Origin of the sequence: Bacillus cereus group sp. MYBKT14-1, from assembly GCF_051915185.1 — a bacterium.
GTDB lineage: Bacteria > Bacillota > Bacilli > Bacillales > Bacillaceae_G > Bacillus_A > Bacillus_A cereus.
In genome coordinates this window covers 744,685-802,045 of the sequence record NZ_JBQAEF010000001.1, presented here as the reverse complement: position 1 = coordinate 802,045, position 57,361 = coordinate 744,685, and the positions used below count along the sequence as shown (strand labels likewise).

Here is a 57,361-nt window from a genome sequence, read left to right as displayed (position 1 = left end):
TATAATATGTATAAAGTGAAACTTTAATCAGTGGGGGGTCATCCCCCACTGATTAAATCGGGTTTTTACAGGCAGTTAATCCCCACCTAACTTCTTTGCTTCCGCTGAATTTTTGGGTGGGAATCTTACTGCCCACAAATAGCGGGATAAAGTTTTTATATACAGGAGTTGAGACAGCATGAGCATGAAATTAGTCATTCTCGGCTTGCTACTTGAAGGAGATAAACATCCATATGAAGTGCAGCATATTATGAAAGAACGACAAATGGATTGTTACATTAAATATGCTAAAGGATCACTTTATTACGCCTTCGAGCAATTAGAAAAGCAAGGCGCAATTCATATTACAAATGTAATTAGAGACACAAATCGACCTGACAAAACAATTTTTCATATAACAGAAGAAGGTAAAAAACTATTCCACACTTTACTATTAAAACAATTCGAAGCCAAAAACCAAATATATAAACCTATTTATTCAGCTTTATCTTTCGCTCACTTTAGCAATGATCACGAATTAGTTCCTATTTTAGAAAAAAAGAAGAACGATACTCTTCAATATTTACATACTATGCAAACGATATATGATTGTAATAAAGGAAAGGTTCCACGTGCACAACTATATATTTTGCAAAGTGTAATTGAGCATATTACAGTTGAATTACAATGGCTAAACACTCTCCTTAAAGATGCTATAGCAGGTCGACTTTCAGAGGTTGCTATAGATGAAAATTGAGCTATGAAAGAAGACATCCCTACTTCTTTCATAGCTCAATTTCTCTTTTCATACTGTAATATTATTAGTTACTCCAGAATATAAAAAGTAAGAATAATAAGAAATAAAAACTTTTGAATTTTCTTATTTTAAAACAGTAGACAAAATTCCAAAAATTGTGTTAGAATTTGTTTCAATATCATATCGCTTGTTAAATTCCTTTCAAAAGGAAAATAGGTACACGAAAGTTTCGTTTCGTGTTTAAAAGGGAAGCTTGGTGAAACTCCAACACGGTCCCGCCACTGTAAATGCTGAGATTTCTTTTTGGTGCCACTGTGAAAACGGGAAGGTGAAAGAAATTATATGAAGCATAAGTCAGGAGACCTGCCTGTTTTAACAACACTGATAGATTCACGGATGATGATGAGGTGTTAAAACAAAAAGGAAGGCTTATTTTCTATGTCTTTGTACTTTTTGTTATAGGTATTTCCTAGTAAACGGAAATGCTTACTTTCAATTAGGGAGGAATTTAAAATGGCAATTCAAACAAGTAACTTAGGTTATCCACGTATCGGACTACAACGAGAGTGGAAAAAAACATTGGAAGCTTTTTGGTCCAATAAAATCGATGAAGAACAATTTTTAACAACAATGAAAGAAATTCGCCTTCAACACGTAAAAGTACAGCAAGAAAAAGGGATTGAACTCATTCCAATTGGCGACTTTACATATTATGATCACGTTTTGGATACTGCCTATATGCTAGGATTTATTCCATCACGTTTTTCTGAGTTTACATCTTACCTTGATGTATATTTCGCAATGGCGCGTGGCTCTAAAGATCACGTAGCTTCCGAAATGACAAAATGGTTTAACACAAACTATCACTATATCGTTCCTGAATATGAAGAGGGATTACAAATCTCTTTAAAAGATAATCGTCCACTTCGCTTATACGAAGAGGCAAAACAAGAATTAGGAGTAGATGGAAAGCCTGTTATTTTAGGACCATATACTTTCTTAAAATTAGCTAAAGGCTATACACAAGAACAATTTCCTACCATTTTAAAACAATTAGTTGCACCTTACGTACAACTGCTTTCAGAACTACATGCAGCTGGTGCACCAGCCATTCAAGTTGATGAACCGATTTTCGCTTCTTTAACTAAAAAAGAAGTTCAACAAGCAAAAGAAATTTATGAAGCTATTCGTAAAGAAGTTCCAAATGCGACTCTTCTTTTACAAACATATTTTGATAGCGTAGAAGAAAACTATGAAGAAATTATTACATTCCCGGTATCCGGTATTGGATTAGATTTCATTCATGGTAAAGAAGGTAATCTAAATGCTATTTCAAAATATGGATTCCCAGCTGATAAAACTTTAGCTGTCGGTTGTATAGATGGCCGTAACATTTGGAGAGCTGACCTTGATGAAGTTCTTGAGTTATTTACAACGTTACAAAAACAAGTCCAAACGAAAGATATCATCGTTCAGCCTTCTTGTAGCTTATTGCATACACCAATCGATAAAACAGAAGAAACTCACTTATCGACTGAGCTGTTTGATGCGTTAGCATTTGCAAATCAAAAATTAGAAGAATTAGTTCTTATTCATTCCGCTCTCACTCAAGGTACAGAAAGCATTAGTAATGAGCTGGAAACATATCGAAACGTACATCATACAATTCGTTCATCTGCTGCACGTAACCGAGAAGATGTCAAAGCAGCACGAACAGCACTAAAAGAAGAAGATTTTTCACGTCCTCTTCCATTTGAAAAACGATACGAATTACAACAAGTTGCTCTAGAGTTACCGCTATTACCAACAACGACTATTGGTAGCTTCCCGCAAACAACTGAAGTTCGTCAAACGCGAAAAGAATGGCGTAACGGTGTTATTTCAAATGAACAATATGAACAATTTATTGAAAAAGAGACAGAAAAATGGATTCGTTACCAAGAAGAAATTGGGCTTGATGTCCTTGTACATGGTGAATTTGAAAGAACTGACATGGTCGAATATTTTGGTGAGCGCCTTGCTGGTTTCTCATTCACTAAAAACGGTTGGGTACAATCATACGGTTCCCGCTGCGTAAAACCACCTGTTATTTATGGTGATGTAGCCTTTATTAACGGCATGACTATTAAGGAAACAGTTTATGCGCAAAGCTTAACAGAGAAAGTTGTAAAAGGAATGTTAACCGGACCTGTTACAATTTTAAATTGGTCCTTCGTTCGAAATGATATTCCAAGAAAAGAAGTTTCGTATCAAATTGCACTAGCTCTTCGTCACGAAATTGAACTACTTGAATCTTCCGGAATTAGAGTAATCCAAGTCGATGAGCCCGCACTTCGTGAAGGAATGCCACTAAAAGAAAAAGATTGGGATACTTATATTACATGGGCAGTACAATCCTTCCTTTTAGCAACTTCTTCTGTAGCAAATGAAACACAAATTCATACTCATATGTGTTACAGTAACTTCGAAGATATTGTTGACGCGATTCGCGCATTAGATGCAGATGTAATTTCTATCGAAACATCAAGAAGTCACGGAGAATTTATTGATACATTAAAACATACAACATATGAAAAAGGCATCGGCCTAGGTGTATATGATATTCATAGCCCACGTGTACCGAGTAAAGATGAAATGTATAAAATCGTAGAACAATCTTTAGAAGTATGTGATCCTAAATATTTCTGGATTAATCCTGATTGTGGTTTAAAAACGAGAAGAACAGAAGAAGTTATTCCAGCTTTAGAACATATGGTGCAAGCAGCGAAAGATGCTCGTTCCCTTTTAAAAACAAACGCATAACAAAAATGGGTTATCCTTTTCTCAGGATAACCCATTTTTTATTCTTTACTTTCAAAAAAGAATTCATATTGTATTTTATATAATTCATCATCCGTTGGCTCTTCAAGAGGAATTGCTTGTAATACAACTGTATACTCACCATTTGGAATAGGTATTTGAAATTTATTAGAAAGAATACTCGTTATAACGATACTTTCATTTTCAACTGTAAAAGGAACCGTAATCGTTCTAACTACTTCTTCTTTTTCAATATGTTTCCCTGGGGTCACTTTCACTTCACAAGTATAATCAGAAAGTGCTTCAAAAATAACAGTTCCATCTGCCTTAGCATAACCTCTTTCAAAATCTTCATCAGTCCAATCTACATAAGGCTGCTCACCGTCATAATTCATCAACATTAATTGCGAATAAGAAATCGTTAACTCCATAGTTCCCCTTCTCCTTCATTATGAAATATACAACTACTACTTCACTTCAAATTTTACTCGCGTACCATCTGGGTATTTATCTAACTTATTCCCTACCCAAGAGCCTGCTCCGCGGTTATCCGCCGGACTTATATATTCAATATGTGCTCCTTTTCCGCCTTCCTTGCACATCGCCATTGGCCATTCATCACGATCATACCCTTTTTTTGATGGATATGGTGCTAACGACAATTTCCTTCTATCTGCAGCACCACCACGATCGATTGTACAAACTTCTGAATGCCCTTCTTTTATAGCATCCGTAATATGTTTTCCTGTCTCTGGATAACGTTCTTTCGGAAATTCTAACACTTGATCATACGTATTCGTTTTCTTTACACTTGTTTCCTCTGGCACAAGTACTTCATAAACTGCTACTAAAATAGACAGAATTGCGATAATTGAAATGATAATACCTTTTAATTGCTTCATGTATACCTCCATGTTTCTACCAGTTTCTTTTCCTCCGTTATTATAACAAACTTCTCCTGTATATGTTTTCAGACATTATTTTAGTTATTCCTTGCCATTCCGCCAAAAATTTTCATTTTTTCACTAATGCTGTAGAAAACTAATAGCCTTCCGACATTCTTTTTCAAAGGAAGTCCTCATAAAAGATTGAAATGATATATACGATACTTTTTGGGGAGGAAATATGATGGAAGCTACCTATAAAACGAAAGATGTCACGAATAAAACAGGCATCCCAAAACATATAGTTCGCAAATATAGTCAACTGTTAGAAGAACATGGTTATATGATTTCCAAAACAGCTGATGCTCGTATTTATAAACTTGATGATTTAAAATTATTGAAATCTATACACGAAAGAGCTGCTACATTACAAGAAGATATTTCAGAAACGATACCGATTATTTTAAAAGAAAAAGAGGCCCCACCTGTACCAGTTATACAAGATAAGCAAGAGATACAAACGAAAGAAAAAGAAGATGGGCGTAACTTTGAGGAGTTCATGTTAAAACTTGAAATGCTAGCTCAATTAAATGAGGCAATTATTCATCAAAATTCTACTTTAATTACACAAAATCGTTTAAAGGATGAGAAACTAGACGAATTGATGCAACAAGTTTATGTAAAAGAAGGCTCTCAAGAAAAAATGCTTCAAGAGTTAGTCGATCACGCCGCTCAAACAGATGCACTGCAAAAAGAAAAGATGGACTTATTAATGAATCATATGTATAAACGAGAATCCAAACAGGAAGAAAAAATGAATAAACTTGTTAGTCAAATTTATAATAAAGACAGTAACCGTGATGCACAGCTTATGCAAGTTATTCGAGAAATTCAAGAAACAAAAAGAATGGTTGCTGCCTCAAAAGAGCAAAGCTTCTTTCAATCATTTAAAAGTTTATTTAGCCGAGCAAAACAAGAAAAAACAAATGAATAAACAATATAAAATAAAAAGTTACCTTTCATCGGTAACTTTTATTCCTTATTTTGTACAGCTGGTAATATAATAATTGCTTCAGTGCCTTTTCCACTTTCACTCTTATATTCCAATGTACCATTATGCGCTTGTAAAATACTAAATGTTACCATAAGTCCTAATCCTGTCCCTTTTTCTTTTAAAGAATAATATGGTTGCCCAAGCCTTGCTAACTGTTCATTCGTCATACCAACACCACTATCTTTAACTCTTATTATGATTGTTTCGTCTTTTTGAATAGCTGTTACTTTTAAATATCCTTTATTTCCTTGAATTGCTTCAATACCATTTTTAACAACATTCATAATAGCTTGCTTCAATTTTGTCTTATCACCAATCGTATAAAGACTTTCTGAAATTTCAACTTGTAAATATACACCTTGCATCGCTGCAAATGACGACATGAGAGTGGTCATTTCTATTAATTGGGCTGATAAACAAATGTGTTCTTTTTTCTCAATTTGCGGCCTTGCTAAATTTAAGTAATCTGAAATAATTTGTTCCGCCCGATCCAATTCAGCTAATACGAGACGCATATAATCCTTATTCTTCACATCTTCCGTACTTTCTAGCAATTGGATAAATCCACGAACAACAGTTAGTGGATTTCGAACTTCATGTGCCACACTTGCTGCTAACTCACTTACAATATTAAGCTTTTCTGATTTTTGCATCTCTGTACGTAGCAATGCATTTTCATTTAAATATTCAGTTAAATACACCTGAAATACCATTGTCATGACCATGATAAGCGAGGCAAATATAAATCCGCTATATATTTGCGAAATATACGGTGTAAATCCTGTTTCCAAAAGAACATTAATCATGCCTAATACTAAAGAAACAAGCACATAAAATGATGAAATCATAAATGCTAAAATTAATTTCTTATCCCTTGAAAAAAGAGACCATTTCTTTGATAAAAATAGCGGAACTATCAATAAAAATATTACTTCTAAAACTGGAAGAAAGCTCATTCCCTTTAGTAACCATTCGTATGCAACAAAAATAACCGCTGGGATTAAACCAACAATCCCACCATATAAAAAACCACTGACAATTGGAATGGGGTGAAAGTTATACCCACACACATTGCCAAAACAAATAGAGTATGTCATGGAGAGAACGAGCGTAACGCTAGATAAAAACATAATAAAGTAACGATTTGGCTTCGGAGGCATTTCTTGATAGCGATTTAAACGAATCGCTTCATATAAAAATAGTGGCAAAATTATGATGGCAATTTGAATCAATAAATCACGGATAAGCTCCATAACCTCTCATCCCCTATATGTATTTTGATATGATTATATCATTTTATAGGTGTATTTGTTTTAAAATTTTGATTTTTCTTAACATATTTGTTAATTCTTTGTTAACAACTCATAATAATTGTTACAGATTTTCGAAATGATTGTAAACCCTGTACCAAATTTCTTTCGTGCAGTATACAATGAATACGGATTACAAAGAAAATATAAAAATACTTTTTTAGACGGACAACTATAGCAAAATACAGCATATAATCCATACTATCTATGTTTACAAATAAGTGATCATTACTTTAGTAGGAGGAAGATAAATATGGCGGGTACTACGCTTGTTTTAAAAGAAGAAAATTTGGTTGTTCTAGAAAATGTTGAAAAATCAGTATATGAAGAGTTACAGCATAAAGCGGGAGAAGAAAACTGCACATGTGCTGTGAACGAATCAGTTGTTCACCTTGGCAAGGTATCCTCTGTACTCTGGAATGAAGATGAAATAGATTGGGAATACGGATATTAAAAAGTCGCTTATAGCGGCTTTTTTTCTCTTTTCTCTCTCTTTCTAAATAACATATACAAAGCGTAATCATAGAAAATATGATAAAATGAACTTAATTTTCAAACGGAAGAAAGGGAGATACAATGGAACAATTCATTAACCCTAGAGTGAAGGATATCCAAATTTCTGGAATCCGTCAATTCTCTAACATGATTCAAAACTATGATAATTTGATTTCTTTAACAATTGGACAACCCGATTTCCCTACACCTTCTCTCGTAAAAGAAGCGGCAAAACGGGCGATTACAGAAAACTATACAAGCTATACACATAACGCTGGTTTACTAGAATTACGTAAGGCAGCTTGTAACTTCGTAAAAGATAACTACGATTTACATTACTCACCTGAAAACGAAACCATCGTTACAATCGGTGCTAGCGAAGCAATTGATGTTGCATTCCGAACGATTTTAGAGCCAGGAACAGAAGTAATTTTACCTGCTCCTATTTATCCAGGTTACGAACCCATTATTCGATTATGCGGTGCAACGCCTGTTTTTGTAGATGTTCGTGAAACTGGATTTCGTTTAACAGCTGAAGCGCTTAAAAATGCTATTACAGAAAAAACAAGATGTATCGTACTACCGTATCCTTCTAATCCAACTGGTGTAACTTTATCAACAGAAGAGCTAAAAGATATTGTAGATGTTTTAAAAGATAAAAATATTTTCGTCCTTTCAGATGAAATTTATAGCGAGCTTGTATATGAACAAAAGCATACATCTATCGCTCATTTCCCAGAAATGCGTGAAAAGACAATTGTCATTAACGGTTTATCTAAATCACATTCTATGACTGGCTGGCGTGTTGGACTTTTATTTGCACCAAGCTATTTAGCAGGACACATATTAAAAGTTCATCAATATAATGTAACGTGTGCTACTTCAATCGCTCAATACGCTGCAATTGAAGCATTAACAGCAGCTAAAGACGCACCAAAAATGATGCGCCACCAATATAAAAAACGCCGTGATTACGTATATAATAGACTCACTCAAATGGGATTAACAGTTGAAAAGCCAACAGGTGCATTTTACTTATTCCCATATGTTGGTCATTTGACATCTTCATCATTTGATTTTGCACTTGATCTTGTCAAAGAAGCGGGACTAGCTGTAGTTCCTGGAACAGCATTCTCTGAATACGGTGAAGGCTACCTTCGCTTGTCCTATGCGTATAGTATCGAAACTTTAAAAGAAGGCTGCGACCGATTAGAAGCCTTTCTAATGAAAAAAGCTAAGAGTTAAACTCTTAGCTTTTTTATGCATAATGATCACAAGTTTGACGTTTTAGTAATTTATGAGGAATAATGATACACTTTGCAGTGGATTCTGCATTCTCTACTTTATCAACTAAAGCTTTTGCTGCCTCATATCCTAGCTGATAAATATTCACATCAACTGTCGAAAGTGGAGGGCTCGCAATTTCTGATAATAAAGCATTATTAAAGCTTACAATAGAAACATCTTTCGGTACAACAAATCCTTTTTTAGAAAGAGCACTTAACACACCAAGTCCAATTAAGTCATCCGTCGCCATAATTGCCGTTGGCGGTTGCTGCAGTCCCATTAATTCCTCAACAGCTTGTTGACCACTTTCCCTCGAAAAATCAAAATGTAAAATATATTCTTTTGGTAATACAATGTCTGCTAATTTCAAGGCATCACTCATACCAGCTAAACGATCTCTCGTTACAAGTAAATCTGACCCACCACCAATGAACGCGATTTGCTTATGCCCTAATGAAATTAAATATTCTGCCACTTCTCTTGCAGCTGTATAATTGTCATTATCTACATATGTAATTTCATCTTTTCGATCATATGGTTTTCCTATTAAAACAAACGGGAAATTTTGTTCATGTAAATATTGAATAATCCGATCATTCTCCCTTGAATATAAAAGAATAATGCCACCAATTTGGCGTCCCTGTACCATCTTTACGACACCATTAAAAATTTCTTCTTCCGTTTCACCTGTCGACATGTAAAGCGCATAACCTTCTACGTGTGCAAATGAACTAATCCCTCTTATAACTTCTGGGAAAAATGGATTTTGAAAAGCTTTACTTGCAGAACTTGGCATAACAAGACCAAGTGTTTTCGTCGTTTGGTTCGCAAGATTTCTCGCATTTAAATTGGGATGATACCCTAATTCACTCATCACTTTCCTAACACGGCGCTTTGTCTTTTCACTTATACTTGGATTATCAGCAATTACACGAGAAACTGTTGATGGTGCCACATTCGCTTGCTTCGCCACATCTTTAATTGTAACTGTCATAAAAATCCCCCTCCTCTCATTTCTCTGCCATTTTTCATATATTTTATCTCGCACTCATTGCAAGTCATAAACTTTCATTTCTTATATCTTGCAAAACTAATCCTATTCTCCCTCTTCATGTATTGTAAGGGATATAGCTATTTTTTCCTATACTATAATATACTATTTATTTCACTTCTTTTCACATGTGATGTCAAATCTCTTTTCATCTCCCTATAAACTTATTTATAGGGAGATGAAAAGAAAAATGGGACGTAATGTCCCATTTTTCATCCTTTTGTACCTCCAGCTGTTAAACCGGAAACAAAATATTTTTGTAGTGATAGGAATAAAATTGAAATCGGGATCGCAATTAACACAGAACCCGCTGCAAACGTTGTAAATTCATTACCGAATTTTTTCGCAACCATTTCATATAATCCAACTGCTAAAGTATAATTTTCTGGTGTTCGCAAAATGATACTCGCTAAAATGAAATCTGTAAATGGACCAATGAAAGTAAATAATGCTACAACCGCTACGATTGGCTTTGCAAGTGGCATAATGATTTGCCAGAAAATACGGAAATGCCCTGCTCCATCCATTCGAGCTGATTCATCTAGTTCTTTCGGAATCGTATCAAAATACCCTTTCATAAGCCATGTATTCATCGGAATTGCTCCGCCCACATAAATTAAAATTAATGCAAGATGTGTATCAAGTAATCCTGTTAACTGAGCTAATATATATAGTGCGATTAACGCTGCAAAATTCGGGATCATTTGCAGAATTAAAAATGTTAATAAACCATTCTTTCTTCCAACAAAACGATATCTCGAAAATGCATAAGCAGTAAAACTAATGGCTAGTACAGAGAAAATCATCGTCATTACGCTAACTTTCAAAGTATTTTTATACCAAAGTAAGTAATTACTTGAATCGAGATCAAGTAGCTTGCGATAATGATCTAATGTGGCATTTTTTGGAATGATACTTGACCCAGATAAACTATCTCCTGGATTAAACGATGAGCCAATTATCCATAGTAATGGATAGAAAACAATCGCACACATTATGAAGATAACTAAATAACTTAATGAAAGACGTAGCATCTTTTGTCGTTTAATATTCATTTACATCATATCCTCTTCTTGGAATGATTTTGTTCTCTTAAATTGCCATAACGCAACTGTAATAACGATTAACGATAAAATCATTGTAAGAGCTGCTGCTTTGCCGTATTGAGCCGAAGTCATCGTTAACTTATAGATCCATGAAATTAAAATATCCGTTCCACCTGCATTTTGTCCAGACACAGCAGGTCCCCCGTTATTAAATAGATAAATAATACTAAAATTATTAAAGTTAAACGTATATTGCGTAATTAATATTGGCGCTGTTGCGTATAACACTAGTGGCAATGTAATTTTGCAGAACTGTTGCCAAGCAGTTGCTCCATCTACTGTAGCCGCTTCATATAATTCTCCTGGAATCGATTGCAGTATACCTGTTGTCATCGCAAAGACGAACGGGAAACCAAGCCACGTTTGAATCATAATTAAAGCAATCTTTGACCAAAACGGGTCTGTCATCCAAGCAATCTTTTCAATTCCGAATAAAGCTAATACTTGGTTATTAATTGCTCCAAATGTTTCATTAAACATACCAGCAAATACAAGAATAGATACGAATGCTGGAACAGCCCACGGTAAAATAAAGATTGTTCGAATAATTGCCTTACCTTTAATACCAGGCTGATTTACGATAATCGCTAAAAAAATACCAAGTGCAACTTGTAATGTTGTTGCAACGAATGTCCAAATGACAGTCCAAGAAAATACACTTAAAAATGTATCTCTCCACATCGGTAATGTGAAAATATCAATAAAGTTTTTAAAGCCCACCCAATCTACTAATTTAGCTGGAGGAGAATGATATAAATCATAGTTTGTAAATCCAATTAAAATTACGAAGATGATTGGAAATACGACAACAAAGATAAGTAGTAGAAAACCTGGTGAAACCATTAAATAAGGAAAGCCTTGATCTAACAAATTACGGTATTGCTCTTTTACAGAATTTAACGGTGTTCCAATATCACGTTTCTTCCCATTTTGATATGCATCATATAAGTTAAATGCATATATGCCAAGCCCAAAAGCGATAACGATAAGCGCCAAAATCCCTTCTACTAATAGAAAGACGGAATGGTCACGTGGAACTTCTGTACCGAGCGTTACAATGCCCCATAATCCCATATTTAATAAATCAGCAAAGGCTACAATAAATGAACCTGTTAATACTAGAAAAATAAGACCTTTTACAAATTGTTTATTATACATTTGGCCCACGCCTGGAATGATTGATAACATGGTTGCCACTTTCCTATGCTTTGAATCATTTAACCCTTTTGCAGGTTCCATAGATGTTTGCATGTTCCTTCCCCCTTTTTTCTTCCCACATGGAAGGGAGAGAATTCGTGCCCCTCATATTAGAGGCACGAATTTCACCTTATTTTTTCTTACTATGATTTGCCTCAATATTACCTTTAATTTGTTTCACTGCACTATCAAGTGCGGATTTTGGTGCTTCTTTATCTGATACAACTAATTGAAGCGCATCTCCAGCTGGTTTCCAAACTTCTTGCATTTCTGGAATATTTGGCATTGGAATTCCATTTTCAGATTGCGTCGCAACCGCTTTTGCAGCCTCATTTTCTTTAATGATTGGATCTTCCATTACTGATTTTACTGGTGGAATTTCTTTCGTTTTCTCAAAGCGAATTTTAGCATTTTCTTCATTTGTAACCCACTCAGTAAATTTTGTAGCTAAATCATTTTGTTTAGAGAAGCTTGTTACATGCCATCCTTTTACGCCAACGAACGTTTTCATCGGTTGACCATTTGGTAATTTAGGCATTGGAGCAACACCATAGTCTATTCCAGCCTTTTCCATCGCTTGGAATGCCCATGGACCATTCATAATAGATGCTGCTTTTCCTTCATTAAATAATCCATCTGCAGCTGAACCACCAGATTCACCGATAATACCTTTCGGGAATAACTTTTCTTTATACCATTTTTGAATATATTCAGCACCTTGTACCGCACCGCTATTATTTAATCCAATATCATTTGCATTTGGCTTTCCATCTTTTTCACCAAATACATAACCACCCATACCTGCCATAAATGCATTAGCAAAGTAGAAGTTATCTCCTAATGCTAAAAATCCATATTTTCCATCTTTCGTAAAGTCTTTTGAGAAGTTAAACAGTTCATCCATCGTTTCTGGCGCTTTTTGCATCATTTTTTTATTATAAATAAAGACTGGTGTCTCAATTGCTTTTGGTAAACCATATATTTTTCCGTTATATGTTTGTGCTTCTATTGATAAATTAGTAAATTTACTTTTTACTGTATCATCTACTTTCACTTCTGAAAGTAGCCCTTCTGTTACCGCATTACCAATATGATCATGTGGCAATGTTACAACATCTGGCCCTGTGCCAGCTGGACCGTCGAGACGAAGTTTTTCTATTTGTTTCGTCATCTGAACCTCTTCAACTTTTACTTTCACATTATATTTCTTTTCAAAACTTTTCACCGCTGGCTCTAGACCCACACCTTTTTTCTCATCTTCCCAAACAAGAAGATCATAGTCTTTTTTCGCTTTACTTTCCTCTTTTTCCCCTGAATCTTTCGGTCCACATGCAGATAACATACCAATAGATAATGCTGAAACCGTTAATAATGATAATGCTTTCTTCATCCCAAAAACCTCCCTAATTTGTCTATGTACCTTAGTAACTGAAAACGTTTGCATTTAATAGTTTAATTGAAGCGCAAACAATATCTCAAGTTTATGAAAACGTTTGCGCTATTTGTCTATCATTATACATTCTTTTATTCATTTTGCAAATATTAATTTAAAAATTATGTCATTATACTCTTTATACATTGACTTTATATGAAATGAATACTACTCTTATAAGCAATATTAAAGCTATAAGAAAGGCAATCGTTTGCAATATAGGCTTTATTATTACACTTAAGGGAATACTATGTATAGAGATATTGAAGGGGGGATTTTCTATATGTTTAAAGAAGCCATTTATCATAGGCCGAAAGATAATTATGCATACGCTTACGATGAACAAACAATTCACATCCGAATACGTACTAAGAGAGATGATGTTCAAAGCGCCGATCTTATTTACGGTGATCCTTACGAATGGAAAGACGGGAAATGGATATCAGCAAGTACACCGATGAAAAAAACGGGTTCTACTGCATTATTTGATTATTGGTCCATTGCAATCGAACCAAAATTTAAGCGCTTACGTTATGGGTTTGAATTAAAATCTGAAACAGACACTCTTATTTATACAGAGCGAGGATTCTTTTCTAACATTCCAAATGATGATGTTGGTAACTTTTTTTGTTTTCCATTTATTCATGCAGATGATGTATTCAAAGCACCATCGTGGATTAAAGACACCATTTGGTATCAGATTTTCCCTGAGCGATTCGCTAATGGCGATAGTACGCTGAATCCAGAAAACACCCTTCCTTGGGGAAGTGCGAATCCAACTCCAACTAATTTTTTCGGCGGAGATTTTTCTGGTGTTATTCAAAACCTTGATTACCTTGTTAAGCTTGGCATTTCCGGAATATATTTCACACCTATTTTCAAAGCTCATTCAAACCATAAATATGACACAATTGACTATATGGAAATTGACCCACAATTTGGGACGAAAGAAACTTTTAAAGAGCTCGTTGAAGAATGTCATAAGCACGGTATAAAAGTAATGCTCGATGCTGTGTTTAATCATAGTGGATACTTTTTCGAGAAATTTCAAGACGTACTAGAGAATGGTGAGAAGTCCGCATATAAAGAGTGGTTCCACATTCATGAATTTCCGATTATAACCGAACCACTTCCAAATTATGATACTTTCGCCTTTACACCGTATATGCCTAAATTAAATACAGCTCATCTAGATGTAAAAGAATACTTACTTGAAGTAGGACGTTATTGGGTACGAGAATTCAATATAGATGGCTGGCGCCTTGATGTCGCCAATGAAGTCGATCACAACTTTTGGAGAGAATTCCGAACTGAAATAAAGACACTAAATCCTGAAGTATATATTTTGGGAGAAATTTGGCACGATGCCCTTCCGTGGCTACAAGGCGATCAATTTGATGCTGTCATGAGCTATCCTGTTACAAACGCTCTACTTTCTTACTTTGCTAACGATTCCATTAAAGCAAGTGAATTCATGAAGCAAATTACAGAATCTCTACATTCCTACTCTATGAATGTAAATGAAGCAGCATTTCATTTATTAGATAGCCATGATACTCCAAGAATTTTAACAACATGCAACGGAGATAAAAATAAGTTGAAATTGCTCTATGTATTCCATCTTTCTTTCATCGGCTCTCCTTGTATTTATTACGGAGATGAAATCGGTATGGATGGCGGCATGGACCCTGATTGCCGTAAATGTATGATTTGGGATACTAAAGAACAAGATCATGCATTATTTACCCATATACAAACATTGATTTTATTACGGAAACAACATAAAGCATTTGGAGGACATGGTACTTTTCAATTCATCGAAGCAAATGATGAACATAATTATATTTCTTATACGAAAACATATGAGGATGAAACTATCTTTTTCGTTTTAAACCCTACTAATAGTGAAGTTACAGTTTCACTCCCTCTTCATGTTACTGGTAAGAAAATAATTAACATTTATACAAACGAAGAATTTTCAGCAGAAGCAAGTGTATTACAAGTTACACTTCCTCCATATGGATTCTCCATATTAAAATGGTAATCCAAAAAAGCCTTATGCCAAGTTTGAAGTGGCATAAGGCTTTTTCTTATTTCAATTTGAACACTATCGCTTCATACGGACGTAATGGAATGTTATCTATTGATCCGATTTCTACATCGTAATTGTGTATAAATAACTCTGATTCACTATAACTAATATCCTTAGGCATTTCAAATACACTTTCATCCGCAGTAAAGTTTGCAATGACAAGTAGTTTTTCATCTCCATATGTTCTTACATAAGCAAAAATAGAAGGGTCATTATTTAATATTAAATCATATGATCCATACACAACTATTTCATTATTTTTGCGTAGTTCAATTAATTTCTTATAGTAATAAAAAATTGAACCTTCATCTTGGATTGCTTGTTTCACATTAATCTCTTTATAGTTAGGATTTACAGTAATCCAAGGTTCACCTTTTGTAAATCCAGCGTGATTCTGATCATTCCACTGCATCGGAGTTCTAGCATTATCACGACCCTTTATATAAATAGATTCCATTACTTTTTCTATATCTTCACCATGGTCTATCACTTTTTCTTTATACATATTTAACGTTTCAATATCTCGATATTCATCAATCGACTCAAATCGGACGTTCGTCATTCCGATTTCCTCTCCTTGATAAATATATGGCGTTCCTTTCATCATATGAAGAACTGTCGCTAACATTTTTGCTGATTCAATGCGATACATTCCATCATTACCAAAACGAGATACAACGCGAGGCTGATCATGATTATTCCAATAAAGGCTATTCCATCCGGTATGCTCTAATGCTTTTTGCCACTTTGTTAAATTCTCTTTTAAAGTAAGAAGTGAGCATGGTTTTACATCCCACTTTCCACCTTCTCCTGAATCTAAATCCATATGTTCAAATTGGAATACCATTTGCAATTCTTTTCGTTCTTCTCCAGTATACAATTTCGCTTCTTCTGTCGTTACACCAGGCATTTCACCAACCGTCATAATATCATAATGCGATAATACTTCCTCATTCATTTCATGTAAATATTTATGAATGTTTGGACCGTTCATAAAATGCTTATGACCTGAAACATACCCCTCTTCTTCTGTTTCAACAGCTGGTAATCCCTCTTCTTTAGAAATAAAATTAATAACATCCATACGGAAGCCATCAATTCCTTTTTCTAACCAAAACTTCATCATTTCATAAACATCTTGTCTTACCTTTTCATTATCCCAATTTAAATCTGGCTGTTTTTTAGAAAACAGATGTAAATAATATTCATCTGTCATTTCATCATACTGCCATGCTGATCCACTAAACGCTGCTCCCCAGTTATTCGGCTCTTTTCCTTCTTTTCCAGGGCGCCATATATAGTAATCTCTATATTTATTATCTTTTGATTTACGTGATTCAATAAACCAATTATGTTCATCCGAAGTATGATTAACAACTAAGTCCATCATAAGTTTCATATTACGTTCATGCATTTCATGTAATAGCTCATCCCAATCTTCCATTGTTCCGAACTCGTTCATAATTTTACAATAATCGCTTATATCATAACCATTATCATCATTTGGAGATTCATAGACTGGTGATAACCAAATCACATCAATCCCTAACTCTTTTAAGTAATCTAGCTTTGAAATAATCCCTTGAAGATCTCCTATACCATCACCATTACTATCCATAAAGCTACGAGGATAAATTTGATATACTACACTTTCTTTCCACCATTGTTTTTCCATTATGCTACCCCATTTCATTCATCATTCATTTTTCTCTTTTTTAAGGCGCAAACGTTTTCATTAATGAATGATAACAGATTCTATCTCAATTTAAAATAGCGCTTACAATTTTTATTGTTCTTTTTCTAAGAAAACATATGAAAACCACTAATAAATCTCCAATAAATGAAAACGTTTTATTTTTTTATTTATTTTTTGAATCTATTCGTTTATAATGAATTCAAAGAAAACGTTTGCATAATTATTTCTAGGGGGAAATACCATGGCAGAACTTAAATTAGAAAACATTTATAAAATATATGATAATAACGTAACAGCTGTAACTGATTTTAATTTACACATTCAAGATAAAGAATTTATTGTATTTGTCGGTCCTTCTGGATGCGGAAAATCTACAACATTACGAATGGTAGCTGGACTTGAAGATATTTCAAAAGGCGAGTTTTCAATTGATGGTAAACTAATGAATGATGTTCCTCCAAAAGATCGAGATATCGCTATGGTATTCCAAAACTACGCTCTTTATCCACATATGAGTGTATATGATAATATGGCATTTGGATTAAAACTTCGAAAAATACCAAAAGATGAAATCGATCGTCGTGTGAAAGATGCAGCAAAAATTTTAGGACTTGAACAATATTTAGATAGAAAACCGAAAGCATTATCAGGTGGACAGCGCCAACGTGTTGCGTTAGGTAGAGCAATCGTTCGAGATGCAAAAGTTTTCTTAATGGATGAACCATTATCAAACTTAGATGCTAAACTCCGTGTTGCAATGCGCTCAGAAATTTCTAAGCTACATCATCGCCTTGGAACAACAACAATTTATGTAACACATGACCAAACAGAAGCAATGACTATGGCTTCGCGTCTTGTCGTTATGAAGGATGGAAAGATTCAACAAATTGGAACACCAAAAGAAGTATATGAAACACCAGAAAACATTTTCGTGGGTGGATTTATCGGGTCACCAGCGATGAACTTCTTCCGTGGTAAATTGACTGAAACCGATTTCGTTATAGACAATACTATAAAAATCAAAGTATCTGAAGGAAAAATGAAGATGCTACGTGAACAAGGCTATGTAAATAAGGAAATTGTTTTAGGTATTCGTCCAGAGGACATTCATGATGAACTACTATTTTTAGAAGCTTCACAATCTACTGCCTTCACAACAAAAATTGAAGTCGCTGAGTTATTAGGTGCTGAATCCATTTTATATATGAAACTTGGGAATCAAGATTTTGCGGCACGTGTAGATGCAAGACATACGTTTTCACCTGGTGACCAAATTAAATTAGCATTTGATATGAATAAAGCGCATTTCTTTGATAACCAAACTGAACAACGTATTCGCTAAAAAATTTATCTTTACTATACACATACAAAAAACCGTCCACATATATTGAGGGCGGTTTTCATTATTATACTAGGGCTTCTACTGTATGAAATGATTGTCCTTTCGTGCTAATAATACCGAAAATCGGTAAATCACTAAGCACCACTTCTTCTTGCTGTTTCATAAAAGATGACGTTAATTGTTTTATCTCTATCCAAACGTCATTAATACAAAGTACATTGGAATCGTTCTCTTGTTGGCGAGAAAAAATAGAATCTATTTTATATAAACCAGCATTTTGAAAAAGCATATCAATGCGACTGAATGCATTCAAAGTAATGCTAATAACGCGTTGCCAATCTCCTTGCTTTCCCATATCATAGGATACAAAAAGTGCTTCTCCGCCTAGATTCATAATTTCCTCCACTGTTGCTTGTCCACTCTCTTGATCAATGTCCGTCACAATAACTTTTGCGCCTTGTTTAGCCAACAAAAGAGCTGTATTACGTCCAATACCGATGCCACCGCCAGTTACGATAGCAACTTTTCCTGCAAGCTTCATTTTCATTACCCCTTCTATAAGTCTTACCGTCATTCAGTATACTCCTTTATAAGATTAATCTGCAAGCAAGAAAAATTGCTATTTAATTTGTAAACGTTTACTTTTTATCCTTCTTTTTTCTTATTATTACGCTGATCGAAAACTAGACCGATAAAAATGAGAATACCCCAAAAAATTATGCTACCTCCTGTCATTTTAACTTCCCCCTTATTATATAAAATGAAATTTTACTCAGCCCCAATATGGCGGAATAAAGATATTATTTTTAATCATTATATCATTTTCTTAATTTTCAATCTATTATAAATGGAAATAACACATTTTGGCTTTTCCTTACTGTAAACATTCCCCATATACTTATAAAATCAAAAAGACCCTTTTATATATAAAAAGGTCTTTTTTTCATTATACAAGACTTATTACTTTCGTTTTTGTAATTAAATCCTGAAAACCACAATTATCTTTGCGGAACAACATCATATATACATTACATATTAATGGAATTCCTAATAGCAATACGTTCGGTAATAACACTACAAAAAATCTTATAATTAATGTTTGCAACGTTAGCTTTTCACTCTTCAATGAAATTAATTTTATTCTCGTTACCTTTTTGCCAAGTGTAACACCGTTCCAAATAAAGGGTAATACAATAAAATATATCGCCATTAATATGAAAACTACTGCGAAATCATATCTAAAATCACCTAAGCTTATATTAAAGCGCTTAAACATAGCACTATAGTTTCCGGTCATAATAGCTACTACTGCACCATACATAACCGAGATTAAAAACATGTCAATTAGGGAAGCACCTATGCGATTCATTACAAGCGCTGGACGATGCATCTTTAACTTCATTTTATGTCGACTCCTTCATATCCTTCTTTACCCGTCTCATCGTACCACTTCTAAAAAACATTGTAAACTAGCGTTTCTCTTACTTTTCTTGTACAATTTGTTACAATAGCATTATAAAGGAGGTTCCCATATTGAAAAAATGGATAATCCTATTCGTCGCCTTCCTATTAACTGGTTGTGCAGGAAACACAAGTCACTTAACTTATACGGTTAACGATGAATACGAACTCATACGTACTTCTGGAAATGCATTTGAACTTTTCCCCTCGCAAGATGCTGTATATGCCACACAATACATCCCTGCAAAAATTACAGACATTGCTTGGGATGATAAATACATTATTGCAAAACAAACTGAGGAAAAATCAGATCCAAATAACCCTGACGCAGCAATTGCAAATAAAAAAAGTGAACATTATTGGATTATTGATGTAAAGCACAATAAACGTTTCGGTCCCTACAATGAAAAGCAATTTAATGAACAAAAAGATGCGTTTAAAATTAAGGTGCCTTTTCAAAATGTAGATTCATACATAAAAGAAATAAAAAAACAGTCAGCATAATATTTGTATGCTGACTGTTTTGTCTTACATTATTTTAGTGAGATGTTAAACGTTTGTGGCTCTTTTACAACATCTTGTGTTTCTGAATCTCCTGCAAGTAAATCATCAGTTGTAAACTGAATATCCTTTACCTTGTCTTTTCCATCGTCAAGTATTAAACCAATAATACCATCTCTTATTTCACCAGGCTTATAGTCTTCTCTTGATACATTTTTTGTACCAACTAACGTATCTTCGTCATATAAAAAGTTTTGAGTGGCTACTTTAAAATGTTGCTTACCATTAATCATAACATCATTCATAGAAAAAAATTGCATATTTTTATTTCCGCTATTCTCCACTTTATATGTAATCTCAACGTAACGAATTGTATTACTAATCTCTGTTCCACTTAGCGATGCATATAATTCTGCATCTTCTTGGCTTACTTTATCCCCTAATCTACGTTTTACTTCTTCAGGAGTTAGTGCCGTGTATACTTTCAATGTATTTTTTGCCTTTTCACTCATTTGTGATAAAGAGATTACTTTCACATCTTGTACGTGAATTTTCATTGGCGCTACTTCAAATGTTTGATTCACAGAATGCATCTGCTCTAACTTGAAAGTACCCCATCCTGTTTCTTTCACTTTTTGTCCTACTTTTTTCAGCTCACGCCCACCATATTCTTTCGTTTCAGGAATAGATTCTTTCTTCTTCGGTTCAGCTTTCTTTTCTTCTTGATGGAAGCAACCACTTAACATAAGAAGAAAACTACATAAAACAAAAATACTTTTCCATGCTTTCATCATTTCATTTCTCCTAACGCTATCATTCATGAATATAAAATTAGTCCCTTGCTTTGTAAACTATAGAAACAATGACAATTCCACAAAATGAACTTGTCAGTCCAGATACTATTATACCTCCAATTTGGAAAATATGAAAATAGGGATCTAGGAACGCATGCACGATAAATATAAAAGCTGTCACAATGATTATCGAAACCCAATACTTTCTTTTTTCTAAAGCTACAATCATATCTTTCCCTGTTTCATCTTTATACTTCCATAGTACGTATAATAGCAATAATAAGCCAACACATGTACTCCCATGTTGCATATATTTATACAATGGAATACTGCGTAATTCAATTTGTAACAATGCTATTTTCATAACGAAATAGCCTGTATTATGAGTAAATGCATCCCAAACGACATGCGTGAGCATACCGAATAATGCAGAATAGCAAAATACAAAGAATTCTTTCCAGGTATGTAGCCCCCACCTCTCATCTATTGCATATGAATAATAACCAGCAAACGGTTTAGGCAAATGCGTTATAAACGGCTTTTTTAAAATGTAATGATATATGTATGCGATTAGAAATACAAGCGGTAAATTTAAATATAAGAACCCAAGCCATGTATGGCCAATAACACCATAGGGTCTAAAGTGCAAAAAATATTCAAAGTCAGGCGCCATACTACCTAATATAAGAGCCGTTACTGAAATATGTTTAGAGTGCTTTTTCGCAAAAGGAAGAACTGCTGCTGGATGTGCAAATGTAAACGGCATACTTTAACTCCTTCTCACATTTTCAATAGAATACCATATATCATAACGAGAGAATGGATCTTCATGCAATATTTATTTTCACATTGGAATATGATAGTTTAAATGATATAATCCACATGAAATATTCAGAAAACAAGAAGGGATTCAGGTGTCATTAACACTTGTATTTGCTGCCTTTTTAAATTCAAAATCCGTTATGAATTGAGGTTTATATATTGATTGACGTACCCTTTTTACAAAATGTCACATTAAAAAAAGAAAATATCCCTAGTTTTTCCGCATATCCTTACTGCTTACCCGCTATTCGAACATTACAATCACTAGCTTTCCATCCAAATGTAACATTCATTATTGGAGAAAACGGAACAGGTAAATCAACATTACTTGAAGGAATTGCAATTGCGTTAGGTTTTAATGCAGAAGGTGGAACGAAGAACTTCCGCTTTAGCACAAACGATTCCCATTCATCTTTACATGAATACCTTCGAATTTCAAAAAGTTTCAATACACCAAACGACGGTTTCTTTCTTCGCGCTGAATCATTTTATAACGTTGCTTCTTATATTGATGAAATAGATGCTGATAGAGAAGCACGTGGGAATCCGGTTATCAACTCTTATGGTGGTATCTCACTACACAAACAATCACACGGTGAATCATTCTTCTCATTATTTATGAACCGTTTTTCAGGACAAGGTTTATACATTTTAGATGAGCCTGAGGCAGCTTTATCACCAATGAGACAACTTTCCATGCTCATTCGAATGCACGAACTAGCTGAACAAGGTTCACAATTTGTTATCGCGACGCATTCTCCTATTTTAATGGCTTATCCTGAATCCACTATATATTCTTTAACACAAGAGGGAATTCACGAATCCACATTAGAAGAAACTGAGCATTACCAAACGACGAAACTTTTCTTTGAAAATCGCGATCGATTATTCCATCATCTATTTGAGGCGTAAAAAAAGAAGCAGCAATAGCTGCTTCTTTTTTATAATGCTTCTATAAATAAGGCAACCCCGATACCGCCACCGACGCATAAAGAGGCAATTCCTTTTTCTAACCCACGTCTTTTTAATTCGTGAATTAAACTTACTGTAATACGAGCCCCTGTACAACCAATTGGATGCCCAAGTCCTACGCCACTACCGTTTACGTTCACTTTTTCACGGTCTAAGCCTAACTCTTTCTCTACAGCTAAATATTGAGCCGCGAAAGCTTCATTAATTTCAAGTAAATCTGCATCTTCCAATGACCAATCTACTTTTTCTAAACCTTTACGAATTGCTGGTGCTGGTCCAATACCCATAATTTTCGGGTCTACTCCAGCTACTGAATATCCAACAATTCTAGCTAACGGTTGTAAGCCTTTTTCTTTTGCTTTTTCTTCGCTCATTAATACTAGAACTGCACTTCCGTCATTCAGGCCAGATGCATTACCTGCAGTTACAGACCCATCTTTACGGAATGCTGGTTTTAACCCTGCTAATTTTTCCGCTGTAATATCTGCACGTGGATGCTCATCCTTCGAAAATATAACTTCTTTTCTACGCTCTTTTATTGTAATAGGAACAATTTGATCGTCAAAGTATCCAGACTCGATTGCCTTCAGTGCCAATGTATGACTGCGAAGAGCAACTTCATCTTGTTCCTCTCTTGTAATTTCATATTGTTCAACTAAATTTTCCGCTGTTTCACCCATCATAATATGGTGAATCGGATCTTCTAACACTTCCCACACCGTATCACGAATTTCTCCGTGCTGTAGACGTTGTCCCCAGCGGTGCTGTTTCAATGCATAAGGGCTCGAACTCATCGCTTCTACCCCACCTGCAACAACAACATCACTTACACCTAATTGGATTTGCATTGCAGCTGACATAATTGCTTGCATACCTGAAGAACATTGACGTTGGATTGTATATCCCGTAACTGTATCAGGAAATCCTGCCGCTAATGCAGCTGTTCTCGCTGTATTTGCTTCATCAGTTCTTTGAATACAATGACCTAAAATTACTTCATCAACTTCATGTGGTTCTACCCCGCCTCGTTTTACAGCTTCCTGAAGTACAGGAACAGCTAATTCTACTGGCGTTACATTTTTTAGCGCTCCTCCAAAAGTTCCAATTGGCGAACGAACTGCAGCTGTAATAACAACATTATGCATTTTGCACTTGCCCCTCTCTTATGTACCCTAGTCAGTTTTTAGGTGAAATTCCATAAGATGTATATCTATAACTATCATACTATAAACATACTAAAAAATCAAAATATTTAATATAATAAAAATAGAAGGAATTAACCTTCTATTCTGTCAGCGCATATAAAAACTTTTGTAAAATTTTCTCTGTCGTTTCATTCAATTTTGGCAACTTATCTACTGGAAAATATTGAAGTTTTAACCCTTCATGATCGAGCTTTAATTCCCCGCTCACATGATGTGCCTGATACAGATGAATAACATTGAAAATTTCATCGCCATTCGGATAACGGAAATATACTTCTTTTCCTGATAGAACACCAAGAAATTGCATTATTTTTGCAGTTAACCCCGTTTCCTCAAATAACTCTCTACGTGCAGTTTCTTCTGTCGTTTCGCCCAGTTCCATCGCCCCACCAGGTACACCCCAATCATATGTATCTGAACGATATTGAAGCAATACTTCTTGATTATCGTTTAATATAATAATTGCTGATCCTACGAGAATAAGCGGCCTTGTACCAACGACTTTTCGTAACTCTTCAATATACCCCATATGTAAATTCCCCTTTCCCTAACCTCCCTTATCATAACAAAATTTTGCTCTTTTTGTTCATGTAATTTTAAAGAAAAAAAGAAGCTTTCGCCTCCTTTTTTTCACCTTTATTTCTTAAAACTTTCATATTTTACAGCTTCAAAAGCTTCCTCAATTTCATCATTACGATAATGGACATATGTAAAACGCCCCAATTCTACTAATCTTGCTATTTCCTGTAACGCTTTATGCTGCTCATATGTTTCTTTCAGCTTAATATGTACATAAAACTTCATTAACGGATGTTCATATAAAGGTTCTCCCACCTCTACATATACATCTTCCACCCCTTGTACAACTCTTACATAACTTGCAAATTGATAAAGAGCTTCTCTGTCTGAAACGATTTTTAATGTATACATATATTCTCCCCCTTTTCTTTACTATATCAAAAAGATGATCACACTACGTTATAGAACTATGAAATTTTTTCGACTTGTCATCTATATATTCAATAAAGAAGGCGTTTATCCATACATGACATCTTTTCCCCACATATATTATAGGAAGAACTTTTTTTCAGTTGAGGTGTTCCTTATGGATCCATACGTCAATATATGTATTTGTATTACTCCCGGCGCCGATATTTCTGATGACCGCATCGCAAAAGATTTAGCTGTTGCAGAATCAATTTGGCACCCCATTACATTTCAAATTCAAGAAGTAATTGTATTAAATGAACTTTTCCGTTTTTTTGACCGTGAAATCAGTTATAAAAATTCCATTCAAAGTCAAGAAAAGCTGGCATCCTTTTTCCAAACATGTGTAAATGAAGCTCCTGAATGCGACCTTTATATTTGTTATATTGGCAGTGATTATTTCAAAGAAACAGCAGTAATTGCCTGCGCTTACTCTTTAGCAAAACAGCAACAACTTACCGGATATATCGTTTTAACAAACTCGGCTGCTCCTATGAAAAATATATATACGCTTGCTCACGAAATCGGTCATATTTTATTTACAAGACGTGTTCACGGAAAACTTACTCACGCAGATCCTCATTCCCCAACTGGCTCGGAGCACCATCCTTCTCCAACCAATCTTATGTATCCGATAGTCCCGCGCCCTGAAAATGTTCCTATTCAGTCTCTATTGACGAACGAACAAAAAACACTCTCTTTACAAAGCTCTTTATTGCAAAGAAAAAAACAGTAACCCTCATGTTACTGTTTAAAACAACTTGTTCCAATCAACAAACAAAATTCCGGCTGCTAGAAATAAAAATAGACAACTAAATGTAAATGTAATCCCTCTAAAAATCCCTATATAATATTTCTTTGGAAATAATTTTTGGTATATCCAGAGCAGCCCTTTTCCAATAAAACCGAAGAACAAAACATATCCAGATGTATAATCTATTACAGTATTAAAATAGCCAACATGTATCCTTTTTATAAAAGAGGTATAGTTAGGTTAACCTTAGAAAACTACTACTCAATTTACCTATAAATAATACTGTCTCTCTTTTTATTCTTATACTTTCCTTTTTTCTAATTTTATATGAATTTTCAAAAGCATGTAAATAACAATGAAAAGAATTATTTGTTGTACATACATTCCAATAATACTTGGTACATCTATCATTACAAATACATATTCTAATACAATTGGAACCAGTAAATATGACAGAGTAAACCAACCACCAAATTTAATATTTGTACCAGCCGCTAAAAGAACTACTATACCAACAAGAATGAAGCTTTCTGTACTAGTAAATTTAATAAAAGTTGTACCATAAAAATTATTTAATAATGCAATACTGAAAACTAATAAAAACCACATTGCACCACTTATATACATAATTAAAAATTCAGTTCTTTTCCGCTTAAATGAGGCTGTTCTCATGCCCCATATTAATACACTAATTCCTACAAAAATCATAATCGGATAGCCAATTAATTCAATTAAAGAATAAGACAAACGATGGTCGACTTCACTAAAAAATACACTCTTCATCATCGTGAATGCTAATAAATTTATAATGAAATAAAGCAATAATTTATAATTCCCTTTTTTATCAACTTCCATCTCTTTGGCAAGTTGATTTGCATACTCTTTTGGAGCATGTCCGAATATATCATTTACACTCTTCCCTCTCTTTTCTCCTTCTATTAAATGAACTTCCCCATCTTCTATAAAGGAAATAATATCAGCTTCTCTAATGCCCTTTGTTCGTAAATACCCTTGGGTATCATCTAAAAATTTTTGCCCTTCATTTGATAGCATTTTATCACTCCCTTATTTAACCATTTCTCTTCTATTCGCCTTCATCATAATTTCAACAAAAATTAAAATAAATAAACTTCCGTATAAACATATAATTTGAAATAACATTGGAACAAGGTCTTCCGTTGTAAATGTTTTAAACACTAACATAATTGAAAGTGGAATGATTAAATATAAGTTTTTAAACCATCCTTCAAAATATATATTTATAGCTACTGTGATGATAAAAATCCCACCAGCCACTATATAACTTTGCACTTCGGTGAATGTGAGCATTTTTGTCGGATATATCACGTCTAATATCGTAACAGCTCCTAATAAAAACATTGGAGCGATCATAACTAAAGACCACATAGAAAACCATGTTTTTGTAAAACTTGTGACGAAGGCCATTTTGCGAAGTAGAAAATTAGGACCTATAACAACTAAAATCAATGAAAAACTATAACCGATACACTGAATAAGTGAAATCTGTAACATTCCATGATTCACTATTAAGATAGAAGCAATAATCCAAAACGATACGATATTCATTACTGTAAAACCAATTTGCTTCCACGTTTCCTGTCTATCTCTTTCCATTACTTTGACAAGTTCATTTGCATATTCTTTCGGTGAGCTTCCGAAAATATCTTCTACACTTTTCCCATCACTCTCACCCTCAATTAAATGGAGTTCCGCATCTTCTATAAAATTTTCAATATCGCTTTCTTTCACACTCTTTGCCGTCAAAAATAATCTCATATCTAACAAAAACTTTCGCGCTTCACTTGATAGCATTATTTTCTCCTTCCCTTCCCTTCAAGTAGACGTTCTACACTACTTTGCATCGTTTCCCAGCGATCCATAAATTCATCAAGTGCTTCCTCGCCTTTTTCTGTTAATGTATAATATTTTCTCTTTGGACCAGATGGAGATTCCTTCATTACGCTTGTTATTAGTCCTTCTTTTTGCATTCGTATTAATAACGGATAAATACTTCCCTCACTCGCCATTGTAAAACCATACTTTGCTAGCTTCTCACTCATTTCATAACCGTATATTTCGCCTTCAGAAATAATAGCAAGTAAGCATCCTTCTAAAATCCCTTTCAGCATTTGACTTGTCGACATAATTCAAATCCTCCTACTATCTTGCTTTACAAGATAGATAAGCGTAAGTATCTTGCTTTACAAAATAGTATAGCAAAGACTATTTTGCAAAACAAGATAGCTAACGATATTTTTCCAAATGTTTGCAGGAATTTCATTATAGCTTCTCTAAATAGAGCACTATGAAAACTTTATTATGAAGGGATGTTTTTCATCATGGTTACAAATCGAGTTGTCTTTTTAACAGGTGCTGCAAGTGGTATTGGTTATGAAATGGGAAAGGCTTTTGCAAAAGAAGGTGCAAAAGTTGTGATTACCGATCGGCTTGAAGAACGTGCAAAAGAAGCTGCTGAACAATTACAAAATGAAGGTTTTCAAGCTATCGGTTTAAAATGTGACGTTACATCTGAAGAGGAAATTACAGCAGCAATTTCTCAAACAGTTGATCATTTCGGTTCATTACATATATTAATTAACAACGCAGGAATGCAACACGTTTCACCCATTGAAGACTTTCCAACTGAAAAGTTCGAGCTACTAATTCAAATTATGCAAATTGCTCCGTTTATTGCAATTAAGCATGCCTTTCCGATTATGAAACAACAAAAATATGGTCGTATTATTAATGTCGCTTCTATTAACGGCCTTGTCGGGTTTGCTGGAAAAGCTGCCTACAATAGTGCAAAACATGGCGTAATTGGATTAACAAAAGTTGCCGCTTTAGAAGGTGCTACGCATGGTATTACTGTTAATGCCCTTTGCCCTGGTTATGTTGATACCCCCCTTGTACGTAATCAACTACAAGACTTAGCTACTACACGAAATGTACCACTTGAAAATGTTTTAGAAGATGTTATTTATCCACTCGTTCCACAAAAGCGCTTATTACAAGTACAAGAAATTGCAGATTATGCGATGTTTTTAGCGAGTGAAAAAGCTAAAGGTATAACTGGTCAAGCTGTCGTTATCGATGGTGGTTATACCGCTCAATAAAAATAAAGTTTGCTCAAGAAGAGCAAACTTTATTTTTTATCCCGAGGATCTTCGTACTTTAGTAATTGCCGCGGGAGCTTCTCAATTGCAACAATTACCCCCTCTAATTTACTTTCAATACGGTGGAGTAAATATAATGTTACAACAATCGGAAACCCTACATTACCTATCATCTTGATCCACTCTTCCACCCTCTTCCCCTCCTTTCATTATATAAGTAAGAGAAAACACTGCATTTAGGCATAAAAAAACAAGCTATTATGTATTAGCTTGTTTTTCAAATAATGATGCAATTTCTCGTTTATAGTCCCCGCGTATAATACCTTTCTCAGTAATAATTCCTGTAATTAATTCATTCGGCGTTATGTCAAATGCTGGATTATAAACATCCGTTCCAATTGGTGCTACTTGTTTTCCAAAGATTTTCGTAACTTCTGTTTCATCTCTTTCTTCAATAATAATTTCGGCTCCAGTTTCTTTCGTAACATCAAATGTTGACAGTGGCGCAGCAACGTAAAATGGGATATTAAAGTACTTTGCTAAAATAGCTAAATTCATTGTCCCTATTTTATTGGCTGTATCTCCATTTGCGACAATTCGATCCGCCCCCACAATAATTGCGTTTATTTCTTTCGTTTGAATAGCATGAGCTGCAGTATTATCTGTTATAAGGGTCACATCAATATTTGCTTGCTTCAATTCCCACGTCGTTAAGCGACCACCTTGTAAAACTGGTCTCGTTTCACACGCATATGCATGTAAACGCACACCTTTCTCTTTTCCAATATAAAAGGGAGCTAATGCAGTTCCATATCTGGCAGTTGCGATACTTCCAGCGTTACAGATTGTTAAAATATTATCGCCATCTTTAAAACATGTTAACGCATATTCCCCAATATTTCGACACACCTCTTCATCTTCCTGTTGAATGCGAAGCGCTTCTTCTTCTAATATTTTTTGTGCTTCTTTTATTGTAGTAATCTCTCGAATAGATTCTCTCATACGATCAATTGCCCAAAATAAATTTACTGCCGTTGGGCGCGATGTCCCTAAATAGTTACAGTCTCTATTAAACTTCTTTTGAAATTCTTCGATATGTAAAGTATTATATTTTTTCGCTGCAAGCGCCAAGCCAAATGCAGCTACAATTCCAATTGCAGGCGCTCCGCGTACTTCTAACATTATGATACTTTTCCAAACCTCTTCAATAGTCGTTAATGTTTTGTATTCTGTGCTATGTGGCAATTTCGTTTGATTTAATACCGCAATTGCATCCCCTTTCCAACTTACAGATCTCGGAACAGTAACGATTGTACTCATGCTTTTACACCCCTTGAAACTGTCTGTTGAAATAATGTTCGAAACAGTTGAATATCAGCACTTTTAGATTCATATTTTATTAGTTCTTTTCCTAAGGATAGCGCTTGTTTCTTAGCTTGAATTCTTGTTTCTTTATTTTCTATTTCATCTAAATCTGCTACATGAGCTAAACCAATTGTTCTACGAATTAGTTCACATCCGGCAAATCCAACAGCATCAGTAAAGATATTTTGCAAAATAATTGGTAACCATTGTTTTTCTTTCGTATATGCTTCTACACCTTCTCCAATCCATAACTTTGTAAAAGTCTCTACAAAATAACTCCACGTCTTTTCTATATGGAAAAATAGTACACTTCTCTTTTCTTCTTCTCTAGATAACGCATTTAATAATAGATTTGCAATAAATTGACCTATGTCAAACCCAAATGGGCCATATGCCGCAAATTCTGGATCAATCACTTTCGTTTCAGAAGGTGACGAAAAAATACTACCAGTATGTAAATCACCATGAATAAGAGTTTCTTTTCTTGTTAAGAACTTATATTTATATTGTGCTACTTTTAGTTTTAAAGTTTTATCACTCCAAAGTTCATCAACCACGAGCTGTAAATCTCGCTCATAATCATTTGTATCATAATGTCCAAACGGATCTGTAAACACTAAATCCTCTGTAATTTTACAAAGGTCCGGATTTACAAAGGTACCTTCTAGTACCCTTTTCTCTTTTGACTGTAAACCAAAATCTGAAGTGTAAAATAAAACATGTGCTAGAAAACGACCAATATGCTGGGATAAAAGCGGATATTCTTCTCCGTCTATTAATCCTTTTCTTGTAATTGTTAGTCTTGATAAGTCTTCTATTACCGTTATCGCTAACTCTTCGTCATGACTGTACACTACTGGAACATAATCCGGTACATACTGCGCAAAAATTTGTAATGCCTTGCTTTCAATCGTTGCTCTTTTTATAGACAATGGCCAGCTTTCACCAACTACTTTCGCATAAGGCAGTGCTTGTTTTATTATAATGGATTTCTCTCCATCATCTAATTTAAACACGTAATTTAAGTTTCCATCTCCAATTTCATGACAAATGACATTTGCCTTCTCTTCAAAATAGCCATGATCTTTCGCATATTGTACAGCTGTTATTTCTGTTAATAAATAATATCCCATCTTCTTCTCCCCCTTTTTAAATTCAGAGGTTTTTCTAACATAGAAAAACCTCTTTCCACTAAGAAAGAGGTTTGAAGTTTATCTTCTCCCCTCTTATCTGCCAGAAAGTTTTACTTTCTGCTGGAATTAGCACCGTGCCTTTTGGCGTAATAAACGCCCCATTTCACAATGGTATTACGGTCGGTTGCTGGGCTTCATCGGGCCAAATCCCTCCACCTGCTCTTGATAAGAGTTGTATAATTTTTTGAATTTTTAACTTTATGTTGAAGACTATACCAAGAATAAAAATCACTTGTCAACATTTTATTTGTATAATTCTGGACGGCGATCCGCAAAAACTGGAATTCCTTTACGTACTTCTTTAATTTTCTCGAATTCAAGCTCTCCAAATAAAATTGATTCCTCTTCATTCGCCTCTACTACAACTTCACCCCAAGGATCCACAATTAAAGAATGACCTGCAAACACATTATTCGGATCCTTCCCTGCTCTATTACACGCAACAACATAACACTGATTTTCAACTGCTCTTGCTTGCAATAGCAAACGCCAATGTGCTAAACGAACTAATGGCCATTCAGCTACAACAAATAATACTTTTGCACCTTTCGCAGTATGAACGCGCATCCACTCCGGAAAACGAATATCATAACAAATTGCGCCGGCGCACTCTACATCATCTAACTTAAATTCACCTGTACTATTTCCAGCGATTAAATATTTATGTTCATCCATAAGCTGAAATAAGTGCACTTTACTATATTCATTAACTAGTTCTCCTTTATTAGTTACAACATACATTGTATTTGTAACACCTTGCTCTGTTTGCTTCGCTATAGAACCACCGACAATATGTACACCATATTGCTTCGACCATTCTTTCAACTTTTCTTTCGTTTCCAATCCATCCCTATCTGCAATTTCAGAGAGCCTAGTTAAATCATATCCTGTTGTCCAAAGTTCTGGTAAGACAATAACATCTGGTCTTTCCTTCACCGCTTCACTTATTTTATTTTTAGCATTCTCAATATTTTTTTCTACATCTCCAAAGACAATGTCCATTTGAATACATGCGACTTTCATTTTGTCAGCCCCATTCATAATTTTTTCTTTACAAAATACTGGAAAGATTATATCATTTGTCACTAGAATTGTAACAACTTTCAAAAGAGGTGGAAAGTATGAAATTATTTCAACCTTCTGAGATAGTAACATCATTGCCGACACAATTTTTCGCTTCACTTGTTGCAAAAGTTAACAAAGTCGTAGCAGCTGGTCACGATGTTATTAATCTAGGTCAAGGTAATCCAGATCAACCAACACCGCAGCATATCGTAAAAGCTTTACAAGATGCTGCAGAAAAGACCATTCATCATAAATATCCGCCATTTCGCGGACATGAAAGTTTAAAAGAAGCCGTGGCAACATTCTATCAACGTGAATATGATGTAGTAGTAAATCCAAAAACAGAAGTTGCTATTTTGTTTGGCGGAAAGGCTGGATTAGTAGAATTACCAGTTTGTTTTACAAACCCTGGTGATACGATTCTCGTTCCAGATCCAGGCTATCCAGATTATTTATCAGGAGTTGCTTTAGCAAAAGCACAATTTGAAACAATGCCACTTATTGCAGAAAATAATTTTTTACCAGATTATACGAACATTGATGACTCTATTGCCGAGCGTGCAAAATTAATGTTTTTAAACTATCCAAATAATCCGACCGGTGCTACTGCATCAAAAGATTTCTTTAATGAAACCATTCATTTTGCTAATAAACATAATATATTAGTCGTTCATGATTTTGCTTACGGTGCGATTGGATTCGATGGTCAAAAACCAGTTAGTTTCTTGCAAGCAGATGGCGCGAAAGATATAGGAATTGAAATTTACACGTTATCAAAAACTTTCAATATGGCCGGCTGGCGCATCGCTTTTGCTGTAGGGAATGAAAGTGTGATTGAAACAATTAACCTATTACAAGATCATATGTATGTTAGTATATTCGGTGCAGTTCAAGATGCTGCTCGAGAAGCGCTATTAAGTTCACAGTCTTGTGTAATAGACCTTGTAAATAGTTACGAATCTCGAAGAAATGCTCTTATTTCAGCCTGTCACTCAATTGGTTGGAATGTAGACATTCCAACAGGATCATTCTTTGCATGGCTTCCTGTTCCAAAAGGATATACCTCTGAACAATTTTCTGATATTTTACTAGAAAAAGTACATGTCGCAGTTGCTCCTGGTGTTGGATTTGGTGAGCATGGCGAAGGGTATGTCCGTGTTGGTCTCTTGCATACAGAAGATAGATTACGAGAAGCCATTAATCGAATTGATAAATTAAATTTTTTCAAAAAATAATTGACAACATGAAAAATATCTGACAAAATTCAGTTATCTTAAATTTTTAAACATTTCTAAATACTTCTTATCAAGAGCAGGTGGAGGGACGAGCCCGACGAAACCCGGCAACCGATCTACAATTGTAGACACGGTGCTAATTCTCGCAGCATTACGCTGACAGATAAGGAGCTGGTTGTAAAAAAACCTCTCCTTAGCTGAGAGGTTTTTTTATTTAACTAGGAGGTTATAACAATGAGCGGAATTATAGCGACGTATTTAATTCATGACGATTCACATAACTTAGAAAAAAAGGCGGAACAAATTGCACTCGGATTAACAATTGGTTCTTGGACTCATTTGCCACACTTATTGCAAGAACAATTAAAGCAGCATAAAGGCAACGTCATTCATGTTGAGGAATTAGCTGAACATGAACATACCAATTCGTATTTACGTAAGAAAGTAAAACGCGGAATTATTAAAATTGAATATCCGCTATTAAACTTCAGTCCAGATTTACCAGCGATTTTAACGACTACATTTGGAAAGCTATCACTTGATGGCGAAGTAAAATTAATTGATTTAACTTTTTCAGACGAGTTAAAAAAACATTTTCCTGGTCCAAAATTCGGGATTGATGGTATTCGAAACCTTTTACAAGTGCATGATCGTCCTCTTTTAATGAGTATTTTTAAAGGAATGATTGGACGAAACATTGGGTATTTAAAAACGCAATTACGCGATCAAGCAATTGGTGGTGTAGATATAGTAAAAGATGATGAAATATTATTTGAAAATGCATTAACACCACTTACGAAACGCATTGTATCTGGAAAAGAAGTTTTACAATCTGTTTACGAAACATACGGTCATAAAACGTTATATGCCGTAAATTTAACAGGACGAACTTTTGATTTAAAAGAAAATGCGAAACGTGCAGTGCAAGCTGGAGCTGATATTCTATTATTTAACGTATTTGCTTACGGACTAGATGTACTACAATCACTTGCAGAAGATGATGAAATCCCAGTTCCTATTATGGCACATCCTGCTGTAAGTGGTGCTTATTCAGCATCCAAGTTATATGGAGTTTCATCTCCATTATTACTTGGAAAGCTACTACGTTATGCTGGGGCTGACTTTTCATTATTCCCATCTCCATACGGAAGTGTTGCGCTAGAAAAAGAGGAGGCTCTTGCTATCTCAAAATATTTAACTGAAGACGATGCATTTTTCAAGAAGAGCTTTTCTGTTCCGTCTGCTGGTATTCATCCTGGTTTCGTTCCCTTTATTGTACGAGATTTCGGTAAAGATGTTGTTATTAATGCTGGCGGCGGGATACACGGACATCCAAATGGAGCGCAAGGCGGCGGTAAAGCTTTCCGTACTGCAATTGATGCTACTTTGCAAAATAAACCACTCCATGAAGTAGACGACATAAATTTGCATAGTGCACTACAAATATGGGGAAATCCCTCTTATGAGGTGAAATTATGAGTATTCAAGTATTTTGTGATTTCGATGGCACGATTACAAACAATGATAACATTATGTCCATTATGGAAAAATTCGCACCACCAGAAGCCGAAGAAGTAAAGAATAAAATTTTATCACAAGAACTATCCATTCAAGAAGGTGTTTCTCAATTATTTCAATTCATACCTACTAATCTGCACGATGATATTATTCAATTTTTAATAGAAACTGCTGAAATCCGTAGTGGTTTTCATGAGTTTATACAATTCGTAAAGGAAAATAACATTTCTTTTTACGTGATATCAGGTGGAATGGATTTCTTCGTCTATCCACTCTTACAAGGAATCATTCCAAAAGAGCAAATTTATTGTAATGAAACAGACTTTTCAGCAGAGTTTATTACAGTTAAATGGCCTCATTCTTGTGATGATCATTGTCAAAATCATTGCGGATTATGTAAATCATCATTAATCCGTAAATTAAGTGATACAGATGACTTTCATATTGTAATTGGAGATTCTATTACTGATTTACAAGCCGCGAAACAAGCTGATAAAGTATTCGCTCGCGATTTTCTTATTACAAAGTGTGAAGAAAATCATATTGCTTATACACCATTTGAAACATTTCAAGATGTGCAAGCTGAATTAAAACTTTTGTTGGAGGTGAAGGCATGAAACAACTTTTTCGTCAATGGTATGACTTAAGCGAGATAAAAAAAGAGTTAACAACACGAAATTGGTTCCCAGCAACAAGTGGTAATATTTCTATAAAGGTTAGTCATGAACCACTTACTTTTCTTATTACAGCAAGCGGTAAAGATAAAACAAAAACCACTCCAGATGATTTTCTATTAGTAGATCATGTAGGAGTTCCCGTTTTAGAGACTGAATTACGCCCTTCAGCAGAAACAATATTGCATACACACATTTATAACAATACGAATGCCGGGTGCGTACTTCATGTTCATACAACCGATAATAATGTCATCACAAATTTATATAGTGATGCAGTCACCTTTCAAAATCAAGAAATTATTAAAGCTCTCGATATTTGGGAAGAAGGTGCAACAATTCAAATTCCTATTATTGAAAACCATGCCCATATCCCAACGCTTGGAGAAAACTTCCGAAAGCATATACAAGGAGATTCGGGTGCAGTATTAATCCGTAACCACGGTATTACCGTATGGGGCCGAGATAGCTTTGATGCAAAGAAGAGATTAGAAGCTTATGAGTTTCTATTCCAATTTCATATAAAACTATTATCAATTCAAGGAGGCGTTTCTAATGGCGCAAATTCGTATTCATGAAGGAAATACTCGTATTGAAAATGAAGTGGAAGTATCTAAATTTCTACAAGAGGAAGGCGTTTTATATGAGAAATGGAATATTTCTAAACTTCCTACTCATTTAAATGAAAATTATTCGTTAACAGATGAAAACAAAGCTGAAATATTAGCTGTGTTTTCAAAAGAAATTGCTGATGTTTCAGCACGCCGTGGTTATAAAGCACATGATGTAATTTCACTTTCAAATAGCACCCCTAACCTTGACGAATTATTAATTAATTTCCAAAAGGAACACCATCATACAGATGACGAAGTTCGCTTTATCGTCAGTGGTCATGGCATTTTCGCTATTGAAGGAAAAGATGGGAAATTCTTTGATGTTGAACTTGAGCCAGGCGATTTAATATCTGTTCCTGAAAATGCAAGACATTATTTTACTTTGCAAGATGATCGCCAAGTTGTAGCTATTCGTATTTTTGTGACAACTGAAGGCTGGGTTCCAATCTATTAAGGTAGTTAGTTGAATAAAAGGACTTGGATCCCCTTTTCCAAACTTTTATTCACTCTACATATATACATCCTCCTATGGAACAGGCTTATTTCATTTTGAAATAAGCCTGATTTTTTATTTACTTGAAGTACCATTTCATCACAAATTTAACACCTTGATTTTTCAAGTGCATTTTTTGAACTTTTTTTGAACATTTATTGAATTTTTTCTGAAAATTCTGTTTTGTATGTGATATACTACAATTAACTGAGAAGGAAAATAATATCGCAAACAGAGGGGGATAATCATGAGCTTACTTATCGCACTTATACTTGGGGTTACATGTGGAGCATTTCCTGTTATTTTAGGAGCTATTATGGAAGAGTTAGAAATTGGTGTTTTAGGATTTGTCGCATCTTGTGTAAGCGCTTTATTATTTGGTTTATTCGGTGCTATTCCTGTTTCAATTCTGTGTGCTTTTTATATAATACGCCATGCTCGTACAAAACAATTTGGTCCTAATCACATCGCACAAATTATCCCATTCCCGGTTGAACGATGCCGCCGCGCTTCTAACTTATAATTATAAAAATTAAAGATGACTAAATAAATAAAAGTCCTCAAATGAGGACTTTTATTTATTTTCTTCTAGAAATTGAAACAATTCTTGTAGATGTAGGGCATCTTCACCATAGCTAACAGATACATGAAATATACCGTCAATCTCAGCTTGCATATAAAGATCCACTCCATCACGATCATATTTCAATGCCAAATAAAACTCCATTTCTTCTAACATCTTTTTTGAGGTTCGAATTACATAATGCCCCTTCTCATCTCTTCCATATTCAAATTTTGGTTCAAAATCATATTTTTGTTTAAAAGCTTCTTTTTGTTTCTCATTAATTTGCATACAAGTAGCTCGCTGTACAGTATCAATCATCTCATCAAACTTTTGAAGGTCCACCTCGTTTACCCCCTTATATATTTTTTATATAGTACTTGTGTTCCACTATTTTCTTCGCCATCCTTAATTAACTCTTCATACAATTCTTTCGCCAAACTTAAGCCTGGGACTGGTAATTGTAATTTTTCTGCTTCCTCTAAAGCAATTTTCATATCTTTCATAAAATGCTTCACATAAAATCCTGGCTCAAAGTCTCCTTTTAACATTCGAGGAGCTAAATTACTTAATGACCAGCTACCTGCTGCCCCTGTTGAAATACTCTCTAACACTTTATCTGGATTCAGTCCAGCCTTCTTCGCGTAAGCAACAGCTTCACATACTCCAATCATATTGGAAGCAATCGCAATTTGATTGCACATTTTTGTATGTTGTCCACTCCCAGCTGGTCCTTGTAATTGAATGTTTGTTCCTAACTTTTCAAGTAAAGGTAAGCATCTATCATATATTTCTTTCTCCCCACCTACCATAATTGCGAGTTTTGCTTCTTTCGCACCAACATCTCCTCCTGAGACAGGTGCATCTAACGTATATATATTTTTGCTTTTTGCAACTTCATTAATCCGTTTTGCTAAAGTAGGTGTAGATGTCGTAAAGTCAATTGCTATCGTACCTTCTTTTGCATGTTCTATAATTCCTTCTATACCAAAATACACTTCTTCTACATCATGTGGATATCCAACCATTGTCATTACAATATCAACTTGCTTTACTAACTCTTTTGGCGTATTACACCAATTTGCACCATCTTGCACTAAAGAATCTGTTTTTGCTTTCGTTCTATTATATACATATACTTTATGACCATCTTGCATTAAGTGATAAACCATACTTTTTCCCATTACGCCAATACCAATGAAACCTATTGATAAAGTTTTATGTTCCATTTTCTCATCCCCTTTGTTCTAATAAATCATTTACCATCTTTCGGAACTCTTTATTAAAGTCATCATCCATACTATTTTTCACATTTGAAAATAAAATAACAAAAGTTCCTTTTTCTTTATTAAAATTATTGAAAGTGTTCCAACCAGATAATACACCATGATTATGAAAATAATCTGGATATATATATAAACTAAATGCATATTTCCGTTCTGCTGAAGGTGAAAACATTGCTTGTATACTTTGTTCAGAAAGAAGTTTTCCATTTATAATTGCTTCGTCTAATTTCTTCATATCTCCAACTGTCGTATACATCTCACCACAACCATATAACCAATCCATACCTAACTTCTGCGCTGGTACAAGCTCTTGATCTTTTTTCACATAACCCTTTGTAAAATTTTTATCTCCAGGTACCATATTTCCCATACCGGATTCATGCATATCTGCTTTTACAAATATGTTTTCTTTTATGTAATCTCCTAAAGGTTTTTTCGATATATGTTCTATTATATAAGCAAGCACCATATAATTATAATCTGTATATCTCCAACCCGTTCCTGCAGGAAATTCTAAATTTTGACGTCCAATCCAATTCATTAACTGTAAGCGAGAAGCCGCATTAATATTGCCTTTTGCGTGTTCAGGTAAACCAGAGGTATGCGTTAATAAATGATATAGCGTAATATTTTTATTCTCCGGAAATGAAGGAATATATTTATTTACATTATCTTGAATATTCAATTTCCCTTGTTCTTGCAGCTGTAAAATAGATGTGGCAACGACTGTTTTCGTAATAGAACCGATACGATATTTTGTTTGAGGCGTATTTTCTATTTTATTTTGAACATCAGCATACCCATATCCTTTATTCAATATAACATGCTCTTTATCTGTTACCAAAACTGTTCCATTGAATTGCTTTCCGACTAAATATTGATCTAATTTTTGAGATATGCTAGCATAATCAATTTGTTGCTCTTCTTTTTCTTCTATATTCCCTTGTACTTCCGATTCAATAGTAGGATTCACTTTAGTTGTTAATACAGTGTTTTCCTTTATATTGGGGCTAACAAGAAAATAGTATACTCCGCCGCCAACTATAGCAGACAGTGAAGCCACCACCATTACTTTTTTTATCATATTGATCCTCCATAATTCCTTCGCTAAAAATTGTCCCCCTATTCTATTATCAAACAATAAAAAAAAATCGCAACAATTTGTTGCGAAAAATCACATTTTTTCTTTTCTATACACACATACTTGATTCTTTCCATTTTTTTTCGCTTCATATAATGCAATATCCGCTCGTTGCATTAATTCTTCTCTTGTAGTTCCTTGTTCATATAACGCAACTCCAAAGCTAGCTGTTAACTTCGAAATTCCAGTGAATTGCTTTGTTTCAATGAAGAATCGTAATGATTCCGCAACTTGAAATGCTTCCTTTTCTACTGTATTTGTCACTAATATAATGAATTCTTCCCCTCCCCATCTTGCAAATACATGTTGCTGCTCCACTTTAGATTTCATAAGCTCTGCAAGTTGTATTAATGCCAAATCGCCAAAATCATGACCATATGTGTCATTAACTGTTTTAAAATTATCTATATCAAATAAAATAATTGCTATTTTCTCATCATTACGTATTACCTTTTCCCATTCTACCTCTAGTATTTGTTGAAACTTTAAACGATTATAAATCTCTGTCAATGAATCTATCATAGCAAGTCTTTCTTGTTCTTGATAGATTTCATCTAATTCTGTAATTTCCGTGCACTTTACAATAAATCTTGATAAATCTTCTGGCAATGGTGTCGCACGTAATAGAAAAGTAGATACTGCCCCTTCATAATTTGACATCTTAATTCTTCTACCGCTTGATAAAGTATCGTCTAGCCATGTTATATCATGCGTCGTCGAGTAGTATCCATTTTCTCTAATAAAATGTTCAGCAAATACTAAATGTTGCTCGCGATAGGCAAACAAATTTTCATATCCGAAAAACGTTAAAAAATTTGTATTACAATCAACAATTTCATCATCTTCTACTATAAATAATAAATCATTTTGAAAATCAAACATCGTTTGAAGCAGTTCCTGTTGTAAACTAACTTGCCTTACTAAAGAAAGTTGATACAAACTCTTATTCACTTCTTCTAACACTGCTTGCGGAGTTACAGGGGCTATTACAATATTACGTATTCCTAATGCAAGTACATCTGTAAATTCCTTTGTTATTTGTTGATCCCAAATGACAATGAATGTACTTTGCGAGGTATACATATTCTTTATATATTTTATTTGAGAATAATCTGTTACATACATAATTATAATGTGCGGTTTCGTTCTTTGAAATAATAGTTCGCCCTCTTCAAAACTATTTGCTATAAACATACATTTTGGATGGATATTTTCTATCGTTTGTTGATGTTTACATCCATTTTCTATATAAAGGACATTTAACTGCAGATCTTGTAACACATTTTGGAAAACCGTATTCTCTAATAAAAAATGTAGTATGTTCATCACTAGTCTTCACTCACTTCATATATCTTGTTCTACTGAATTCCTCACAAACATTTTTAAAAGACTGTTCTCCAATAAACTTTAATTTGTGAGAAATACATATTAACAAGCTAATTGAGAATGTTATCTTCCCTTTTCACTCTATAAATTCCTTTTTTAGTGTATGATTATAGGAATTATATCGTTTGTATGAATGCCCTAGCTTATTTCTTAAAACTTGACAATTAAAATAAAGATATTATATTCTTAAATTCGATAACTTACAAAATGTAAGTAATATACATTGCGTTTTCCCGATAATTTTATATACAATTTGGAGGATATATTATGACAAACGACAACTTTTTTAACGTTCTATATGAACGCACATCTACACGTGCATTCAACCCAAATAAAGAAATCTCATCTACAGAATTACATGAGATTTTAAAAGCAGCAGCACAAGCACCTTCCGCTTGGAACTTACAACACTGGAAATTCCTTGTTTTTCAAGGTAAAGATGTACAAAAACGATTACACCCAATAGCTTATAACCAACAACAAATTCTTGATGCTTCTGCAGTAGTCGCTATTTTAGGTGATTTAGAAGCTTATAAAAATGTTGAGCCAGTATATGGTCCAATTGTAGAACAGGGATTTATGAAAGAAGAAGCAAAAGAACGCTTAGCTAAAAATATTGAATCTGCATATGCTCGTGAACAATTCCCAAGAGATGCTGCCTTTTCAAATGCATCTTTAGCAGCAATGCAACTTATGCTTGCAGCTAAAGCAACTGGTTGGGATACTTGTGCTATTGGTGGCTTCAATCCACAAGCACTGACAGACGAATTTAACGTTTCATCTCGTTACGTTCCAATTATGCTTATTACAATTGGTGAATCAACTTTAAAAGGCCACCCTGCACCTCGTATGAGCGTAGAGCAAATGAGCGAGTGGGCAAAATAATAAAAATCGAAGGTAACTACATTGCCTTCGTTTTTTTATTTCCTGTCATACTTTTGTAATATTACTACAAATCATTCGACATTTATACTTATGGAAAAGTATATTCTATTCCCTCTTCATAAATAAACGTGACGTTTCGTGTCGAATTTTGTTAAGGCGTTGAAATATACTCGTGTATTTTTGTTACAATTGTGATACAATGATAACAAATAGATAACAAGAGAGGGATTTTCATTGAGTTCATACGGAAGCTTTATCGCACTTTTATGTTACATAGTAACTGTACTGCTTCTATATTTTATTGGTGATGCCGCAAACATCTCCATTTTACAATTCCCAAAAGAAGAAGCATTCCAATTAGAATCAGAAAAACATACTGCACGATCCATTGTACCACTACTCCTAGCTCTTCCTGTATATATCATCGTTTTATATAAAAGTAAAAAAGTGTAAAGGCTACCCATTTCATTTATTTCGGTGGTTTTTACATTTTTTTGTTATATTTCCCCTATTTTAAACATCATTCCATACTAAACACCCAGCTAGTCATTTAAAATGAGAAAATCCCCTAGAAAAAATTCCACTCTCTGTCCAGTCACTAACTACCGAACTTACATAGATTATAAGTGTGAAGGGGGTGATGAGGATTATGTTTGGATCATTTGGATGCTGTGATAACTTTAGAGACTGTCATCATCATGAAAGAGAGCGCGACCATCGTGAGAAAGAGAGAGAGGTTAAACCACAACAACCAGCTGTATGTAACGTACTTGCTAGCATTTCAGTTGGAACAGAGCTTTCTCTATTAAGCGTTAAAGGTGTTGGATCTTTCAACAATGTAATTTTTGAAGGTTTCTGTAACGGTGTTGCTCTTTTCTCTGCTTTAGCTCGTAATGACAAAGATAACAAAGATAACAATAAAGACGATAAACACAATCAAAATCGAAATACTTTTACTGGTATTTTACGTGTATGCCCAACTGATATCGTTGCTATCGCTATCTAATTCTGTTCCTTATCTTTAAGAGTAAGAAAATAAGCTTTATTTTTCTCATAGAAAAAACCTGAGACCGATTTCAAATCGACTCAGGTTTTTTTATTGATTATATGCTTTTAACTAGTTCAACAACTTCTTCAGCAGTTGACATCATTAATGCTTTTTCTGCTAATGTTTCCATTTCTGCTTTTGACAACTTGCTTAGCTGTGTTCTTGCAGGAAGAATAGATGTTGCACTCATACTGAACTCATCTAAACCTAATCCTAATAATAATGGGATAGCAAGTGAATCGCCCGCCATCTCACCACACATACCAGCCCATTTGCCTTCTTTATGAGCAGCATCGATAACCATTTTTACAAGACGTAAAATAGATGGGTTATATGGTTGGTATAAGTAAGATACTTGTTCGTTCATACGGTCTGCAGCCATTGTGTATTGGATTAAATCATTTGTTCCGATAGAGAAGAAGTCAACTTCTTTCGCGAATTGATCTGCTAATACTGCTGAAGCTGGGATTTCAACCATCATACCAACTTCAATAGAATCAGAAACAGTTGTACCCGCTTCTACAAGTTTCGCTTTCTCTTCTAATAAAATCGCTTTCGCTTGACGGAACTCATCAAGAGTTGCAATCATTGGGAACATAATTTTTAAGTTACCGTATACGCTAGCACGAAGTAATGCACGAAGTTGTGTACGGAACACATCTTGCTCATCAAGACATAAGCGGATTGCACGGTATCCTAAGAATGGGTTCATTTCTTTTGGTAAATGTAAGTATGGAAGCTCTTTATCTCCACCGATGTCAAGTGTACGAACAACGACTGGTTGACCTTCTTTTACACCTTCAAGAACTGCTTTATATGCTTCGAACTGCTCTTCTTCTGTTGGAAGATTGTCACGGCCCATGTATAAGAATTCTGTACGGTATAAGCCAACGCCTTCTCCGCCATTATCGATAATACCTTGTACATCATTTGGTGTTCCGATATTTGCAACAAGCTCAACGTGATGTCCGTCACTTGTTACAGTAGCTTGGTCTTTTAATTTAGCCCATTCAGCTTTTTGCTCTTCAAATTTCGCTTTCTTTTCTTCAAACGAACGAAGAGTTTCTTCTGATGGGTTTACAATTACTTCTCCATCTAAACCGTCAATGATAACGATATCGCCATTTTGGATTTTCTCCATAACAACTTTTGTACCAACAACAGCTGGAATTTCCATAGAACGAGCCATAATTGCTGAGTGAGATGTACGTCCACCGATATCAGTAGTGAAACCTTTTGCATACTTACGGTTTAACTGAGCTGTATCAGATGGTGTTAAATCTTCAGCAATGATGATTACCTCTTCAGAAATTGTACCAGGATTTGAGAAGTTAATTCCTAGTAAATGTGCAAGAACGCGTTTTGTTACGTCACGAATGTCCGCAGCACGTTCTTTCATATATTCGTTATCCATGTTTTCAAACATAGAAATAAACATTGATGCAACTTCATCCATTGCAAATTCAGCATTTACTTTTTCGCTATTTACTTTATCTTTTACTGGGTTTACTAGTTCTGGATCATTTAACACTAATAAATGTGCTTCAAAGATTGCAGCTTTGTCAGCACCTAGCTCAGCAAATGCGTGGTCCTTAATAGCTTCTAATTCAGTTTTTGCTTTCTCAAGCGCAGCGTCTAAGCGTGCAATTTCTGCAGCTTCGTTTGTAATTGATTTCTTTTCGATGTTAAATTCAGGATTTTCAAGTCTGAAAGCCTTTGCAATAGCAATCCCACTTGATGCAGCGATCCCTTGAATGTTAAGAGTCATTATTCTCCTAATCCTTCGTTTTTCATAGTTTCTTCGATAGCTGCTAGTGCTTGAGCTGCATCATCACCATTTGCAGTGATTTTAATTTCTGCGTTTTGTTGAATGCCTAAAGACATAACGCCCATGATTGATTTTAAGTTAACGTTCTTTCCGTTATACTCTAAGTTAATATCAGAACCGAATTTGCTTGCAGTGTTTACAAGTAGAGTTGCTGGACGAGCATGAATTCCTGAGTCGCTAGTTACTTTAAAGATTTTTTCCATGATAATTTATCTCCTTTAAATTACAGTATTTTTTAGTTGTATAGACGTGAGTACTACATCATCTATTGTATATAATAGGCGATGTTCGGTCAACCACATCGCCTATTATAATTATAAACATTTTGCGTCAAATTCCTACTGAATGTCAATAATAGCGGTTTCGCCCTTCTTAACATTTCCATCTTTTTTCAATTCGACTTGTTGCCCTTGTTGTAAGTTTGTAAAGACAATTGGTGTAATGATAGATGGTGCATTTTCTTTTACAAATGCAAGATCTACTTTTAATAATGGTTGGCCTTGTTTCACCTTGTCGCCTTGTGCTACAAGCGCTTCAAAACCTTCACCATTTAATTTTACAGTATCAATACCGAAGTGAATTAAAATTTCTTTTCCGCCTTCAGATTGAATACCAATCGCATGTTTTGTAGGGAATACATTGACAATCTCACCGTTCACTGGAGAAACTACTGTTCCTTCAGTTGGCTCAATTGCAAATCCGTCTCCCATCATTTTTCCTGAGAATACTTGGTCAGGTACTTCTGTAATTGGTAAGATTTTTCCTTCGATTGGTGATACAATTGTTTCATTTTCATCAACTTTTTGAGGAGTTTCTTCCACTTTTACAGGTTCTTCTTTTTCAACATGAGGTGTACGACCTGACATAATATCATGAATTTGTGATTTTAATGTGTCAGATTTCGGTCCGAAAATAGCTTGAATGTTATTTCCAACTTCAAGTACACCAGCTGCTCCAAGTTCTTTTAAGCGGTCTTTGTTTACATTCTTTTGTTCGTTAACTTGAACACGTAAACGAGTAATACAAGCATCTAAAGAAGCAATGTTTTCTTTACCACCAAGTGCTACTAATACTTCACGAGGGAGTTCGCCTGCTTCTGCTTTTCCTGCGCCGTCATTTGCATTTGCCACTTCACGACCAGGTGTTTTTAGATTCCATTTACGAATTGCAAAGCGGAATCCGAAGTAGTAAATAACTGCTAGTACAAGACCAACAATAATTACCCACCACCATGCTGTACGGCCTGGTAGTACACCGAATAATAGGAAGTCAATTAAACCACCAGAGAATGTCATACCAATTTTAACACCTAAAATTTGCATTGTCATAAATGATAGACCAGCAAATACAGCGTGAATTCCGAATAATACTGGCGCTACGAATAAGAATGAAAATTCAAGTGGCTCTGTAATACCTGTTAAGAAAGATGTTAATGCTGCAGAACCTAAAATACCTGCTGCTAATTTTTTATTTTCTGGACGTGCTTCATGGTACATTGCTAAAGCTGCTGCTGGAAGACCGAACATCATGAACGGATACTTACCAGTTGTAAATGTCCCTGCTGTTAATTCTACACCGTCTTTTAACTGTGCCATAAAGATTTTTTGGTCACCACGGATTAATTCGCCAGCTGCATTTGTATACTGACCGAATTCGAACCAGAACGGTGAATAGAAAATGTGATGTAATCCAAATGGAATTAATGAACGTTCAATTAAACCGAATATAAATGCTGCAATTGTTCTATTTGCATCAATCATTTGATGTGAGAACGTGTTTAAGCCACCTTGAATGTATGGCCAAACGAAGCACATGATAATACCTACTATTAAAGAGAATGTTGCAGTTGCAATCGGTACGAAACGCTTACCTGCAAAGAAACCTAAGTATGATGGTAATTCAATATTGAAGTATTTATTATAGCAATATGCCGCTACTATACCGACGATAATACCACCAAATACCCCTGTTTGTAGCGTTGGAATACCTAATACGTTTGCATACGCTGGATCTGCAAATCCAATTTTTACTGGGTCTGCTCCAGAACTTGTTACTTTCACTAGCTTATCTACTTCTAAGAACACACTCATCGTTTTGTTCATAATTAAGTAGCCGACGAATGCTGCTAAACCAGCTACTCCGTCTCCACCAGCTAAACCAATTGCTACCCCAACTGCGAATAATAATGCAAGGTTAGCGAAAATAATATCACCAGATTGTTCCATAATTTTTGCAACCATTACGAACCAATCTGCTTTTAAAGCAGGAATAACATTTGTTAACTGTGGATTTTGAAATGCATTACCAAATCCAAGTAAAATACCTGCCGCCGGTAAAATCGCTACTGGAAGCATTAACGCTTTTCCGACTTTTTGAAGAACACCAAAGATCTTCTTAAACATGGAAACCCTTCCTCTCTTATCTATATTGATACCTTCCGACAAACGCCAAAAAGACATGAGGAAAAAAAGATAGAACGATAGCTATACAAAGGGTAGTATATCCCTTTCTCTAGCTTACATTCCTTACTTTTCTCCACTCATGCCTGATCGAATCAGTAACACGTGTCAAAAATAGGTTTACGTATAAGTTCACTATAATTAAGGCAAACGTTTTCGTTACTCACCTTAATGTGTTTGTCGAAATTTGTATAACTTTGCAATAGTTATTATACATAACTATTGTAAGCGATTCAATCATTTTTTTTAACGTTTTCATTTTAGACAAAAATATATGGCTTTTTACACATGCTCTGCCTTTACTAAGCGTTGCAAGTGCATCGTTAAATAAATACTTTCAGCTTCATATACAGGTAGTTGCAACTCTTTTTGCATGACCTTAACTAGCTTCCAAGCCAAGTTATAGCAAGCTGGATACTCCGCCTTTAATAAATCAGCAAAACTTTGCGATTCCTCTACTTTTTCTCCTTTTTTCACCCTCTCAATAGCATATTGAAGATGACGAATAAGACGTAAATAATGAATGCTCTCTTGATCTAATGTAATTTGTAAGTTTGTCTCAATTAAAGATACAAGTTGTGCAATGAGACGGGAGTTTTGATTAACTGAAGATAAATCAGAATTTGTAAGCGAACTGTAAATGTGAAGTGCAATAAAACCAATTTCTCCTTCTGGCAATGTAATTTGCAAACGAGAATTTAAAAGTTCTACAACACCTTCCGCAATTTCATATTCCTTTGGATAGAGCATTTTTGTTTCAACTAAAAAAGGGTTATCAATTGTAAGTCCTTGTTTTAACCTTTTAATCGCAAATGAAATATGATCTGTTAACGCAATATGAATATGTTCATTTAGTGGCGATTTCGCTTTCCCTTGAATGTACAGCATAATATCGTTCATCAATTCAATTAATTTTTCACTAATATGCGGCACTAATAATTTGTATTGTTCACGATCACGTTCATTTTTTAAGACAAACATCTTTTCGATTTGTTCTTGCTCCAATACATCTTTCGCTTTTTTCCCAAATCCAATTCCTTTACCAATCACTACTACTTCCTCGTGTTCCGGATGGCTAGCAATGATGACATTATTATTTAAAACTTTTTTAATTTCTAGATAATTACTCATATAACACCACCCTCGTACTTAAATAGCCTACTTTTATGTTACAGAATATTCTTCTTTGTCGTCAATGTAAAACATCTGCCATTTAATAAAAATTCATTTTTTAGACATGTTTATATATGATGCGTATAATGTAAGAGCAACTGTACATAGAAAGGAGATAACAGCATGATTAAAATGTTTGTAAGTGATATCGATGGTACAATGATGCAACACGGAGGTCTTATTGACGAACAAGATGTTGCGGCACTGCGCAGCCTTGCCCAGCAAAATGTTATTCTTTGCTTCGCTTCCGGAAGACTTGATAATGAAATTGCAGACTTAATGAAAGCTGTAAATACAAATTTTCATCGCATTAGTGTAAATGGTGTTTTTGTATATACACATGAAAATAAACAACTATTATCTGCAACTTTTGATTCCAGCATACTTCCCGATTTGTTAGCTATGACGAATGAAGATCCTTATTTCCGTTATGTAAGTGATGAGCATAATTATTACATTGAAGAGAAAACACCTTTCATTCAAGAACTTGAACAACAAGTAACTATGACTTCTGTTGAAGAACCAAACTTACTACAGAAGATTGATGATACAATTTTCCCAAATAAAATTTCTGTCGGTGGAACAAAGGAGAGCTTACAACTCCTTCAGAAAAAAATTGATGAAAAATTCCACGGGAAAGTTAGTACTTTCATCTCAGCAGAACAATGTTTAGATGTAATGCCACCGAATGTTAGTAAAGGCTCTGCCATTTCTGTTTTATTAAATGAGTTTCAAATAAAACCTGAGGAAATTGCTTGTATAGGGGATTCTTATAATGACATTCCTATGTTTTCTTTAACTCCTCACAGTTTTGCTATGTCGCAAGCAGATGATGCAGTAAAAAAACACGCTCACTATGTAGTAAATCACGTCAAAGATGCTGTTAACCACGTAATTGCTCATAATAAAAATACGACTCATTCCTTATAAGGATGAGTCGTATTTTTATTTCTTTACATGTTAACCATTTTCAATTCCACTGTACTTCACAAACTGAAATATACTATTTGTTACGTGCGATATTCGTAATAAATTTATAACGATCTCCACGATAAATACATTTCACGTACTCTAGCGGTATCTCACCTTCTGAATATGACCATTGACGCATTACAAGTACAGGCGCCTTTTTAGGAATATGCAGATGTTCAGCTTCATTTTCCGTCGCAACGGAAGCTTCAATTGACTGAGTAGCGCTAACAAGTTTAAAGCCCAGTTTTTTCTCTAAATGTTCATATAAAGATTGTTGCAATATCTCTTCGTTAATATCTTTTACAAGAGCTGGCGACAAATATGTCGTCTCAAAAGCAATCGGTTCATCATCAGCTAAGCGAATACGCCTCACTTCATAAACCGATTCCCCCTCCTGTATTCTCAACCGGTCTGCTATTTTAGCAGTAGCTGGAACTAGGCGGAAACTAAGTAATTGACTACTTGGGTTCATCCCACGAGAAATCATGTCTTCTGTGAATCCCGTCATTCCTTGCAATTTTTGTTCCACTTTCGGAAGTTGGACAAATGTTCCAATTCCACGCTTCCGATATAAATAGCCTTGTTCCACTAAATTATTAATCGCCTGTCTGATTGTCATTCGACTCACTTCGAACTTATCACAAAGTTCATTCTCAGATGGGATTTTATCTCCCGGCTTCCATTCGCCGTCCTCAATTAGCTGTTTCACCCACTCTTGAATCTGATAATAGATCGGAAATGGTGAATACTTGTCGATGTTCATCAGCAATCGCCTCACTGCATAAAGATAGAGCTTCTTGATCAGCGATTACGGTTACATTCGGATGACGTTGTAAAACTGTAGCCGGACACTCTTCACTATATTCACCTTGCAATAATTCTTTAACAGCTTCTGCCTTTTTAGAACCCATCGCAACAAGTAGAACTTGTTTCGCTTTCATAATGCTTCCAATTCCCATTGTAATCGCATGAGTTGGCACATCTTCTTCTTTTTCGAAGAATCGAAGGTTTGCTTGGCGTGTAGATTCTGTTAATTCAACAATGTTTGTTGGAGAATTAAACGGTGTTCCTGGCTCATTAAATCCGATGTGACCGTTTTCACCGATTCCAAGAATCTGTAGGTCAACTGGGTTAGCAGCTAGAATGCTCTCGTAACGTTTGCACTCTTCCTCTAAATCACTTGCCATCCCGTTTGGTACATAAGTTTGTTTAAATGGAAGATGATCAAACAACTGTTCTTGCATGAAATAGTGATAGCTGTTTTTATCTTCATGTGGTAAATTTACGTACTCATCTAAGTTTACAGTGGTTACACGGCTTGTATCAAGTTTATTTTTTCGCATTTCTGCATAAATACCTAATGGAGAGCTTCCTGTAGCCATTCCTAATGTTGGATTTTCTTTTGTTTTTACAACTTCTTCAATTAATTTATAACCTGCTTCTGCTAATTCTTCTGGAGTTTTTACAACAAGAATATTCATTTAATTACTTCCCTTCCTTCATATGAATTCCTAAACGAACCGTATCATATACATGTAAATCTTCATTCATCACAACAAAGTCTGCATCTTTTCCTACCGCTAATGCACCTTTATTATTTAATCCAAACTCTTCTGCTTGGTTAACTGATGTCATAAGTACTGCATCTTCGATTGAACAACCTGTAAATTCAATTACATTTCGGAAAGCTTGATCCATTTTTAGAATACTACCAGCTAACGTTCCATCTTCTAATCGAGCACTACCATCTTTTACATGTACTGGCTGTCCGCCAAGCTCATATAATCCATCTTCAAGACCTTTTGCACGCATTGCGTCAGTAATAACACTTACTTTTTTCGGTCCTTTTAACTTATATGCTAATTTCACCATATCAGGGTGAATATGAATACCATCTGTAATTACTTCAACCATTACATCTGGATTTAATAACACATGACCCACAACTCCTGGTTCACGGTGATGTAATCCACGCATTTGATTGTATAAATGTGTCGCATGTGTAATCTTTCTATTTTTTAGTTGCGCATCAATTGCATCTGTATGTCCCATTGTGCCAACTACACCAGTTTCAGCAAGATATTGTTCAAACTCTAATGCTCCCTCTTCTTCTGGTGCATATGTTACTAATTTAATTAAGTTCCCACTTGCTTCTTGCCATTGTTTAAATTGCTCAATATTTGCAGGAACGATATGTTCAAGTGGCTGTGCACCTGCACGTTTCTTTGAAACATAAGGTCCTTCTAAATGAATATATTCGAAATGCGCTCCTTTTTCTTTTGCTTCTTTCGCAGCAGTTAACGCTGCTTCAATTGCCTCTGGAGCTTGTGTCATTGTTGTTGGGAAGTAAGTTGTAACCCCTTCTTTTAACATTTCTTTACCTAGAGTTACTAACCCATCGCTATTTGCATCCATCGCATCAATATCGTATCCACCATGAATATGAACATCGATCATACCTGGAATTATAATCTTCCCTGTAGCATCAAAAACAGTTTCATTTTCTTGTGGTACATATTGAGCCATCAAACCAATTTCTTTAATGGTTTCTGCGTAACGAATAAATCCGTTTTCCACTATTTCTTGACCTGTGTAAATTTTGGCATTGATGACAATTTGCGTTTTCATTTTCATCGATCCTTTCCCATGAATTACCTACTTGTTATTATTACCTTATTCGCCTAGTTCCATCTTAATATACGCACGAGTAGTTGTCTATACATTCTAATGAAATTTCCTTTTTATTCAACAGAAAAGGAAATTTCTTACGTCTCTTATAATTATAATATATATTATTCATTTTTCCAAAAAGGGACAGTATCGCCCCCTAATATAGAAATCACTTCAACAATGGCATTAATCCGCTAGATTCTAACATAATATGTTCACCATCTGTTTCCATTTCTACTGTACGTTTATTCGTTCTATATACCATTATACCGTGCCTTTTTAAGCGTTTCACTACACTTTGGTGAGGATGTCCATACGGATTATTACTCCCGTACGATAGAATAGCAAACTGCGGTTCCACTTTTTTTATAAACGTTTCACTTGTTGAAGTATATGAGCCATGATGCCCCACTTTTAACACATCTGCATGGACATCAAATTGTTTTAATATTTCATGTTCTGTCCGTACATCCGCGTCACCCATTAATAAAAAATCCGCTTTTCCATATCGCACCTTTAAAACAATTGAGGATTCATTATTTTCATCTTTTGATTTCCCGTTGTTTAATACTTGTATAGAAACATGTGGATCCAGCGGTATATATTGTCCTTCCTTTACTGAAACGAAAGGTATCCCTCTTTTTTTTATATTATTCCGATACGTATGATAAGTAAGAGAACTATATGTTTTTCCGCTATCTAATATAAGCGATACCGGCATTTGCTCTACAATTGGAATTAACCCCCCTATATGATCCATATCGGGATGCGTACTGACAATTACATCTAAATGATTAATCCCTTTCTCAATTAATTTCTGAATAATAACCTCTCCTGCTTCATAAGGTCCTCCATCAATTAACATTGTTTGTCCATTTGGCATTATAATAAGTGTTGCGTCACCTTGCCCCACTTTTAAAAAGCTCACTTTCATTTTACTAAGATGTTGCCGATGCATATGTAAAGGAGACGTAGTATGAATGGACATCATATACCTTTTAGCTGATGCGCTATTTAAAGAAAAACATAATAAAACAGAAACTAATAATAAAATAATCCGCATACCTCTCATAACTCGTCTCCTTTTTTCATTTAGTATGGCACTGTAAATAATTGATATACAAAAAAAGCTTAGCAAAATGCTAAGCTTTTATTTCGATATCTCTTGTAAGGAACCGAAGAATAAATCTGCTTCATTCATTTGTTCATTCTCTTCAGAAAGCGGTGGTAAATCATCTAATGTTTTCAATCCAAATGTGTCTAAAAATTCTTTTGTTGTTCCGTATAAAATAGGACGCCCTGGTCCTTCTGCTCTTCCCATTTCTTTTATAAGTAAATGTGAAACCAACGTTTGTAACGCCTTATCAGTTTTAACTCCTCTAATCTCTTCCATTTCAGTCCTTGTGATTGGTTGGCGATATGCAACAATCGCTAACGTTTCGAGGGCAGCTTGTGAGAGTGAAGCAGCTGTTGGTGTATCTATTAATTTTTGATAATATGAAGCATGTTCTTTCTTTGTAGCAAAACGATATACTTTTGCATACTGTACAATTTGCAAACCACGGTTTGCACCTTCACATTCTTGTTGCATTTCTTCTAAAATATTAATTGCTTCATTCATTTCAATTTCAAGAACTTTCGCTATTTGTTCTGGATAAATCCCTTCATCACCAGAAACAAATAAAAGGCCTTCAATAATTGACTTTTGTTCTTTCCTATCCATTTCACGAGCTCCTTCCTTCTATTTTCTCATAAAAATACACATCAAAAAACCGAATCACAATTAATGCGTTCGGTTCAATATTTTTTCTCTTGTTCCAAACGATACATTAAAACATAGCATGAGATAAAATGTTGCTATCCCATTTTCACATACTTGCTCTATGCAGATTTATTAGAGCTTGATACGAAAATTTCATCAAAATTATGTTCTTGCTCAATTATGATTTGTTGGTTTTTCATAAGTTCCAGAACTGCTAAAAATGTTACAACCATTATTTCACGTTCATCATCAACAAACAAATCATAAAAACTTTGGCGACCACCCTTTATTTTTAACTGTTTTAAAATATCAGTCATTCGCTGTTCAATTGGTATTTCTTGACGAGTAATACGTGTTGTTACAGGTTTTTTTGCCTTTTTACGGCGCATTAATTTTTGAAATGCTGCTAGCATATCATATAACGTAACATCAAGAGGTAAGCTTGTCTCCTCTTCTTGTTGCAACGATGTAAAGTCAATTGGTGGACGTGTATATAGCTGTGCTCTTTCTTGTTCTCTTTCTTTTAACTCAGTAGCAACTTGCTTATATTTCTTATATTCAATTAACCTCTCCATCAATTCTTGACGAGGATCATCTATAAAATCATCACCGTTATCAAGTACATCTTCTTCATGTTTCGGCAACAACATCTTACTTTTAATTTGTAATAACGTTGCAGCCATTACTAAATACTCACTTGCAACATCTAATTGAAGTTCTTTCATCGTATGCACATAAGATAAATATTGCTCTGTAATATCTGCTACAGGAATATTATATATATCAATTTCATAACGATGTATTAAATGTAACAATAGATCTAACGGCCCTTCAAAAGCCTCTACTTTAAAATTATATTGCACAAAGCATCCCACCACATTTTTTCTATAACAACATAAGTATAGAGCATACTCATGTTCTATCCAACCTTTTTAAGAAATTTAATTAAAAATAGACCGATGCCTATGTCATCATGCCCACCACTTCATATGATAACAGTGTAGTAAGAACAATGTAGGAGGTCAAAAAACTATGGGTCACGTTGATTGTGGTTTTAGCGGTGGGTTCGCATTACTTGTTGTACTGTTTATTTTACTAATTATTGTAGGAGCAGCTTGCTTCTGCTAATATGAACAATAACGGCTAGGGGGAAACCTCCTAGTCGTTTATTGTTCATATTTCTATGATACACTTATATGTATAACCGTTAGATAGGAGCGAGAAAACATGTATCCTACCGAATACATACAATTTTTAATTCATTTCCATGGAGATTATGACTATTTTGAATGCCACGAAATACTAGAAGAGTATTGGAAGACAAAACCAAGAGGTAATCGTGATCATTACTTAGTTGGTCTCATTCAAATTGCAGTTTCTTTATACCACCAAAGACGTGCTAATTGGAATGGTTCTACAAAAATGATGAAAAGCGCAATTACAATTTTAGAAAAAAGCGGTGTGCCTTTACAACGTTTAGGAATTAATCAAGTACAACTTCTTTCCTTGCTCAATGAAAGATTGCAATCTATCCATAAAAAAGAACGTTTTGTACCTTTATTTTTACCCTTATCAGATTCATCGTTAGAGAAGCAGTGCATAGAGTTATGTCAAAAACAAAACCTCTCTTGGAAAGACTTGAATGCTATCCCAGGTGAATATATTATAAACAAGCACACTTTGCGTGATCGCACAGAGGTCATTACTGAACGAAACGAACAATTACAAAAAAGAAAGCAGAGATAATAAACTACTTATCTCTGCTTTCACGAATGTATATTTTGTTCTAGCCCTTTACATTTTTCGCAAAAACTTGCTGTTTGCTCATTTCCGCAAATTGTAAACTCAAGAAATTTACTCTTTAACTCTTGAACCATCTTCGTCCCAATCCCCACATGACGGTGAGACGGGTTCACACTCAAATGCTGAATTTCTAATACTTGATTCTCTTTTTTTACAATCCCCATTATTCCAACAAAATCTTCATTTTCTTTCCACAAATACAATTGCCAATCATCTTTTGCTTCATATTCTTTCATTGTCAATTGTAATGTTTTCACATCTTTTTCAGTTGGCATAAACGAAAGAAGCCCCATTGCAATTTTTTCATAACTTTTTTTAAAACGAATTAACATAACCCTTATCCCTTCTTACAAAAGTTACAAACTAGTAATCCCCTCAATCACTCTTTTCATATCACATTCATTTTACAATATTTTCAACAGAGTGAGAAGAGTCTAAAACAACTTGATAATCATACAAAGCGAAAAGAAGAAAGTCAAATCTATGTTTCAGCACTATTCCTTTAATAAATAGAGTTAAAAAAAGAAAATTTTATATGGAATGGAAAGAAACATATCATTCAACAGCACTTCATTTATAGTTACTCTAAAGCAGCACAATTCTAGCAAAATTAATATAACAAAAAATATTTATTGAAACATATAATGTAATGTATTCTATGTAATTGGTTAAAGGTTTGTTCTCACAAGCAATATATTTTAGCAACAATACTACTTGTATGATGAGCTGTAGAAGTAGTACTCAATCTCATTAAAAATAAAAAAGAGAGCAAAAGCTCTCTTTTTCCTTACCTTATTCTTCCCAAACTTTAACTTCTTTCATTACATCGCCTTGACGCATTTTTAATACTGTTTCAATACCGCTTGTTGCTTTACCGAATACAGTATGAACACCATCTAAATGCGGCTGTGGCTCATGAACGATAAAGAATTGGCTACCGCCTGTGTTACGGCCAGCGTGAGCCATAGAAAGTGATCCTACAAGGTGTCTATGAGGGTTTCCATCAGTTTCACATGGAATAGAGTAACCTGGGCCACCTGCACCTGTACCTGTTGGGTCTCCACCTTGGCTTACGAAGCCAGGAATAACACGGTGGAATGTAACACCGTCATAAA

General features: G+C 34.7%; 63 protein-coding genes and 3 riboswitches (1 of these 66 cut by a window edge). Of the genes, 23 read left to right on the top strand and 40 right to left on the bottom strand.

Annotation, left to right across the window (positions count from 1 at the left end):
• Positions 1–178 precede the first annotated feature (178 nt).
• Positions 179–736, top strand: a complete 558-nt coding sequence (locus tag ACTFO4_RS04410) for a PadR family transcriptional regulator (RefSeq protein ID WP_000062063.1) — start codon at positions 179–181, stop codon at positions 734–736.
• A 197-nt stretch (positions 737–933) separates the two neighbouring features.
• A riboswitch (cobalamin riboswitch) is annotated at positions 934–1,121 on the top strand.
• A gap of 128 nt (positions 1,122–1,249) precedes the next feature.
• The gene (gene metE / locus ACTFO4_RS04405; protein WP_001007609.1) at positions 1,250–3,538 is read left to right on the top strand and encodes a 5-methyltetrahydropteroyltriglutamate--homocysteine S-methyltransferase; all 2,289 of its coding nucleotides are present in this window, start codon (positions 1,250–1,252) and stop codon (positions 3,536–3,538) included.
• A 38-nt stretch (positions 3,539–3,576) separates the two neighbouring features.
• Here the strand turns inward: metE and comJ are convergent, their stop codons facing one another.
• Both comJ and nucA read right to left on the bottom strand, forming a co-directional pair.
• Positions 3,577–3,966, bottom strand: coding sequence for a competence protein ComJ (gene comJ, locus ACTFO4_RS04400; protein ID WP_000424030.1), 390 nt, complete (start codon positions 3,964–3,966; stop codon positions 3,577–3,579).
• A 36-nt stretch (positions 3,967–4,002) separates the two neighbouring features.
• Complete coding sequence (nucA, locus tag ACTFO4_RS04395; protein ID WP_000811494.1) at positions 4,003–4,437, bottom strand: DNA-entry nuclease; 435 nt, start codon at positions 4,435–4,437, stop codon at positions 4,003–4,005.
• A 226-nt stretch (positions 4,438–4,663) separates the two neighbouring features.
• Here nucA and ACTFO4_RS04390 point away from each other — a divergent pair, with 226 nt between their 5' ends.
• On the top strand, positions 4,664–5,413 hold the full coding sequence (locus ACTFO4_RS04390; protein WP_000388471.1) for a DUF3967 domain-containing protein: 750 nt from the start codon (positions 4,664–4,666) through the stop codon (positions 5,411–5,413).
• A 38-nt stretch (positions 5,414–5,451) separates the two neighbouring features.
• Here ACTFO4_RS04390 and kinB read toward each other — a convergent pair whose 3' ends face one another.
• A complete protein-coding gene (gene kinB, locus ACTFO4_RS04385; RefSeq protein WP_000420370.1) occupies positions 5,452–6,726 on the bottom strand; it encodes a sporulation sensor histidine kinase KinB in 1,275 nt (424 codons plus the stop codon).
• A gap of 310 nt (positions 6,727–7,036) precedes the next feature.
• On the opposite strand from kinB, the gene ACTFO4_RS04380 reads away from it, so the two are divergent.
• Together ACTFO4_RS04380 and ACTFO4_RS04375 are read left to right on the top strand one after the other, a co-directional pair.
• Positions 7,037–7,237: a hypothetical protein gene (locus ACTFO4_RS04380; protein ID WP_000929280.1), complete on the top strand. Its 201-nt coding sequence runs from the start codon at positions 7,037–7,039 to the stop codon at positions 7,235–7,237.
• A gap of 122 nt (positions 7,238–7,359) precedes the next feature.
• Positions 7,360–8,523 (top strand): aminotransferase A, encoded by a 1,164-nt coding sequence (locus ACTFO4_RS04375; protein ID WP_000434582.1) that lies wholly within the window; start codon positions 7,360–7,362, stop codon positions 8,521–8,523.
• Positions 8,524–8,536: 13 nt separating this feature from the next.
• Here ACTFO4_RS04375 and malR read toward each other — a convergent pair whose 3' ends face one another.
• The 4 genes from malR to ACTFO4_RS04355 all read right to left on the bottom strand — a co-directional run bounded on the left by malR (position 8,537) and on the right by ACTFO4_RS04355 (position 13,309).
• Positions 8,537–9,559, bottom strand: a complete 1,023-nt coding sequence (malR, locus tag ACTFO4_RS04370; protein WP_000219053.1) for a maltose operon transcriptional repressor MalR — start codon at positions 9,557–9,559, stop codon at positions 8,537–8,539.
• A 269-nt stretch (positions 9,560–9,828) separates the two neighbouring features.
• Positions 9,829–10,671, bottom strand: a complete 843-nt coding sequence (malD, locus tag ACTFO4_RS04365; RefSeq protein ID WP_001022603.1) for a maltosaccharide ABC transporter permease MalD — start codon at positions 10,669–10,671, stop codon at positions 9,829–9,831.
• Positions 10,672–11,973 carry a maltosaccharide ABC transporter permease MalC gene (malC, locus tag ACTFO4_RS04360; RefSeq protein WP_061457678.1) on the bottom strand — a complete coding sequence of 434 codons (1,302 nt, stop codon included), beginning with the start codon at positions 11,971–11,973 and terminating at the stop codon, positions 10,672–10,674.
• Between the two features lie 76 nt (positions 11,974–12,049).
• Positions 12,050–13,309 carry an extracellular solute-binding protein gene (locus ACTFO4_RS04355; RefSeq protein ID WP_061457680.1) on the bottom strand — a complete coding sequence of 420 codons (1,260 nt, stop codon included), beginning with the start codon at positions 13,307–13,309 and terminating at the stop codon, positions 12,050–12,052.
• A gap of 325 nt (positions 13,310–13,634) precedes the next feature.
• Between ACTFO4_RS04355 and ACTFO4_RS04350 the strand changes: the two genes are divergently transcribed.
• Complete coding sequence (locus tag ACTFO4_RS04350) at positions 13,635–15,395, top strand: alpha-glycosidase (protein WP_061457682.1); 1,761 nt, start codon at positions 13,635–13,637, stop codon at positions 15,393–15,395.
• A gap of 46 nt (positions 15,396–15,441) precedes the next feature.
• Here ACTFO4_RS04350 and malL read toward each other — a convergent pair whose 3' ends face one another.
• Entirely contained in the window at positions 15,442–17,118 is a 1,677-nt protein-coding gene (malL, locus tag ACTFO4_RS04345; protein WP_000415177.1) for an oligo-1,6-glucosidase, read from the bottom strand.
• A gap of 262 nt (positions 17,119–17,380) precedes the next feature.
• On the opposite strand from malL, the gene ACTFO4_RS04340 reads away from it, so the two are divergent.
• The gene (locus ACTFO4_RS04340) at positions 17,381–18,481 is read left to right on the top strand and encodes an ABC transporter ATP-binding protein (RefSeq protein ID WP_000818931.1); all 1,101 of its coding nucleotides are present in this window, start codon (positions 17,381–17,383) and stop codon (positions 18,479–18,481) included.
• Positions 18,482–18,545: 64 nt separating this feature from the next.
• Here the strand turns inward: ACTFO4_RS04340 and ACTFO4_RS04335 are convergent, their stop codons facing one another.
• The 3 genes from ACTFO4_RS04335 to ACTFO4_RS04325 form a co-directional block, all read right to left on the bottom strand.
• The gene (locus tag ACTFO4_RS04335) at positions 18,546–19,055 is read right to left on the bottom strand and encodes an SDR family NAD(P)-dependent oxidoreductase (protein WP_000218410.1); all 510 of its coding nucleotides are present in this window, start codon (positions 19,053–19,055) and stop codon (positions 18,546–18,548) included.
• A 71-nt stretch (positions 19,056–19,126) separates the two neighbouring features.
• Positions 19,127–19,216 (bottom strand): hypothetical protein, encoded by a 90-nt coding sequence (locus ACTFO4_RS04330; protein ID WP_000145636.1) that lies wholly within the window; start codon positions 19,214–19,216, stop codon positions 19,127–19,129.
• Positions 19,217–19,427: 211 nt separating this feature from the next.
• Positions 19,428–19,883, bottom strand: a complete 456-nt coding sequence (locus ACTFO4_RS04325; protein WP_000769081.1) for an RDD family protein — start codon at positions 19,881–19,883, stop codon at positions 19,428–19,430.
• Between the two features lie 131 nt (positions 19,884–20,014).
• Between ACTFO4_RS04325 and ACTFO4_RS04320 the strand changes: the two genes are divergently transcribed.
• The gene (locus ACTFO4_RS04320; protein ID WP_000758789.1) at positions 20,015–20,446 is read left to right on the top strand and encodes a DUF3997 domain-containing protein; all 432 of its coding nucleotides are present in this window, start codon (positions 20,015–20,017) and stop codon (positions 20,444–20,446) included.
• A gap of 29 nt (positions 20,447–20,475) precedes the next feature.
• On the opposite strand, the gene ACTFO4_RS04315 is transcribed toward ACTFO4_RS04320, so the two are convergent.
• Positions 20,476–21,237, bottom strand: a complete 762-nt coding sequence (locus tag ACTFO4_RS04315; RefSeq protein WP_000973899.1) for a hypothetical protein — start codon at positions 21,235–21,237, stop codon at positions 20,476–20,478.
• A 37-nt stretch (positions 21,238–21,274) separates the two neighbouring features.
• On the bottom strand, positions 21,275–22,003 hold the full coding sequence (locus ACTFO4_RS04310; RefSeq protein ID WP_001116855.1) for a DUF4184 family protein: 729 nt from the start codon (positions 22,001–22,003) through the stop codon (positions 21,275–21,277).
• Between the two features lie 215 nt (positions 22,004–22,218).
• Between ACTFO4_RS04310 and ACTFO4_RS04305 the strand changes: the two genes are divergently transcribed.
• Positions 22,219–22,971, top strand: a complete 753-nt coding sequence (locus ACTFO4_RS04305) for an AAA family ATPase (protein ID WP_000567997.1) — start codon at positions 22,219–22,221, stop codon at positions 22,969–22,971.
• 29 nt (positions 22,972–23,000) lie between these two features.
• On the opposite strand, the gene ACTFO4_RS04300 is transcribed toward ACTFO4_RS04305, so the two are convergent.
• From ACTFO4_RS04300 to ACTFO4_RS04290, 3 genes are all read right to left on the bottom strand, one after another.
• Positions 23,001–24,176, bottom strand: a complete 1,176-nt coding sequence (locus tag ACTFO4_RS04300) for an acetyl-CoA C-acetyltransferase (protein ID WP_000552076.1) — start codon at positions 24,174–24,176, stop codon at positions 23,001–23,003.
• Positions 24,177–24,315: 139 nt separating this feature from the next.
• Positions 24,316–24,765: an NUDIX hydrolase gene (locus ACTFO4_RS04295; RefSeq protein ID WP_000540529.1), complete on the bottom strand. Its 450-nt coding sequence runs from the start codon at positions 24,763–24,765 to the stop codon at positions 24,316–24,318.
• A 107-nt stretch (positions 24,766–24,872) separates the two neighbouring features.
• Entirely contained in the window at positions 24,873–25,166 is a 294-nt protein-coding gene (locus ACTFO4_RS04290; RefSeq protein WP_000288330.1) for a DUF3928 family protein, read from the bottom strand.
• A 175-nt stretch (positions 25,167–25,341) separates the two neighbouring features.
• Between ACTFO4_RS04290 and ACTFO4_RS04285 the strand changes: the two genes are divergently transcribed.
• On the top strand, positions 25,342–25,959 hold the full coding sequence (locus ACTFO4_RS04285; protein ID WP_000371608.1) for an ImmA/IrrE family metallo-endopeptidase: 618 nt from the start codon (positions 25,342–25,344) through the stop codon (positions 25,957–25,959).
• 15 nt (positions 25,960–25,974) lie between these two features.
• On the opposite strand, the gene ACTFO4_RS04280 is transcribed toward ACTFO4_RS04285, so the two are convergent.
• The 4 genes from ACTFO4_RS04280 to ACTFO4_RS04265 form a co-directional block, all read right to left on the bottom strand.
• Positions 25,975–26,199 carry a DNA-binding protein gene (locus ACTFO4_RS04280; protein ID WP_370658437.1) on the bottom strand — a complete coding sequence of 75 codons (225 nt, stop codon included), beginning with the start codon at positions 26,197–26,199 and terminating at the stop codon, positions 25,975–25,977.
• Positions 26,200–26,277: 78 nt separating this feature from the next.
• On the bottom strand, positions 26,278–27,030 hold the full coding sequence (locus tag ACTFO4_RS04275) for a DUF1129 domain-containing protein (RefSeq protein ID WP_061457684.1): 753 nt from the start codon (positions 27,028–27,030) through the stop codon (positions 26,278–26,280).
• A 12-nt stretch (positions 27,031–27,042) separates the two neighbouring features.
• Positions 27,043–27,810 carry a DUF1129 domain-containing protein gene (locus tag ACTFO4_RS04270; RefSeq protein ID WP_000952886.1) on the bottom strand — a complete coding sequence of 256 codons (768 nt, stop codon included), beginning with the start codon at positions 27,808–27,810 and terminating at the stop codon, positions 27,043–27,045.
• A complete protein-coding gene (locus tag ACTFO4_RS04265) occupies positions 27,810–28,142 on the bottom strand; it encodes a PadR family transcriptional regulator (protein WP_000107982.1) in 333 nt (110 codons plus the stop codon). Before ACTFO4_RS04265 ends, ACTFO4_RS04270 begins: the two co-directional genes overlap by 1 nt.
• 195 nt (positions 28,143–28,337) lie before the next feature.
• Here ACTFO4_RS04265 and ACTFO4_RS04260 point away from each other — a divergent pair, with 195 nt between their 5' ends.
• Positions 28,338–29,114 (top strand): 3-hydroxybutyrate dehydrogenase, encoded by a 777-nt coding sequence (locus ACTFO4_RS04260; RefSeq protein ID WP_000258428.1) that lies wholly within the window; start codon positions 28,338–28,340, stop codon positions 29,112–29,114.
• A gap of 29 nt (positions 29,115–29,143) precedes the next feature.
• On the opposite strand, the gene ACTFO4_RS04255 is transcribed toward ACTFO4_RS04260, so the two are convergent.
• From ACTFO4_RS04255 to ACTFO4_RS04240, 4 genes are all read right to left on the bottom strand, one after another.
• Complete coding sequence (locus ACTFO4_RS04255; protein WP_000393336.1) at positions 29,144–29,305, bottom strand: YvrJ family protein; 162 nt, start codon at positions 29,303–29,305, stop codon at positions 29,144–29,146.
• Positions 29,306–29,372: 67 nt separating this feature from the next.
• On the bottom strand, positions 29,373–30,434 hold the full coding sequence (gene mtnA / locus ACTFO4_RS04250; protein WP_000104604.1) for an S-methyl-5-thioribose-1-phosphate isomerase: 1,062 nt from the start codon (positions 30,432–30,434) through the stop codon (positions 29,373–29,375).
• Complete coding sequence (gene mtnK, locus ACTFO4_RS04245; protein ID WP_017673602.1) at positions 30,431–31,612, bottom strand: S-methyl-5-thioribose kinase; 1,182 nt, start codon at positions 31,610–31,612, stop codon at positions 30,431–30,433. Before mtnK ends, mtnA begins: the two co-directional genes overlap by 4 nt.
• A 90-nt stretch (positions 31,613–31,702) precedes the next feature.
• Positions 31,703–31,844, bottom strand: a riboswitch (SAM riboswitch).
• A 71-nt stretch (positions 31,845–31,915) separates the two neighbouring features.
• Positions 31,916–32,779: a carbon-nitrogen family hydrolase gene (locus tag ACTFO4_RS04240; protein WP_000869879.1), complete on the bottom strand. Its 864-nt coding sequence runs from the start codon at positions 32,777–32,779 to the stop codon at positions 31,916–31,918.
• Between the two features lie 14 nt (positions 32,780–32,793).
• Here ACTFO4_RS04240 and ACTFO4_RS04235 point away from each other — a divergent pair, with 14 nt between their 5' ends.
• From ACTFO4_RS04235 to ACTFO4_RS04210, 6 genes are all read left to right on the top strand, one after another.
• Positions 32,794–33,972 (top strand): pyridoxal phosphate-dependent aminotransferase, encoded by a 1,179-nt coding sequence (locus ACTFO4_RS04235; RefSeq protein ID WP_017673601.1) that lies wholly within the window; start codon positions 32,794–32,796, stop codon positions 33,970–33,972.
• 64 nt (positions 33,973–34,036) lie between these two features.
• Positions 34,037–34,142: riboswitch (SAM riboswitch) on the top strand.
• A 64-nt stretch (positions 34,143–34,206) separates the two neighbouring features.
• Positions 34,207–35,451: a 2,3-diketo-5-methylthiopentyl-1-phosphate enolase gene (gene mtnW, locus ACTFO4_RS04230; protein ID WP_000014180.1), complete on the top strand. Its 1,245-nt coding sequence runs from the start codon at positions 34,207–34,209 to the stop codon at positions 35,449–35,451.
• On the top strand, positions 35,448–36,107 hold the full coding sequence (locus ACTFO4_RS04225; protein ID WP_017673600.1) for a 2-hydroxy-3-keto-5-methylthiopentenyl-1-phosphate phosphatase: 660 nt from the start codon (positions 35,448–35,450) through the stop codon (positions 36,105–36,107). The genes mtnW and ACTFO4_RS04225 overlap by 4 nt, the downstream gene beginning before the upstream one ends.
• Entirely contained in the window at positions 36,104–36,742 is a 639-nt protein-coding gene (locus tag ACTFO4_RS04220; protein WP_000811339.1) for a methylthioribulose 1-phosphate dehydratase, read from the top strand. The genes ACTFO4_RS04225 and ACTFO4_RS04220 overlap by 4 nt, the downstream gene beginning before the upstream one ends.
• Positions 36,720–37,232, top strand: coding sequence for a 1,2-dihydroxy-3-keto-5-methylthiopentene dioxygenase (locus ACTFO4_RS04215; RefSeq protein WP_000057300.1), 513 nt, complete (start codon positions 36,720–36,722; stop codon positions 37,230–37,232). The genes ACTFO4_RS04220 and ACTFO4_RS04215 overlap by 23 nt, the downstream gene beginning before the upstream one ends.
• A gap of 286 nt (positions 37,233–37,518) precedes the next feature.
• Complete coding sequence (locus ACTFO4_RS04210) at positions 37,519–37,794, top strand: hypothetical protein (RefSeq protein WP_000054659.1); 276 nt, start codon at positions 37,519–37,521, stop codon at positions 37,792–37,794.
• Between the two features lie 51 nt (positions 37,795–37,845).
• Here ACTFO4_RS04210 and ACTFO4_RS04205 read toward each other — a convergent pair whose 3' ends face one another.
• The 4 genes from ACTFO4_RS04205 to ACTFO4_RS04190 all read right to left on the bottom strand — a co-directional run bounded on the left by ACTFO4_RS04205 (position 37,846) and on the right by ACTFO4_RS04190 (position 41,586).
• A complete protein-coding gene (locus ACTFO4_RS04205) occupies positions 37,846–38,178 on the bottom strand; it encodes a DUF3909 family protein (RefSeq protein ID WP_000365621.1) in 333 nt (110 codons plus the stop codon).
• A gap of 5 nt (positions 38,179–38,183) precedes the next feature.
• Positions 38,184–39,062, bottom strand: coding sequence for an NAD(P)-dependent oxidoreductase (locus ACTFO4_RS04200; RefSeq protein WP_000400431.1), 879 nt, complete (start codon positions 39,060–39,062; stop codon positions 38,184–38,186).
• Positions 39,063–39,066: 4 nt separating this feature from the next.
• The gene (locus tag ACTFO4_RS04195; protein WP_440013095.1) at positions 39,067–40,203 is read right to left on the bottom strand and encodes a serine hydrolase; all 1,137 of its coding nucleotides are present in this window, start codon (positions 40,201–40,203) and stop codon (positions 39,067–39,069) included.
• A gap of 90 nt (positions 40,204–40,293) precedes the next feature.
• Entirely contained in the window at positions 40,294–41,586 is a 1,293-nt protein-coding gene (locus tag ACTFO4_RS04190; RefSeq protein WP_001023185.1) for a GGDEF domain-containing protein, read from the bottom strand.
• A gap of 327 nt (positions 41,587–41,913) precedes the next feature.
• Between ACTFO4_RS04190 and ACTFO4_RS04185 the strand changes: the two genes are divergently transcribed.
• From ACTFO4_RS04185 to ACTFO4_RS04175, 3 genes are all read left to right on the top strand, one after another.
• The gene (locus ACTFO4_RS04185) at positions 41,914–42,531 is read left to right on the top strand and encodes a nitroreductase family protein (protein WP_000180390.1); all 618 of its coding nucleotides are present in this window, start codon (positions 41,914–41,916) and stop codon (positions 42,529–42,531) included.
• Between the two features lie 234 nt (positions 42,532–42,765).
• The gene (locus tag ACTFO4_RS04180) at positions 42,766–42,984 is read left to right on the top strand and encodes a hypothetical protein (RefSeq protein WP_000100485.1); all 219 of its coding nucleotides are present in this window, start codon (positions 42,766–42,768) and stop codon (positions 42,982–42,984) included.
• Between the two features lie 196 nt (positions 42,985–43,180).
• Positions 43,181–43,537 carry a DUF3915 domain-containing protein gene (locus ACTFO4_RS04175; RefSeq protein WP_000468023.1) on the top strand — a complete coding sequence of 119 codons (357 nt, stop codon included), beginning with the start codon at positions 43,181–43,183 and terminating at the stop codon, positions 43,535–43,537.
• 97 nt (positions 43,538–43,634) lie between these two features.
• On the opposite strand, the gene ptsP is transcribed toward ACTFO4_RS04175, so the two are convergent.
• From ptsP to glcT, 4 genes are all read right to left on the bottom strand, one after another.
• Positions 43,635–45,347 (bottom strand): phosphoenolpyruvate--protein phosphotransferase, encoded by a 1,713-nt coding sequence (gene ptsP, locus ACTFO4_RS04170; RefSeq protein ID WP_000174207.1) that lies wholly within the window; start codon positions 45,345–45,347, stop codon positions 43,635–43,637.
• On the bottom strand, positions 45,347–45,610 hold the full coding sequence (gene ptsH, locus ACTFO4_RS04165; protein WP_000411080.1) for a phosphocarrier protein HPr: 264 nt from the start codon (positions 45,608–45,610) through the stop codon (positions 45,347–45,349). Before ptsH ends, ptsP begins: the two co-directional genes overlap by 1 nt.
• 135 nt (positions 45,611–45,745) lie before the next feature.
• On the bottom strand, positions 45,746–47,809 hold the full coding sequence (ptsG, locus tag ACTFO4_RS04160) for a PTS glucose transporter subunit IIABC (protein WP_000473178.1): 2,064 nt from the start codon (positions 47,807–47,809) through the stop codon (positions 45,746–45,748).
• A 339-nt stretch (positions 47,810–48,148) separates the two neighbouring features.
• Positions 48,149–48,997 (bottom strand): glucose PTS transporter transcription antiterminator GlcT, encoded by an 849-nt coding sequence (gene glcT / locus ACTFO4_RS04155; protein ID WP_000073860.1) that lies wholly within the window; start codon positions 48,995–48,997, stop codon positions 48,149–48,151.
• A gap of 165 nt (positions 48,998–49,162) precedes the next feature.
• On the opposite strand from glcT, the gene ACTFO4_RS04150 reads away from it, so the two are divergent.
• Positions 49,163–49,969 (top strand): Cof-type HAD-IIB family hydrolase, encoded by an 807-nt coding sequence (locus tag ACTFO4_RS04150; RefSeq protein WP_017673597.1) that lies wholly within the window; start codon positions 49,163–49,165, stop codon positions 49,967–49,969.
• A 73-nt stretch (positions 49,970–50,042) separates the two neighbouring features.
• Here ACTFO4_RS04150 and ACTFO4_RS04145 read toward each other — a convergent pair whose 3' ends face one another.
• The 6 genes from ACTFO4_RS04145 to scpA all read right to left on the bottom strand — a co-directional run bounded on the left by ACTFO4_RS04145 (position 50,043) and on the right by scpA (position 55,306).
• Complete coding sequence (locus tag ACTFO4_RS04145) at positions 50,043–50,774, bottom strand: GntR family transcriptional regulator (protein ID WP_014894892.1); 732 nt, start codon at positions 50,772–50,774, stop codon at positions 50,043–50,045.
• Positions 50,704–51,492, bottom strand: a complete 789-nt coding sequence (nagB, locus tag ACTFO4_RS04140) for a glucosamine-6-phosphate deaminase (protein ID WP_001024210.1) — start codon at positions 51,490–51,492, stop codon at positions 50,704–50,706. The genes ACTFO4_RS04145 and nagB overlap by 71 nt, the downstream gene beginning before the upstream one ends.
• Before the next feature lie 4 nt (positions 51,493–51,496).
• Positions 51,497–52,639, bottom strand: a complete 1,143-nt coding sequence (gene nagA, locus ACTFO4_RS04135) for an N-acetylglucosamine-6-phosphate deacetylase (protein ID WP_002179749.1) — start codon at positions 52,637–52,639, stop codon at positions 51,497–51,499.
• A gap of 211 nt (positions 52,640–52,850) precedes the next feature.
• On the bottom strand, positions 52,851–53,753 hold the full coding sequence (locus ACTFO4_RS04130; RefSeq protein WP_001214826.1) for a ComEC/Rec2 family competence protein: 903 nt from the start codon (positions 53,751–53,753) through the stop codon (positions 52,851–52,853).
• Between the two features lie 78 nt (positions 53,754–53,831).
• Complete coding sequence (gene scpB / locus ACTFO4_RS04125; protein ID WP_000375168.1) at positions 53,832–54,404, bottom strand: segregation/condensation protein ScpB; 573 nt, start codon at positions 54,402–54,404, stop codon at positions 53,832–53,834.
• 158 nt (positions 54,405–54,562) lie between these two features.
• Positions 54,563–55,306, bottom strand: a complete 744-nt coding sequence (gene scpA / locus ACTFO4_RS04120; RefSeq protein ID WP_001199753.1) for a segregation/condensation protein A — start codon at positions 55,304–55,306, stop codon at positions 54,563–54,565.
• 169 nt (positions 55,307–55,475) lie between these two features.
• On the opposite strand from scpA, the gene ACTFO4_RS04115 reads away from it, so the two are divergent.
• Together ACTFO4_RS04115 and ACTFO4_RS04110 are read left to right on the top strand one after the other, a co-directional pair.
• Positions 55,476–55,571: a YjcZ family sporulation protein gene (locus tag ACTFO4_RS04115; RefSeq protein WP_000510194.1), complete on the top strand. Its 96-nt coding sequence runs from the start codon at positions 55,476–55,478 to the stop codon at positions 55,569–55,571.
• A 99-nt stretch (positions 55,572–55,670) separates the two neighbouring features.
• The gene (locus ACTFO4_RS04110) at positions 55,671–56,189 is read left to right on the top strand and encodes a DUF309 domain-containing protein (RefSeq protein ID WP_000283597.1); all 519 of its coding nucleotides are present in this window, start codon (positions 55,671–55,673) and stop codon (positions 56,187–56,189) included.
• A 20-nt stretch (positions 56,190–56,209) separates the two neighbouring features.
• Here ACTFO4_RS04110 and ribT read toward each other — a convergent pair whose 3' ends face one another.
• Together ribT and ACTFO4_RS04100 are read right to left on the bottom strand one after the other, a co-directional pair.
• Positions 56,210–56,578, bottom strand: coding sequence for a GNAT family N-acetyltransferase RibT (gene ribT / locus ACTFO4_RS04105; protein WP_000908401.1), 369 nt, complete (start codon positions 56,576–56,578; stop codon positions 56,210–56,212).
• A 460-nt stretch (positions 56,579–57,038) separates the two neighbouring features.
• Positions 57,039–57,361, bottom strand: the 3' portion of a protein-coding gene (locus tag ACTFO4_RS04100; protein ID WP_000853782.1) for a peptidylprolyl isomerase. Its footprint extends 115 nt past the window's final position; only the last 323 of its 438 coding nucleotides appear in the window; its start codon lies beyond the right edge, outside the window — the gene reads right to left on this strand; it ends in the stop codon at positions 57,039–57,041.

Bases quoted from the DNA above. Each gene is read 5' to 3' on its own strand.
- ACTFO4_RS04410 (WP_000062063.1), top strand. From the start codon at position 179: ATGAGCATGAAATTAGTCATTCTCGGCTTGCTACTTGAAGGAGATAAA.
- metE (WP_001007609.1), top strand. From the start codon at position 1,250: ATGGCAATTCAAACAAGTAACTTAGGTTATCCACGTATCGGACTACAA.
- comJ (WP_000424030.1), bottom strand. From the start codon at position 3,966: ATGGAGTTAACGATTTCTTATTCGCAATTAATGTTGATGAATTATGAC.
- nucA (WP_000811494.1), bottom strand. From the start codon at position 4,437: ATGAAGCAATTAAAAGGTATTATCATTTCAATTATCGCAATTCTGTCT.
- ACTFO4_RS04390 (WP_000388471.1), top strand. From the start codon at position 4,664: ATGGAAGCTACCTATAAAACGAAAGATGTCACGAATAAAACAGGCATC.
- kinB (WP_000420370.1), bottom strand. From the start codon at position 6,726: ATGGAGCTTATCCGTGATTTATTGATTCAAATTGCCATCATAATTTTG.
- ACTFO4_RS04380 (WP_000929280.1), top strand. From the start codon at position 7,037: ATGGCGGGTACTACGCTTGTTTTAAAAGAAGAAAATTTGGTTGTTCTA.
- ACTFO4_RS04375 (WP_000434582.1), top strand. From the start codon at position 7,360: ATGGAACAATTCATTAACCCTAGAGTGAAGGATATCCAAATTTCTGGA.
- malR (WP_000219053.1), bottom strand. From the start codon at position 9,559: ATGACAGTTACAATTAAAGATGTGGCGAAGCAAGCGAATGTGGCACCA.
- malD (WP_001022603.1), bottom strand. From the start codon at position 10,671: ATGAATATTAAACGACAAAAGATGCTACGTCTTTCATTAAGTTATTTA.
- malC (WP_061457678.1), bottom strand. From the start codon at position 11,973: ATGCAAACATCTATGGAACCTGCAAAAGGGTTAAATGATTCAAAGCAT.
- ACTFO4_RS04355 (WP_061457680.1), bottom strand. From the start codon at position 13,309: ATGAAGAAAGCATTATCATTATTAACGGTTTCAGCATTATCTATTGGT.
- ACTFO4_RS04350 (WP_061457682.1), top strand. From the start codon at position 13,635: ATGTTTAAAGAAGCCATTTATCATAGGCCGAAAGATAATTATGCATAC.
- malL (WP_000415177.1), bottom strand. From the start codon at position 17,118: ATGGAAAAACAATGGTGGAAAGAAAGTGTAGTATATCAAATTTATCCT.
- ACTFO4_RS04340 (WP_000818931.1), top strand. From the start codon at position 17,381: ATGGCAGAACTTAAATTAGAAAACATTTATAAAATATATGATAATAAC.
- ACTFO4_RS04335 (WP_000218410.1), bottom strand. From the start codon at position 19,055: ATGACGGTAAGACTTATAGAAGGGGTAATGAAAATGAAGCTTGCAGGA.
- ACTFO4_RS04330 (WP_000145636.1), bottom strand. From the start codon at position 19,216: ATGACAGGAGGTAGCATAATTTTTTGGGGTATTCTCATTTTTATCGGT.
- ACTFO4_RS04325 (WP_000769081.1), bottom strand. From the start codon at position 19,883: ATGAAGTTAAAGATGCATCGTCCAGCGCTTGTAATGAATCGCATAGGT.
- ACTFO4_RS04315 (WP_000973899.1), bottom strand. From the start codon at position 21,237: ATGATGAAAGCATGGAAAAGTATTTTTGTTTTATGTAGTTTTCTTCTT.
- ACTFO4_RS04310 (WP_001116855.1), bottom strand. From the start codon at position 22,003: ATGCCGTTTACATTTGCACATCCAGCAGCAGTTCTTCCTTTTGCGAAA.
- ACTFO4_RS04300 (WP_000552076.1), bottom strand. From the start codon at position 24,176: ATGCATAATGTTGTTATTACAGCTGCAGTTCGTTCGCCAATTGGAACT.
- ACTFO4_RS04295 (WP_000540529.1), bottom strand. From the start codon at position 24,765: ATGGGGTATATTGAAGAGTTACGAAAAGTCGTTGGTACAAGGCCGCTT.
- ACTFO4_RS04290 (WP_000288330.1), bottom strand. From the start codon at position 25,166: ATGTATACATTAAAAATCGTTTCAGACAGAGAAGCTCTTTATCAATTT.
- ACTFO4_RS04285 (WP_000371608.1), top strand. From the start codon at position 25,342: ATGGATCCATACGTCAATATATGTATTTGTATTACTCCCGGCGCCGAT.
- ACTFO4_RS04275 (WP_061457684.1), bottom strand. From the start codon at position 27,030: ATGCTATCAAATGAAGGGCAAAAATTTTTAGATGATACCCAAGGGTAT.
- ACTFO4_RS04270 (WP_000952886.1), bottom strand. From the start codon at position 27,810: ATGCTATCAAGTGAAGCGCGAAAGTTTTTGTTAGATATGAGATTATTT.
- ACTFO4_RS04265 (WP_000107982.1), bottom strand. From the start codon at position 28,142: ATGTCGACAAGTCAAATGCTGAAAGGGATTTTAGAAGGATGCTTACTT.
- ACTFO4_RS04260 (WP_000258428.1), top strand. From the start codon at position 28,338: ATGGTTACAAATCGAGTTGTCTTTTTAACAGGTGCTGCAAGTGGTATT.
- mtnA (WP_000104604.1), bottom strand. From the start codon at position 30,434: ATGAGTACAATCGTTACTGTTCCGAGATCTGTAAGTTGGAAAGGGGAT.
- mtnK (WP_017673602.1), bottom strand. From the start codon at position 31,612: ATGGGATATTATTTATTAACAGAAATAACAGCTGTACAATATGCGAAA.
- ACTFO4_RS04235 (WP_017673601.1), top strand. From the start codon at position 32,794: ATGAAATTATTTCAACCTTCTGAGATAGTAACATCATTGCCGACACAA.
- mtnW (WP_000014180.1), top strand. From the start codon at position 34,207: ATGAGCGGAATTATAGCGACGTATTTAATTCATGACGATTCACATAAC.
- ACTFO4_RS04225 (WP_017673600.1), top strand. From the start codon at position 35,448: ATGAGTATTCAAGTATTTTGTGATTTCGATGGCACGATTACAAACAAT.
- ACTFO4_RS04220 (WP_000811339.1), top strand. From the start codon at position 36,104: ATGAAACAACTTTTTCGTCAATGGTATGACTTAAGCGAGATAAAAAAA.
- ACTFO4_RS04215 (WP_000057300.1), top strand. From the start codon at position 36,720: ATGGCGCAAATTCGTATTCATGAAGGAAATACTCGTATTGAAAATGAA.
- ACTFO4_RS04210 (WP_000054659.1), top strand. From the start codon at position 37,519: ATGAGCTTACTTATCGCACTTATACTTGGGGTTACATGTGGAGCATTT.
- ACTFO4_RS04200 (WP_000400431.1), bottom strand. From the start codon at position 39,062: ATGGAACATAAAACTTTATCAATAGGTTTCATTGGTATTGGCGTAATG.
- ACTFO4_RS04195 (WP_440013095.1), bottom strand. From the start codon at position 40,203: ATGATAAAAAAAGTAATGGTGGTGGCTTCACTGTCTGCTATAGTTGGC.
- ACTFO4_RS04190 (WP_001023185.1), bottom strand. From the start codon at position 41,586: ATGAACATACTACATTTTTTATTAGAGAATACGGTTTTCCAAAATGTG.
- ACTFO4_RS04185 (WP_000180390.1), top strand. From the start codon at position 41,914: ATGACAAACGACAACTTTTTTAACGTTCTATATGAACGCACATCTACA.
- ACTFO4_RS04175 (WP_000468023.1), top strand. From the start codon at position 43,181: ATGTTTGGATCATTTGGATGCTGTGATAACTTTAGAGACTGTCATCAT.
- ptsP (WP_000174207.1), bottom strand. From the start codon at position 45,347: ATGACTCTTAACATTCAAGGGATCGCTGCATCAAGTGGGATTGCTATT.
- ptsH (WP_000411080.1), bottom strand. From the start codon at position 45,610: ATGGAAAAAATCTTTAAAGTAACTAGCGACTCAGGAATTCATGCTCGT.
- ptsG (WP_000473178.1), bottom strand. From the start codon at position 47,809: ATGTTTAAGAAGATCTTTGGTGTTCTTCAAAAAGTCGGAAAAGCGTTA.
- glcT (WP_000073860.1), bottom strand. From the start codon at position 48,997: ATGAGTAATTATCTAGAAATTAAAAAAGTTTTAAATAATAATGTCATC.
- ACTFO4_RS04150 (WP_017673597.1), top strand. From the start codon at position 49,163: ATGATTAAAATGTTTGTAAGTGATATCGATGGTACAATGATGCAACAC.
- ACTFO4_RS04145 (WP_014894892.1), bottom strand. From the start codon at position 50,774: ATGAACATCGACAAGTATTCACCATTTCCGATCTATTATCAGATTCAA.
- nagB (WP_001024210.1), bottom strand. From the start codon at position 51,492: ATGAATATTCTTGTTGTAAAAACTCCAGAAGAATTAGCAGAAGCAGGT.
- nagA (WP_002179749.1), bottom strand. From the start codon at position 52,639: ATGAAAACGCAAATTGTCATCAATGCCAAAATTTACACAGGTCAAGAA.
- ACTFO4_RS04130 (WP_001214826.1), bottom strand. From the start codon at position 53,753: ATGAGAGGTATGCGGATTATTTTATTATTAGTTTCTGTTTTATTATGT.
- scpB (WP_000375168.1), bottom strand. From the start codon at position 54,404: ATGGATAGGAAAGAACAAAAGTCAATTATTGAAGGCCTTTTATTTGTT.
- ACTFO4_RS04115 (WP_000510194.1), top strand. From the start codon at position 55,476: ATGGGTCACGTTGATTGTGGTTTTAGCGGTGGGTTCGCATTACTTGTT.
- ACTFO4_RS04110 (WP_000283597.1), top strand. From the start codon at position 55,671: ATGTATCCTACCGAATACATACAATTTTTAATTCATTTCCATGGAGAT.
- ribT (WP_000908401.1), bottom strand. From the start codon at position 56,578: ATGTTAATTCGTTTTAAAAAAAGTTATGAAAAAATTGCAATGGGGCTT.